41 protein-coding genes and 2 tRNA genes are annotated in these 47,332 nt (G+C 54.8%); 14 read left to right on the forward strand and 29 right to left on the reverse strand.

Features of this window, described 5'->3' with window-relative positions:
* Positions 1–237: 237 nt before the first annotated feature.
* The 6 genes from D1841_RS09380 to D1841_RS09405 all read right to left on the reverse strand — a co-directional run bounded on the left by D1841_RS09380 (position 238) and on the right by D1841_RS09405 (position 8,268).
* Positions 238–1,704, reverse strand: a complete 1,467-nt coding sequence (locus D1841_RS09380) for a site-specific integrase (RefSeq protein WP_161879959.1) — start codon at positions 1,702–1,704, stop codon at positions 238–240.
* A gap of 281 nt (positions 1,705–1,985) precedes the next feature.
* Positions 1,986–2,975 (reverse strand): ABC transporter substrate-binding protein, encoded by a 990-nt coding sequence (locus D1841_RS09385; protein ID WP_166554252.1) that lies wholly within the window; start codon positions 2,973–2,975, stop codon positions 1,986–1,988.
* Positions 2,976–3,190: 215 nt separating this feature from the next.
* Positions 3,191–4,666 carry a DUF4340 domain-containing protein gene (locus D1841_RS09390; RefSeq protein WP_160642853.1) on the reverse strand — a complete coding sequence of 492 codons (1,476 nt, stop codon included), beginning with the start codon at positions 4,664–4,666 and terminating at the stop codon, positions 3,191–3,193.
* A gap of 4 nt (positions 4,667–4,670) precedes the next feature.
* Positions 4,671–6,296: a GldG family protein gene (locus tag D1841_RS09395; protein ID WP_160642854.1), complete on the reverse strand. Its 1,626-nt coding sequence runs from the start codon at positions 6,294–6,296 to the stop codon at positions 4,671–4,673.
* Between the two features lie 43 nt (positions 6,297–6,339).
* On the reverse strand, positions 6,340–7,047 hold the full coding sequence (locus D1841_RS09400; protein ID WP_160642855.1) for an ABC transporter permease: 708 nt from the start codon (positions 7,045–7,047) through the stop codon (positions 6,340–6,342).
* A 174-nt stretch (positions 7,048–7,221) separates the two neighbouring features.
* Complete coding sequence (locus D1841_RS09405; protein ID WP_160642856.1) at positions 7,222–8,268, reverse strand: ABC transporter ATP-binding protein; 1,047 nt, start codon at positions 8,266–8,268, stop codon at positions 7,222–7,224.
* Positions 8,269–8,671: 403 nt separating this feature from the next.
* On the opposite strand from D1841_RS09405, the gene D1841_RS09410 reads away from it, so the two are divergent.
* From D1841_RS09410 to D1841_RS09420, 3 genes are all read left to right on the forward strand, one after another.
* On the forward strand, positions 8,672–9,964 hold the full coding sequence (locus D1841_RS09410) for a DUF1015 domain-containing protein (RefSeq protein WP_160642857.1): 1,293 nt from the start codon (positions 8,672–8,674) through the stop codon (positions 9,962–9,964).
* 87 nt (positions 9,965–10,051) lie between these two features.
* The gene (locus tag D1841_RS09415; RefSeq protein WP_160642858.1) at positions 10,052–10,600 is read left to right on the forward strand and encodes an NUDIX domain-containing protein; all 549 of its coding nucleotides are present in this window, start codon (positions 10,052–10,054) and stop codon (positions 10,598–10,600) included.
* 9 nt (positions 10,601–10,609) lie between these two features.
* Positions 10,610–11,230 (forward strand): hypothetical protein, encoded by a 621-nt coding sequence (locus D1841_RS09420; protein ID WP_160642859.1) that lies wholly within the window; start codon positions 10,610–10,612, stop codon positions 11,228–11,230.
* A 239-nt stretch (positions 11,231–11,469) separates the two neighbouring features.
* Here D1841_RS09420 and D1841_RS09425 read toward each other — a convergent pair whose 3' ends face one another.
* From D1841_RS09425 to guaB, 11 genes are all read right to left on the reverse strand, one after another.
* On the reverse strand, positions 11,470–13,116 hold the full coding sequence (locus D1841_RS09425; protein WP_160642860.1) for a methyl-accepting chemotaxis protein: 1,647 nt from the start codon (positions 13,114–13,116) through the stop codon (positions 11,470–11,472).
* A 530-nt stretch (positions 13,117–13,646) separates the two neighbouring features.
* Positions 13,647–16,160, reverse strand: a complete 2,514-nt coding sequence (gene gyrA, locus D1841_RS09430; RefSeq protein ID WP_160642886.1) for a DNA gyrase subunit A — start codon at positions 16,158–16,160, stop codon at positions 13,647–13,649.
* 232 nt (positions 16,161–16,392) lie between these two features.
* The gene (gyrB, locus tag D1841_RS09435; protein WP_371721707.1) at positions 16,393–18,363 is read right to left on the reverse strand and encodes a DNA topoisomerase (ATP-hydrolyzing) subunit B; all 1,971 of its coding nucleotides are present in this window, start codon (positions 18,361–18,363) and stop codon (positions 16,393–16,395) included.
* Between the two features lie 400 nt (positions 18,364–18,763).
* On the reverse strand, positions 18,764–19,567 hold the full coding sequence (locus tag D1841_RS09440; protein ID WP_160642861.1) for a hypothetical protein: 804 nt from the start codon (positions 19,565–19,567) through the stop codon (positions 18,764–18,766).
* Between the two features lie 228 nt (positions 19,568–19,795).
* Entirely contained in the window at positions 19,796–21,187 is a 1,392-nt protein-coding gene (locus D1841_RS09445) for an MATE family efflux transporter (protein WP_237076271.1), read from the reverse strand.
* 2 nt (positions 21,188–21,189) lie between these two features.
* The gene (locus D1841_RS09450) at positions 21,190–22,056 is read right to left on the reverse strand and encodes a sugar phosphate isomerase/epimerase (protein WP_160642862.1); all 867 of its coding nucleotides are present in this window, start codon (positions 22,054–22,056) and stop codon (positions 21,190–21,192) included.
* 60 nt (positions 22,057–22,116) lie between these two features.
* Positions 22,117–22,764, reverse strand: coding sequence for a lactate utilization protein (locus D1841_RS09455; protein ID WP_160642863.1), 648 nt, complete (start codon positions 22,762–22,764; stop codon positions 22,117–22,119).
* A 207-nt stretch (positions 22,765–22,971) separates the two neighbouring features.
* A complete protein-coding gene (locus tag D1841_RS09460; RefSeq protein ID WP_160642864.1) occupies positions 22,972–23,481 on the reverse strand; it encodes a hypothetical protein in 510 nt (169 codons plus the stop codon).
* A 91-nt stretch (positions 23,482–23,572) separates the two neighbouring features.
* Positions 23,573–23,647 (reverse strand) — tRNA-Glu (locus D1841_RS09465).
* A 3-nt stretch (positions 23,648–23,650) separates the two neighbouring features.
* Positions 23,651–23,727, reverse strand: a tRNA-Met gene (locus D1841_RS09470).
* Between the two features lie 217 nt (positions 23,728–23,944).
* On the reverse strand, positions 23,945–25,423 hold the full coding sequence (guaB, locus tag D1841_RS09475) for an IMP dehydrogenase (RefSeq protein ID WP_160642865.1): 1,479 nt from the start codon (positions 25,421–25,423) through the stop codon (positions 23,945–23,947).
* A 303-nt stretch (positions 25,424–25,726) separates the two neighbouring features.
* Between guaB and D1841_RS09480 the strand changes: the two genes are divergently transcribed.
* Together D1841_RS09480 and D1841_RS09485 are read left to right on the forward strand one after the other, a co-directional pair.
* A complete protein-coding gene (locus tag D1841_RS09480; RefSeq protein WP_160642866.1) occupies positions 25,727–26,950 on the forward strand; it encodes an MFS transporter in 1,224 nt (407 codons plus the stop codon).
* A gap of 86 nt (positions 26,951–27,036) precedes the next feature.
* On the forward strand, positions 27,037–27,927 hold the full coding sequence (locus D1841_RS09485; protein WP_160642867.1) for an AraC family transcriptional regulator: 891 nt from the start codon (positions 27,037–27,039) through the stop codon (positions 27,925–27,927).
* A gap of 219 nt (positions 27,928–28,146) precedes the next feature.
* Here the strand turns inward: D1841_RS09485 and serS are convergent, their stop codons facing one another.
* From serS to D1841_RS09540, 11 genes are all read right to left on the reverse strand, one after another.
* Positions 28,147–29,424: a serine--tRNA ligase gene (gene serS / locus D1841_RS09490; RefSeq protein WP_160642868.1), complete on the reverse strand. Its 1,278-nt coding sequence runs from the start codon at positions 29,422–29,424 to the stop codon at positions 28,147–28,149.
* 113 nt (positions 29,425–29,537) lie between these two features.
* Positions 29,538–30,395 (reverse strand): ParB/RepB/Spo0J family partition protein, encoded by an 858-nt coding sequence (locus tag D1841_RS09495; RefSeq protein ID WP_160642869.1) that lies wholly within the window; start codon positions 30,393–30,395, stop codon positions 29,538–29,540.
* A gap of 44 nt (positions 30,396–30,439) precedes the next feature.
* Positions 30,440–31,204 carry a ParA family protein gene (locus tag D1841_RS09500; RefSeq protein ID WP_160642870.1) on the reverse strand — a complete coding sequence of 255 codons (765 nt, stop codon included), beginning with the start codon at positions 31,202–31,204 and terminating at the stop codon, positions 30,440–30,442.
* 351 nt (positions 31,205–31,555) lie between these two features.
* Positions 31,556–32,356 (reverse strand): ParB/RepB/Spo0J family partition protein, encoded by an 801-nt coding sequence (locus D1841_RS09505; RefSeq protein ID WP_160642871.1) that lies wholly within the window; start codon positions 32,354–32,356, stop codon positions 31,556–31,558.
* A 78-nt stretch (positions 32,357–32,434) separates the two neighbouring features.
* Entirely contained in the window at positions 32,435–32,872 is a 438-nt protein-coding gene (locus tag D1841_RS09510) for a GNAT family N-acetyltransferase (RefSeq protein ID WP_160642872.1), read from the reverse strand.
* Positions 32,873–33,003: 131 nt separating this feature from the next.
* Positions 33,004–33,720: a 16S rRNA (guanine(527)-N(7))-methyltransferase RsmG gene (gene rsmG, locus D1841_RS09515; protein WP_160642873.1), complete on the reverse strand. Its 717-nt coding sequence runs from the start codon at positions 33,718–33,720 to the stop codon at positions 33,004–33,006.
* Between the two features lie 3 nt (positions 33,721–33,723).
* Entirely contained in the window at positions 33,724–35,607 is a 1,884-nt protein-coding gene (mnmG, locus tag D1841_RS09520; RefSeq protein WP_160642874.1) for a tRNA uridine-5-carboxymethylaminomethyl(34) synthesis enzyme MnmG, read from the reverse strand.
* A gap of 35 nt (positions 35,608–35,642) precedes the next feature.
* On the reverse strand, positions 35,643–35,855 hold the full coding sequence (locus tag D1841_RS09525; RefSeq protein ID WP_160642875.1) for an RNA-binding S4 domain-containing protein: 213 nt from the start codon (positions 35,853–35,855) through the stop codon (positions 35,643–35,645).
* Between the two features lie 158 nt (positions 35,856–36,013).
* Complete coding sequence (gene dnaN, locus D1841_RS09530) at positions 36,014–37,117, reverse strand: DNA polymerase III subunit beta (RefSeq protein ID WP_160642876.1); 1,104 nt, start codon at positions 37,115–37,117, stop codon at positions 36,014–36,016.
* Positions 37,118–37,595: 478 nt separating this feature from the next.
* On the reverse strand, positions 37,596–38,906 hold the full coding sequence (gene dnaA, locus D1841_RS09535) for a chromosomal replication initiator protein DnaA (protein ID WP_160642877.1): 1,311 nt from the start codon (positions 38,904–38,906) through the stop codon (positions 37,596–37,598).
* Complete coding sequence (locus D1841_RS09540) at positions 38,893–39,075, reverse strand: hypothetical protein (protein ID WP_161879956.1); 183 nt, start codon at positions 39,073–39,075, stop codon at positions 38,893–38,895. Before D1841_RS09540 ends, dnaA begins: the two co-directional genes overlap by 14 nt.
* Positions 39,076–39,275: 200 nt before the next feature.
* On the opposite strand from D1841_RS09540, the gene rpmH reads away from it, so the two are divergent.
* From rpmH to D1841_RS09585, 9 genes are all read left to right on the forward strand, one after another.
* Positions 39,276–39,410, forward strand: a complete 135-nt coding sequence (gene rpmH / locus D1841_RS09545; RefSeq protein WP_009064849.1) for a 50S ribosomal protein L34 — start codon at positions 39,276–39,278, stop codon at positions 39,408–39,410.
* A 216-nt stretch (positions 39,411–39,626) separates the two neighbouring features.
* A complete protein-coding gene (rnpA, locus tag D1841_RS09550) occupies positions 39,627–39,980 on the forward strand; it encodes a ribonuclease P protein component (protein WP_160642878.1) in 354 nt (117 codons plus the stop codon).
* Entirely contained in the window at positions 39,974–40,219 is a 246-nt protein-coding gene (yidD, locus tag D1841_RS09555) for a membrane protein insertion efficiency factor YidD (protein WP_347563970.1), read from the forward strand. The genes rnpA and yidD overlap by 7 nt, the downstream gene beginning before the upstream one ends.
* A gap of 100 nt (positions 40,220–40,319) precedes the next feature.
* Entirely contained in the window at positions 40,320–41,384 is a 1,065-nt protein-coding gene (yidC, locus tag D1841_RS09560; protein WP_160642879.1) for a YidC/Oxa1 family membrane protein insertase, read from the forward strand.
* Between the two features lie 40 nt (positions 41,385–41,424).
* A complete protein-coding gene (jag, locus tag D1841_RS09565) occupies positions 41,425–42,246 on the forward strand; it encodes an RNA-binding cell elongation regulator Jag/EloR (protein ID WP_160642880.1) in 822 nt (273 codons plus the stop codon).
* Between the two features lie 73 nt (positions 42,247–42,319).
* Positions 42,320–43,693: a tRNA uridine-5-carboxymethylaminomethyl(34) synthesis GTPase MnmE gene (gene mnmE / locus D1841_RS09570; protein WP_160642881.1), complete on the forward strand. Its 1,374-nt coding sequence runs from the start codon at positions 42,320–42,322 to the stop codon at positions 43,691–43,693.
* Positions 43,694–43,820: 127 nt separating this feature from the next.
* Entirely contained in the window at positions 43,821–44,948 is a 1,128-nt protein-coding gene (gene recF / locus D1841_RS09575; RefSeq protein WP_160642882.1) for a DNA replication/repair protein RecF, read from the forward strand.
* Positions 44,949–44,951: 3 nt separating this feature from the next.
* On the forward strand, positions 44,952–45,209 hold the full coding sequence (gene remB / locus D1841_RS09580; protein WP_160642883.1) for an extracellular matrix regulator RemB: 258 nt from the start codon (positions 44,952–44,954) through the stop codon (positions 45,207–45,209).
* A 92-nt stretch (positions 45,210–45,301) separates the two neighbouring features.
* Positions 45,302–46,207, forward strand: a complete 906-nt coding sequence (locus D1841_RS09585; RefSeq protein ID WP_160642884.1) for an NAD-dependent epimerase/dehydratase family protein — start codon at positions 45,302–45,304, stop codon at positions 46,205–46,207.
* An 81-nt stretch (positions 46,208–46,288) separates the two neighbouring features.
* Here the strand turns inward: D1841_RS09585 and sleB are convergent, their stop codons facing one another.
* On the reverse strand, positions 46,289–46,987 hold the full coding sequence (gene sleB, locus D1841_RS09590) for a spore cortex-lytic enzyme (protein WP_160642885.1): 699 nt from the start codon (positions 46,985–46,987) through the stop codon (positions 46,289–46,291).
* Positions 46,988–47,332 lie beyond the last annotated feature (345 nt).

Consider the following 47,332-nt stretch of genomic DNA (forward strand, 5'->3'; position numbering starts at 1 on the left):
CCCCTCCTCCCCGCTCCGCCGGCGAGTGGAAGTTATCTATAAACTCACACTTGCAGAAGGGCAAATGCCCGAAAAGCCGCTGAAAATCTGGGCTTTCCAGAGGAGCCGCACCTCCTGTTTCCCCGGGAAATTCAATTTTCATTCAACCAGCTTTTCGTGATTTTAGGCTAAAAACCGGCTTTTTACCTTCCATATTTTTCCTTTTTTAGGAACTATGCCTCCTGCCGCGTTCAACTTTTATTCAACCGGGTCTTTTTTTCCATTTTCTGTTGAATTTTCCTCCAGAGGCACTTGGTTGGTGCTTTGGGCGCTGCGGCGGGCGGAATCCAGCAATTCCTCCATTTTCCCGCTAATCTTGTCCTCGGCCTGCTTCATAAGATGGCCGTAAATGCTGGTGGTGGTGGCAACGCTGGAATGGCCCAGCCGATGGCTGACGCTGATGCTGTCCACGCCGCTGAAAAGCAGGAGGCTCGTCATGGTGTGGCGGAAGGCGTGGGGGTTTAAGTGGGGCAGGTTGTGGCGCTTTTCAAAGCGGGTAAGCCAGTTGCCAAGCTGGGAAGGGTTCATAGGGCCGCCATGCTCCCCGGTAAACACATAGGGCGCCTCTTTCCACCTCTCCCCCAGCTCTTTCCTATATGCCTCCTGCCACTGGCGGTACTCCTCCAGCAGGGCGAAGGCCTCCTCCGGCAGGCGCAGGGTTCGCACAGAGTCCTTTGTCTTGGGGGTGCTTTCGTATACGCCCCTGTCAACGGCGTACTGCATGGCGCAGTCTATGCGGATGGTGCCCCGCTCCCAGTCGATCTTCTCCCATTTCAGCCCCAGAAGCTCCCCCCGCCTGCATCCAGACACCAGCAGCAGGTATACAGCAGCCCGCCACTTTAAAGGCTCGCTTTCCAGGGCCTGCAAAATCTGCCCCACCTCGTCCTCCTGGAAATAGTTGGGATCCCCTGCCTCCCGGCGGGGCGGGGTGGCCCGCCGGGCCGGGTTAAAGGGAATCAGCATTTCTTTCTCCGCCTGTCCCAGCACAGTGGACACCAGCAAGTGGCAGTTCATCACGGTGCGGCTGCTCAAGGTGCGCTCCTCCCGCAGGATATCGAAAAGGTTCTGTATCGGCAGTCCCAGGGCTTCGGCAATGCGCTGGGCTGTGCTGGGCTTTACGGTTTCCCCCCTGCGCAGCCGCGTCAGGCTGATGCGCTTCCCTGCCCCGTCCGGCACATCCCCGTAAAGGCCCCGTTCCTCCAAAGCCTTCCAAAGCTGGGGCTTTGCCTGGGCGCGTTCGTTGTCCGCCCTGGCCTGGGGGCCGGACAGGGCCTGATATAATTTATTCAGGTGCTGGGGCCGGATGTCCCGCAGGCGCATGGGGCCTAAGGTGGGCAGCACCCGCTCCAGGTTCTGCCTGTAATGCACTTCCGTCAGGTGTTTCATGCCCATGCTGGCCTTCCAGTTCAGCACATACTCGGCATAGTCCCCGAAGGTTTCCCTGCCGTCAGCCACAGCCCCCTGCCTGCACCGCTGCTCAAATAAAACTGCCTGCCGCTGGGCCTCCCGGCGGGCGCGCTTTTCCCCCCAGCCCTCCGGCACCTTCCAGGTGCTGGCATAGGGTGTAAGCTGCTTCCCGGTGCCTGGATCCCGTCCCCGGTAAACCCTGATGCTGTAAGATATAACCCGGCCCTCTTTGTTCCTTCTTGCCTGCACGTTTGCCATGCGCTTTGCTCCCCTTTCCACATGAAATTTCCCTCATCCCTTTAGGAAGCCCCCTCCCGCAAGCAGGCGGCTTGCCTCCAGGTACGTTTGCTATATACTATAGGATAGCAGGATTTGTGGAAATATGGTAGCCCTTGCTTTTCAGTACACAATATGCAGTTTCCGCATACGAAAAATGAATGGTCTGTCCGGTCAAGGGCATGTCTCCAAAAAGAAAAAACCACCGCCTGGGTATCCCCCAGACAGTGGTTTCCATATTGTGTTTTGCGCTGTTTTCCGCTTTAGGCCGCTTCGCCCTTCCGCACCACATAGTTTGCGGTGCTTAAAAGGTCTTCCGGCAGTTCCCCTTCAAAGCTTTCCAGGGCAGCCTGGTTTATCCAGGCCTGCCAAGAGTCAAAGAAGTGTACGGGCATTTGGGAAACCTGGGTGCCCACCATGATTTGCACCGCCATGTCCGCGGCCTTGTTGCCCACTTCCTCATAGTCCGCTCCCAAAGAGGCCAATGCCCCGTTTTGCACCAGGGTATCGCTGCCTGCAAGCCAGGGCTTTTTCGCCTGTGCGGCGGCTTCCTGTATCTTTCCGGCGGCGGCGGTTGTCACCCCGTCCCCAGGGGTGAAAAGCACATCTGCCTGTCCGCACAGTTCCTGGGCGGCAGACGCCGCCCCCTCCGCGCTGACAGCAGTGGCCACATGGGTGTCAATCCCCACCTGCCGGCAGTAATCCTGAATGGCCTTGGCTGCGGCCTCCGCGTTTTTATCCTCCGAGCTGTACAGAAGGCCAATGCTTTTAAGGCCCGGCTTTATCTTCTGCATAAACTCTACAGACTGCTGCCCGGACACCCGGTCGGATACGCCGGTCACGCCCCGTTCCGGCTTGCTGAGGTTTTTAATGCCCAGGGTGGGGGACGGATCGTTCACCCCGGCAAACAGCACCTTCACGCCGCTGCTGCCTACCGCCTCGGTGGCCGCCTTGGCAGCAGGAGCGCCCACCGCCACAATCATGTCCACCTTATCCCGGGCAAACTGCTTGCAGATATCCGCCGCTTTTCCCTCGTCCTCTCCGGCGTTCTGATAATCCAGTTCCACCTTTACCTCGTCATAACCCCACTCGTCCAGGCGGCTCATAAAGGATTCCCGCATGGTGTCCAAAGGGGCATAGCTGCCGCACTGCACCAGCCCGATTTTATAAGGCCCCGCCTCTTCCCCTGTTTCTACAGCGGAAGCTTCCTCCTTGGGCGGCGCCTCCTCCTTTTTGCTGCATCCAAAGAGCATCCCCGCCAGCAGCAGGGCGCCCAGCAGCAGGCATACCGCTTTTTTTCATCTGCGCTCTCCTTTCTCAACCCGCAGAAGCCGCACCAACAGGCTATAGCACAATCCTATTGGCGCAGCTTCCTGCTTCTCCCTTTTTCAGTGCGGCGCGGTTTCAAAAAAGCAGCCTGCTTCTTTCAAACCCGCCCTTTCCTATAGCTTCCCTCAAACCGGGCCGTTTAGTCAACTATTGCCCCGTAAAACCGCAGGCTTTCCAGCAGGGCCGGAAACTCGCTGCCTCGCACAAGGCCGTTAAATTCCCCGTTCAGAGTGCAGGCGTACCTGTCCTGCCCTTCCACAGCGTAAAAACACACGGTGTCCCCGCTTCCGTTTTTATACTGGTACTCCACCTGGAAAGCAGGCGTTCCTTCGCAGGGAGCCTCCTCCAGGGAGAACACTGCCAAAGCCGTAAGCTTCTGGAAAAAGGCAGCATAGTCCTCATAGCTGGTTTCCCGCCCGCCGGGAATTTTCACAGTGCTTTCCCCGTCCTGGGAGTCTATGGTAAAATGATACACCATATCCCCGTCTACGGTCAAGGACATTTCTTCCACATCTGCAATATTTGCCAGGCAAATGGTGCCTTTGCGCAGATCCATGGGGTCTGCTTCCGCCCAGGCGCTCACCTTGGCGTTCCCAACCTTGTACACAATGCTCTGGCCCTCCAGCATAACAAAGCGGTTTCCGTCCCCATCCTTCCCGCTTGCCGCCAGGGCCATTTCCTGGTTATTCATATTAAAAGACACCCGGGCGGCAGGCTTATCCAGGCCAAAGCCGACCAAGTCCCCCTCCTGCACGTCCACAGCCTCCACTGTGTCCGCGCTGAGGCTTTTCAGGGCGCTCACCAAATTATCGCAGGCCGCTGTGCCCGATTCCGCCACCACAGGGGAAGTGAGCAGATAGCCGTTTAGGCGGCTTTTCTCCACATATTCCAGGGAAATGGGCTGGGGGAAATCCTCCCCTGTGATTTCCAGGCTGAAGATGGTGTCGGGCATGGTGTCCACTGTGGCTTCCCCGTTTTCATCTATGCCGTCCATAGTCCAGTCCGCTATGCTGTAAACCTCCCGGCTTACGCAGTCCAGGGCAGTGCCCGCAAACACGTCTGACAGGGCGGACACCATATATACCTTGCCTTCCCGCAGGATGTACTGCCCGGTGGTGCCGCTTTGGGAGGTGATGCCCAGGGAAAGCACCAGCGGCTCCCCATTTTTCCGGTTCACTGTCACCTTCCCGGCCTGACCGTCCTCCAGGCCATACTGGGCCAAGTCTTCCTGCTCTCCCAGAGAGCGGCTGGCTGTCAGGGAAAGCACCTCCCCGGCGGCGTTCTGCAGCCGGGCCTTGTCCAGGCTGTAGCTTTCCAGGCCTTTTATGGTGTAGGTATAGGCAGCTTCCGCCATGCTGCTCTCCGCCTCCCCTGTTTCTTCCGGGGGGACGGGCACAATTTCAAAGCTGCCCTGGCTGTTCTCCACCAGAATGGAGGCAAGATCTTCCTCCTCTATCTGAACCAGGGTTTCCTTTGGCTCCTCCGAGGCTGCCGGGGAAGAACCTTCTCCTTCCCCGCCGCTTTCTGCCGGGAACAGCAGCAGGCAGGCCGCCGCCCCTCCCAGCACCACCAGCACAGCCAGCATAATCAGAAGGCTTTTCACCGATTTTTTCATGGGCTTACAGATGCCTCCTCTTTAAGAAGATCGCCAGCCCCGCGATGAGGATAAGCAGGGGCAGGCCCACTGTAAACACGCCCAGCCCCAACAGGGTGGCGGTGCTGCGGGAGCATGTCACGTCCATCACATTGGTCTGGACAGCGCTTGCCTGCACGGTAACAGCGCTGTCATCCGAGCCTGCCGCATACTGCAAAAGGTCGGTGATATAGTCCCGGTTGCCAAAGGCTGTGGCCTCCAGGAAGCTGTCGGTAAACACATAGGAGGAGCCGAACACAATCACATGGCGCAGGCTCTCTTTTCCGTTTACCTCCAGGGTTTTCGTGGCCATAGCCGCCACTGCCCACTGGGCGGTTTCCGGGTTCTCCGCCTCTGCCTGGGTGGTGCTTTCCGTAATGATATAGGCGCTGTTGCCTGTCTCCCACAAGGCCCGGGTGGTAATGTCCCCGTTGGAATCAAAGGCAAAGGACAGGGGCGCGCTGCTGGGAGCCAGCAAACGGTTGTAAGAATTGCCGTCCAGGGCAGTGCCTCCGGCAGGATCCACCAGCACATAGCTGGCGTTTGCCGCTGCCATGCGGCCCGCGTCGCTTTCCGCCACAACCCCCTGATGCACCTCAATGCCCCACTCTTCTAAAAACCCGGTAAGCCGGGGCAGCTCCCTCTGGGTGGGATGGCAGGTGGCAAGCACAGCCACAGGCTCTTCCCGTTCCGGGTTGTTCAGGAAATCCTGCACCTTCTGGATCTCCTCCTGGGTATAGTCGTTGCTGGGGGTGGGGATCATCAGCACCTGGGTGTCTGCCGGGATGTCCTCCGTCAGGATGTCCACCTCCTGCACAGAGAAGTTCTGGCTTTCCATCAGATCGGTAAACACCCCCAGGTTCTCGCTGTAAAGCAGTTCCCCATGGCCTGTGCAGACTGTAAGCACCGGCACCTTCTCCAGGTTCACCAGTTCTAAAGCCCCTGCCAGGGCGCTGTCGGCCTTGGTATAGGTCTGGGCGCCGCCGGTCATCTGGTCTTGCTGCATGTCAAAGAGATCGTACACCGAAAGAATCTTGTGGCGCTTCTCTGTCCGCACCAGCACCATGCCGTTTGTCAGGCTTTCGTCGGCATATTCCGCCATCAGCGCGGGGCTGGTGTCCGGATCTACAAACTCCACCTTGATATGGGAGTTTGCCTCCTGAAGCCTTTCGGCAAGGTTTGCCACCTGGCTGTATTGAAAGCCGTAGTTGGCGTAAAGCAGATCCTTGCGGTAGGCATCCTCCTTGCCCACCAGATAAATCTCTGTGTCCGCTGTGATGCCCTTGGCGATTTCCTGGGCCTGATCTGACAGGGAGTGCAGCTTCTGGGCAGTCAGATCAATATCCATGGAAGGGAAGCGCTGGGTCAGGGCCGTCACGATAATATTTAGCGCCACAATGATGGCGATAAACACCACGCTTAAAAGGGTGGCCATGCCCCCCCGCTTCCAGCCATTGCCGCGAAGCTTCCTGTCCGGCTTCTTTTCCGCCGGGGCAATATTCTCTGTCACAGCGGCTTCCACTGGGGCGGTATTCTCTGGCTGGGCGGCTTCCGGCTGTACTTCTGCCTCTGGGGCGCCCAGCAAATCCTTATTCTGATCTGTATTGTTCACGATGTTCCCATCTTCCTTTCTGTAGCTTAATGCCTGTCTGGCCTTATGACGCCCAGCGGCGGCTCTCCAAACGGCGGGCGGTTAAAAAGACAAACACTGCCATAACGCTGAGGAAAAACACCGCGGCGGAAATGCTGAACATGCCCTGGGTGAAGGTTTCATACCGGGTGTTAAAGGATATCCACTGGATAATGGCGCTCACTGCCGCATTCGATACGGAGGAGGCCAGCATGTCGATATACATCAGGAACACAGACACCGCGAAGGTGCCGATGGCCGCGATAATCTGGCTTACCGTCAGGCTGGAGATGAACACGCCAATGGCTATCATGGCCCCGCCATACAGCAGGGTGCCCAGATAATTGCCCAGGATTTCCCCCCAGGCAGGGCTTGCGAAGAAGTTCATCACAGCGGCGGGCAGCAGGCCCAGGGTGGAGGCTGTGAAGAACACAAAGAAGCAGGCTAAAAACTTTCCCAGGGCAATGGCTGTCACCCCTACAGGGGCGGTGAGCAGGGCCTGGTCGGTTTTGTTTTTTTGGTCGTCAGACATGCTGCGCATGGTGATGATGGGAATGACCATCATGGAAAAAGAGAACATCACCCCGTATACGGAGGAAATGTAGCTGGAGGATCCCATCATCATCACCAGATAATAATAGTATCCGTACAGCGCCAGCAGCGCCGCCACGCACACATATCCTATAGGGGAACTGAAGTAGGAGCGTATCTCTCGTTTGCATATGGCTTTCACTTTCTCGCTTCCTTTCAGGAATTTCCGGGGAAAACCTGCGCCCGCCGGAAAATCAATTGTGAATAAACTGTTAATAATGGTAATTCTGGGGAAAAAACAGGGAAAAACCTGCTGTTTTGTAACCTATTTGTAATTTGATTGCATGTATGTCATTTTTGGAAAGGATCCGTTCCCTTACTCGGCTGAGGCGTCCTCCCCTGGGGCTTCTTCCCCTTCCTCCGGCTCCTCTCCAGCCTCCTCCAAGGCAGGCTCTTCCGGAACCGCTTCCCCGTCCTCCGCGGCATGTGCCTCGTCAGAGCTGGTAAGCTGCAGGAACAGATCCTCCAGCGTCAAGTCGGAATTTTTCAGGGCCAGCAGGGGCCAGTTTTTCCCAGCCAAAAGGCTGAAGAGATCCCGGCGCAGGTCATAATCCTGCCGGGCCTCCACGCTAATCTCAAACACCCCAGGCTCCTTTTCTCCCAGGGAGACGGCCTCCTGCACATGCTCCAGCCTGCCGATTTCTGCCAGCAGCTCCTGCTCCGGGCCTTCTGCCCGCAGGATCAGGCGGTGATCCTGGGAGAGATCGTGGGCCAGGGTGTCTGTGGCGCCGTCGGCCACCAGGCGGCCGTTGTTGACAACGATAATACGCTGGCACACGGCCTGCACCTCCGGCAGGATATGGGAGCTTAAAATGACGGTGTGGTTCTCCCCCAGGCGCTTTATCAGGGTGCGGATTTCGATAATCTGCTTAGGGTCAAGGCCCACAGTAGGCTCATCCAGTATCAGCACAGGGGGATTGCCGATGAGGGCCTGGGCAATGCCAACCCGCTGCTTATAGCCTTTGGAAAGGTTGCCGATAAGCCGCCCGTACACCTCCTCAATGCGCACCAGGCCGCATATTTCCCGCAGGTGCTGCTCCTTTGGCAGCTTCACCTTTTTCAGCTCATACATAAACTCCAGGTATTCCTTTACCGTCATATCCTGGTAAAGGGGGGGCTGCTCCGGCAGATAGCCAATAAGCTTCTTCACCTCGCCCGGCTCGTCCAAAATGCTTTTGCCGAACACCGTCACTTCTCCCGCTGTGGCGGAAAGATACCCTGTGATGATATTCATGGTGGTGGACTTCCCCGCGCCGTTTGGCCCCAGGAAGCCCACGATGGAGCCTTCCTCAATGGTAAAGCTTACATTGTCCAGGGCCAGGTTCCCCCCGTACCGCTTTGTGAGGTTTTTTACCTCTACCATATGTCCTGATTCCTCCTGTCTTGATATTGTCCTGCCGGCTCTAAGGCCGTGGGACTCTTCTCGCCTGCCGACTCGGTCGGCTCGGAGCGGTTGCCACTGGCAACCCTCGCCCCAAACCCTGCAACCCTTTTTTGAAAAAAAGGGTTGATCGAAAAAACTAATTTCTGTATTTTGAGATACAGCGTTTACATAATAACGCAAACAGGGCGGGTTTGCAAGCCTCAGGCCGCGCCAGTTGTTATTTTACCCGGATAATGTGAATATTACGTGAAATCCTGGTGATTCTTTCCTGCCAGAAGCAGCCGCGTGCCCGGGCAGGGAAAGATTTGCGGCTTTCCCTTGACGGGGCGGCCCCCAGCGCTTACAATATGGATAGAATAAACACGGAAAGGGGATTGCCTGTATGGCAGACATTCAGGCCTTTAAGGCTTTGCGGTACGACTTGGAAAAGGCGGGGAAAATTGAGGAGCTGACCTGCCCTCCCTATGATATTATCAGCGAGGAACAGCGGCAGGCATTTTTAGGCCGCAACCCGCAAAACGTTATCCGGCTGGAGCTGCCCCGGGACGGCGAAAGCCCTGACGGGCCATATGCTTCTGCCGGACGCACCCTGGCCCAGTGGCTGGAGGAGGGCGTTCTCCGGCAGGACATGGAGGAGGGCGTGTATATCTATGAAGAGGAGTTCCTTTCCCAGGTGGATAAGGGAGAAAGGAAGGCTTTGCGGGGGCTTATCTGCCTGGTGCGGCTGGAGGAGTTTTCCGCCGGGGTGGTGCTGCCCCACGAGGAAACCCTCAGCAAGGCAAAGCAGGACCGCTTCCAACTGATGCAGGCAACAGGCTGTAATTTCAGCCAGATTTACTCCCTCTATCAGGACGAGGGCCATACCACCCGTCAGCGCCTGGACAATCTGGCGGCAGGCACAGCCCCCCGGTACAGCTTTTCCGACGGCCTGGTGACCCACCGCCTGTGGGTGGTAAATGATCCAGTGGCTATACAGGCCTTGCAGGAGGACTTTGCCTCCCGAAAGCTCTACATTGCCGACGGGCACCACCGCTATGAGACTGCCCTCAACTACCGGAACTGGCTGCGGGAGCAGGACGCCTATTGCCCGGGAGCAGACTATGTGATGACGATGCTGGTGGATATGGGGGATCCGGGGCTGGTGGTGTTCCCCACCCACAGGCTTGTGCGGGGGCTGGAGGGACTTTCCGGCCACGACCTGATGGTTTCCTGCGAAGAGCACTTCCTGGTGGAGATGCAGGAGGGGCAGCAGGCCGCGGAAGAAAAGCTTTCCCAAGCATATGAGGAGGGGAAGCATGCCTTTGCTTTCTATGACGGGCAGAAGTGGCTGACCATCACGTTAAAGGACGAGGCCCTGCTGGACGAAATCCTGCCCCATTTGAGCACCGCCTCCCGCCGGCTGGATGTGACTATCCTCCACACCCTGGTGCTGGAGCGGCTTTTGGGCATTGACAAGGAGAACATGGCAAGCCAGAAAAACCTTACCTACACCCGGTCTGCCGGGGAAGCGGTGGCTTCTGTGGACGCTGGGGAGAGCAACTGCTGCTTCCTTTTGAATCCTACCCGGGTGGAGGAAATCGGCCAGGTGGCGGCAAAGGGGGAGAAGATGCCCCAGAAGTCTACCTATTTCTATCCCAAGCTGATCACCGGGCTGGTGATGAACAAGTTCGCGTAAATGCCTCCGGAGGCCTAAGAAACTTTTTACAAAAAGTTTCTTAGGAATCTTCAAAAAATTTTATGTTACAGATACGGGAGAAAGCCTATGAAGCTGTATGAAAAGACACTATCGGAAAAGGAAATGTTCCGGGGGCGGATTATCCGCGTCCATGTGGACGATGTGGAGCTGGAAAACGGCCAGCCTGCCCTGCGGGAGGTGGTGGATCACCCCGGCGGGGTGAGCGTGTGCATTCTGACCGAGCAAAACGAGGTGATTTTTGTCCGGCAGTTCCGCTATCCCTATAAGCAAGTGCTGCTGGAACTGCCTGCCGGGAAGCTGGAGCCGGGAGAGGATCCCTTTGAGGCTGTGAAACGGGAGCAGCGGGAGGAAACCGGCACTGCCAGCGAAAACTACATCTCTTTGGGGCAGGTGTATCCCACCCCGGGCTACTGCGGGGAGATTATCCGCCTGTGGGCCTGCCGCACCCAAGGAGACGCGGAGGAGCTTTCTTTGGACGAGGACGAATTCCTCTGCACAGAGCGGGTACCCCTGGAAAAGGCGGTGGAGATGGTGTGCAGGAATGAGATCCCTGACGCGAAAACCCAAATTGGCATTTTGAAAACAGCCCGGCTGGTAGAGCAGGGGCTTTTGTAGGAGGCGTTTATGAAGAATAGACTGATGCGTACCTTTTTCGCGGCCTGGGGTCTTTGCCTGCTTTTAGCTGCCTGCCAGGGGACAGAGCAGCCGCCCGCATCTTCTGCCCCCTCTGTTGTGCCGTCTTCGTCGGAGGCCTCCCTGCCGCAAACGCCTGCAGAGCCTGCGCCTGATGTTACCTCCGCGCCCTCTTCCTGGCCTGGTTCCGTTTCCTCCCTGCCGTCAAACTTTGACGAGGTGTGGGCGGAGAATCCCATTGAAGCGGCGCTCCAGGAGGAGTTGGATTCAGCGAACAACTTTGATGACATTACCTGGGCCTATATCCATGCTACGGAAAAATGGGCGCGGCTGATTCCCATTGCTTTTGAGGACTGCCTCAGCCTGCTTTCCCCGGAGGATCAGGAGGCGTTCCAGGCGGATCAGGAAAAATGGAAAGCAGATTTGGACGAGAAGCTGCAATATCTGGAAGACAACCTGGATAAAATGGTTGAGGGAAATGAGGCTGCAGCGCGGGAGGCCTGCGAGCTGTATGAAGAGCGGGCCTACAGCCTGTGCAAGCGGAAATTCTGCGCCGACGGGGTGATGCCCTCCTTTGAGGAGGCAATGGAAGAGCCAGAGGCGGCGGGGTGAAAAGAGGAACATGTGTGCGGTTACTATAAGCACCATGGAGGCATGGGTGTATATGGCCCTAGAGACTGTTTTAAAAACAGACTCTAGGGATCTTCAAAAACTCTCATGTAAATAAAACGGCAGGGAACCGGGCGATGTGCGCCATAGTTCCCTGCCGCTTTATTCATATAGAAGGTTTTGGGGATTCTTAAGGGGTGTTTTCCTTAAAAACACCCCTTAAGCCGCCGGAGACGAAAGGCCTACTTCAAATTGAAGCGTTTGGTCTGCTCCCGGAGGATATTTACCTGCTGGAACAGCTCGGCGCTGACGGCAGCAGACTCCTCGCTGGAGGCGGAGTTGTTCTGCACAACCTGGGAAATCTGGCTGATACCCTCTGTGACCTGGGCAATGGACTCGGCCTCGCCCTGCACCGCTTCGGCTATCACGCTGATGGAACTGTTGGAATCCCGTACCAGTTCCAGGGTGGTCTGCAGGGTTTCGGACACTTCTTCCACAATCTGGCTGCCCCGCTGGGCGGCCTTAATGGAATTCTCAATAAGCTCCCGGGTGGCCTTTGCGGCTTGATCCGACTGGCCTGCCAGGGTACGCACCTCGCTGGACACCACCGCAAAGCCCTTGCCCGCAGATCCGGCCCGGGCAGCCTCCACAGCGGCGTTCAGGGCCAGGATATTGGTCTGGAAGGCGATATTCTCAATGGTGGAGATAATCTTGCCGATTTCCTGGGAAGCGGTGGTGATATCCTGCATAGCCGCCACCATCTGGCGGATCTGCTCGCTGCTCACGTTTACCTGCTCGCCAGTCTTGCGGGCATTTTCCATAGCAGTGGAGGCTGCTTCCACGTTCTGGGCCGCGCCCTTGGAGAGTTCGTCCAGGGTGGCGTAAAGCTCCTGCACAGCGCTTGCCTGCTCTGTGGCGCCCTGAGCCAGGGCCTGCGCCCCGCTGGAGAGATGCTCTGCGTTCTGGGAAACCTTGCCTTCAGCGTTGTTAATATTGGACATGGCGCTGGAAAGCTTGGTGGTGAAGCTGTCGATAGAATTTTCAATGGTGCTGAAATCACCCATATAGGGCATAGCTGTACCCACATTGAAGTTGCCGTCGGACAGTTCCCCCATAATGCGGTTAATATCCTCTACATACTCCTGTATGCGAGTCATGGATTTTTCCAAGGTGTCCGCCATAGCGCCCAGCTCGTTTTGGGATTTATATTCCAGGTTGATATCCAAACGGCCTTCCTGCAGGGGCTTGGTCTTTTCGCTGATTTTCAGGATGGGCTTTACTACATGCTTGAACACATACAGCACCAGGCTGATAAGGCAGGCCAAGGCCAGCACTACGCAGACGCAGGAAAGCACAAACAGCATCAGGATGGCATGCTTTACATCTTCCAGGGTTTCCTCGTCTATTTCAGTGGTGCGCTCCACTATCTGATCCAAATACCCCACCAGGCTGGTAAGGTTGCTCTGGATGGTTTCCTGATAATAGGCCTGGGCTTCTTCCGGGTTTTTAGCCAGCATATCCAGCACCACGCTGGCGGAGGCATGCAGTTCCTTATGCAAAGGCTCTATCTTTTTATGTAATTCCAGGATGGTGGGATCGTCCGTTCCCAGATCCCCATACAGCCACTGGCCCAGCACACAGGTGGTGGGATCCATGCTGCCCGTAAACTCTGTGCCCGCATACAGGGCGTTGCTCAGGTTTGCAGACCATTTGTAATGGGCCACCTCGGCTTTCTGCACCTGGTTCATTAGATCATTTGCCTGTATGCTTCCCTGCTGGGCATCCTGTATGCCCGCCAGGTTGACTACAATGACCACGCTAAACAGCAGCACTGCCAGCAACGTGGCAGACGCCTGCAAAATAACAGTCCTCTTAATGCTCTTTCCCATGTGCTTCCTTCCTCTCTTGGATAATGCCTGCGCCTCCCTAAAGGCAAGAGACGCTTGTAGAAACCATGCCAGCTGGGCGCGGTACAAATTTCCCGCGGCTCCTATGGGTACGGCTTCTTAAAACAGCTTTCTGGCTGTCCAAAAAACTGTTTGCACATTACACAATATATGTTCGGGCAATACTGACTCATTCTTCCGCAGCATGCCGGGCCGGAAATTTGCAGGCGGGGCTTACCGCTGCTTGAGACAGCAGTCCATAAATTGTGCGCTGTTGTTTTTAGTATAGCATAAATCTGCCGGGTTTTTCAACACCTTTCTCCACGTTCGTGGAAAAAAGGCTTATCTTGCATATGGAAGGGAAAAATCCTATTTCTTCCCCTATATCTGGTGATTTGAGGGAAAGCATTGCCAGACAAAACATCTTTTCTTCTTTCAATAGAACAGCGCCCGCTGAAAAGCAACGGCTTTCTCAGCGGGCGCCAGGCTCGTTTATGGCGTATTTTCAAAAAGGAAGGCTTTCCGGGAATTCCTCATTCTTCCTGCTGTCCGGCCTCTTCGGCTCCTTCCTCGGCGCTGCCGTCATCCTCGACTTCATCTGTGGCTTCGCCTTCCTCGTGAGGCGCCCGGGCCAGGGTTGCCACCCGGCTGCCCTCCTGGAGCTTCATCACCCGCACGCCCTTGCTGGGCCGGGCGCATACCCGGATGGAGGAGGCCATAATGCGGATAATGACCCCGTCCTCGGAGATGAGGATGACATCGTCCTCCAGGTCTACCACCCGGATAGAGGCCACGTCCCCGAAGCGGTCTACGTGGTAATTCAGCAGGCCCTTGCCGCCCCGCTTCTGGATGCGGTAGTTATCAGGGCTGGAGAGCCTGCCAAAGCCTGTTTCCGTCACGGTGAGCACATAGGCCCCTTCCCGCAGCACGGCCATGCCCACAATGCAGTCGCCATCTTTAAGCTGCATGACGCGCACGCCCCGTGCCAGACGGCTTAATTCCCGCACGTCCGTTTCCGCGAAGCGCAGGGCCATGCCCTTCTTTGTGGCCACCAGCAACTGGTCGCTGCCGCTGGTTACCCGCACCCAGCTTAGGGAATCCCCTTCGTCCAGATCGATGGCGATAAGCCCGGCTTTCCGGGCTGTGTCGTAAGCGGAAAGCTTTGTGCGCTTGACAACGCCGCATTTGGTGACCATCACCAGATACTTGTCCTCGTCAAAGCTTTCCACCCGTATCATGGAGGTGATTTTTTCATCCCCCTGCAGGGGCAGCAGGTTTTTTATATTCATGCCCCGGCTTACGCGGGAGCCTTCGGGGATCTCATAGCATTTCAGCCTGTATACCCGGCCCAGGCTGGAGAAGAAGAGCACATAGTCATGGCTGCCGGTGACGAACAGCTCTGTGGCCACATCCTCATCCCGGCGGTTCATGCCGGCAACACCCCGGCCCCCCCGCTTCTGGGTGCGGTAGGTATCCATTTTCTGGCGCTTCACATAGCCGTAATTGGTCATGGTGAGGACGCATTCCTCTACGGGGATTAAATCCTCAATGTCCACTTCCCCGCTGATAGCGGCGATTTCTGTACGGCGCTCGTCAGCGAAGCGCTTTTTCATGCTTTGGGCCTCGTCCTTGACAATGGCAAGACGGCGGGCCTCGCTTTGAAGGATCTCTAAGAAGTCCGCGATTTTCTCCTTCAAAGCCTTCAGCTCTTCCTCAATTTTCTCCCGTTCCAGGCCTGTGAGTCTGCCTAAGGGCATCTGCACAATGGCCTGTGTTTGGGGATCGTCTAAATCGAACCGCTCCATCAGGGCGGCCTTGCCCTCGGGGATGGACTTGGAATGGCGCAGGATGCTGACTACCTCGTCGATAAAGTCCAGGGCTACCATCAGGCCCTCCAGGATGTGTGCCCTGTCCTGGGCTTTTTTCAGGTCATACCGGGTGCGCCGGGTGATAACCTCCATCTGGAAGGAGATATATTCCTCCAGGATTTTCCGCAGGTTCAAAACCTCCGGCCTGCCGTTTACAATGGCGAGCATAATCACGCCAAAGGTGATCTGGAGCTGGGTGAGGGTGTACAGATGGTTTAAGACAATCTGGGGGGCGGCATCCCGCTTTACGTCAATGACAATGTGCATGCCGTTGCGGTCGGAATGATCGTCCACATTGGAAATGCCGTCGATGCGCTTTTCCTTTACCAAGTCCGCAATGCTTTCAATGAGCCGGGCCTTGTTCACCTGATAGGGCAGCTCTGTGACAATGATTTTCGAGCGCCCGGTCTTTTCGTTTTCCTCAATTTCCGCCCTGGCCCGCACAGCGATTTTGCCCCGGCCTGTGGCATAGGCCGCCCGGATGCCGGAGCGCCCCATGACAATGCCTCCTGTGGGGAAATCCGGCCCTTTGATGTGCTCCATCAAATCCTCCAAGGTGGCCTCCGGGTTGTCGATGAGGCAGCATACCCCGTCTATCACCTCGCCCATGTTGTGAGGCGGGATGTTGGTGGCCATGCCCACCGCAATGCCGGTGGAACCGTTTACCAGGATATTGGGGAAATGGCTGGGCAGCACAGCCGGCTCTTTCAGGCGGTCGTCATAGTTGGGATTAAAGTCTACGGTATCTTTGTCGATATCGTCCAGCATGGCAACGGAAAGCTTGTTCATCTTGGCTTCCGTATAACGGTAGGCCGCGGGGGGGTCGCCGTCTACGGAACCGAAGTTGCCATGGCCGTCCACCAGCATATACCGCATGGAGAAATCCTGGGCCAGGCGCACCATGGCATCGTATACGGAAGCGTCGCCATGGGGGTGATACCGCCCCAGCACAGCGCCTACGGTGTCGGCGCACTTGCGGTAGGGCTTTTCGGGCCACAGGGTATTTTCAAACATGGTGTAGAGGATGCGCCTGTGTACGGGCTTTAAGCCGTCCCGCACGTCGGGCAGGGCGCGCTGTACAATGACGGACATGGAATAATCCAAAAAGGACTGCTCCATCTCTTTTGTCAGGTTGACAGGTATAATCCGCCCGCTTTCCTGCTCCTGTTCCGGGGACATGGGGTTGTTTTCCTGATCCATTTATTCCTTCCTCTCCTGGTTGAGGCTCCGCCTCAAACTCCGCCAGGGAAACTTTTTGAAAAAAGCTTTCCCTGGACTCTTCAAAAACTTTATCTGTATATTCCACTCTGACTGAAATCGTGTCAACGGGAGCAGCCCGGAGAACGCGATGGCGCACGTGAGCTGCGGGAACTCTTCCCGCAGCGGGGGATACAGCCCACCAGTCCGCGTCTTAAACATCCCAATTAGCTTTTTGGGCGTTTTCGATGATGAAATCCCGGCGCGGCTCTACCTTGTCGCCCATGAGGATGGTGAAGATTTCATCTGCCTGGGCGGCGTCCTCCACCTCTACCCGGCGCATGGTGCGGTTTGCGGGATCCATGGTGGTTTCCCAAAGCTGGTCGGAGTCCATTTCGCCCAGGCCCTTGTAACGCTGGATTTCGTAATTGCCCCCCAGCTCCTCCATAATCTGATCCCGCTGGGGATCGGAGAAGGCATAATAATGCCGCTTGCCCTTGGTAATGCGGAACAGGGGGGGCTGTGCCAGGTACACATGGCCCTGCTCCACTAAGGGGCGCATGAAGCGGAAGAAGAAGGTGAGCAGCAGGGTGCGGATATGGGAGCCGTCCACGTCGGCATCGGCCATGATGATGATTTTCCCATACCGCAGCTTTGCAAGGTCAAAGTCCTCCCCAATGCCTGTGCCCAGGGCTGTGACCACAGGCATCAGCTTCTCGTTGCCGTACACCTTGTCCAGGCGGGCCTTTTCCACGTTGAGCATTTTTCCCCACAGGGGCAGGATGGCCTGGAACTTCCTGTCCCGCCCGCCTTTGGCGGAGCCTCCTGCGGAGTCGCCCTCCACGATATAGATTTCTGTTTCCTCCGGGTTGCGGGACTGGCAGTCCGCAAGCTTGCCGGGAAGGGAATTGTTTTCCAGTGCTGTTTTGCGCCGGGCTAAGTCCCGGGCCTTGCGGGCCGCTTCCCTGGCCCGGGAGGCTGTGAGGGCTTTATCAAAAATGGCCCGGGCTGTGGCGGGGTTTTCCTCCATATAGGTCATCATTTTTTCATAGACCATGGAGCTGACCAGCCCGCTGATTTCCGTGTTGCCCAGCTTGCCCTTTGTCTGGCCCTCAAACTGGGCCTCCTTCAGCTTCACGCTGATAACGCAGGTGAGGCCCTCCCGCACGTCCTCGCCGGAAAGGTTCTTGTCCGCCTCTTTGAGGATGTTGTACTTCCGGGCGTAATCGTTCATCACCCGGGTGAAAGCCCGCTTGAAGCCATCCTCGTGGGTGCCGCCGTCGGTGGTGCGGATATTATTGGCAAAGGAAAGGATGAACTCGTTGAAGCTGTCTGTATACTGCATGGCGATTTCCGCTGTGGAATTATTGTCCTGGGCCACAGCGCTGAAACGGATGACATCCGGATGGATGGTTTCCACAGCCTTTTTCTTATTGAGGTATTCCACAAAGGAACTGATGCCCCCCTCATAGAAATAGCTGTGCACCAGGGGATATTCCAGAGACTGCTCTTCCGGCATGCGCTCCTCCGGATTGCGCTCGTCCCGCAGTTCAATATTGATGCCGGCGTTCAGGAAAGCCTGCTCCCGTAGGCGGGTCTGGAGGGTGTCGTAGCTGTAGGTGGTGGTTTCCTTGAAAATTTCCGGGTCAGCCTGGAAGCAGATAATGGAGCCGCTTTTGCGCCCCTCCGGCGCGGGGCCTTTATTGATAAGCTCCGTAACAGCCGCGCCCCGTTCGAACCGCTGGTAATACACATTGCCCTCATGGACAACCTCTACCTCCAGCCACTGGGACAAGGCGTTTACCACAGAAGCGCCCACCCCATGGAGGCCGCCGGAAACCTTATAGCTGCCTCCGCCGAACTTGCCGCCTGCGTGAAGGATGGTGAACACCACAGTGACGGCGGGCAGGCCCGTTTTATGCTGCACGCCTACTGGGATGCCCCGGCCGTTGTCGGAAACATAGATGACGTTTCCCGGCAGGATGCGCACCTCAATTTTGTCGCAAAAGCCTGCCAGGGCCTCGTCTATGGCGTTGTCTACAATTTCATACACCAGATGGTGCAGGCCCCTGGGACCGGTGGAGCCGATATACATGCCCGGCCGCTTGCGCACAGCCTCCAGGCCTTCCAGCACCTGTATCTGGTCGCCGTCATAGGCTTTATCGGTTTTCGTCATGTCCGTCATTTCATTGATATCCAAAAGAGGCCCTCCCAATCTCAAACACTTGCGCCAGTTCCTTTTCCCCCAGGGCTTGTTATAGATTCCTGTGAAAAATGCGGGGAAAGGAACAATACCGGGCACAAAAGGCTGCTGTTTCATTTCTTTTTGTGCGAACCCTGTATCGCATGGTGATTTACATATATATTAGTATAGCAGGTTTTCACCTGTTTGTAAACAAATGTTGGCAAAAAAATGCCTCTGCAGGCCGCAAATTTCCCCTATAGGGGGCTTTTTCCGGTATGGCAGAGGTAAATCACATAAAAAAGCCTGACCCCGGCAAGAAGCCAGAGCAGGCCTTCTTTTTGATGCATTGTAAATGCATCCCCCAAGCAGGCGGCAAATCCACTTCTGCAGGGGAGAAGAATCAGCCGTCCTTGCGCTTTATCTCCTGAAGGCGGCGCTGGACATAGGCCGGATCGTCATACTTGGCGAAAAAGTCATCGGCAGCCCTGGGCGGCTCCTGGCCTAAGGCAGGCTGCGCGCTTTGCCTGGAGGGCTGCAGGGGCTGGGCTATAGGGGCTGCCTGCCGGGCCGGGCGGCTGACCGGCACAGGAGGCCGGATGGCGGCGGTGGCCTGGGGGCGGGGCGGCGCTGTCTGGGGACGCGCAGGGCGCTGGGGAGCAGTACCCTCTAACCGGCGGGAAAGGGGCTGCTGGGCTTCCGGCACAGGGGCGGGCCTTTGCCTGCTTTCAGGGCGGGGGGCAGGCCGCACAGGAGGCGGGGCAGGCTGCACCTGCTGGGGAGGATAATCCGCCCCGTCATAATATGCCCGGCCTGTTTGGGGCAGCGCGCCCGTACTGGAGGCTGGCTCTTTGGATCTGCCCCGCTTTTTCTTCTCCAGCTCTTCCCGGGAAACCTTTTTAATCACCGGCTTTGCCAGGTATACGAAGAAAACGCTGAACAGGAAGAAAAGGGCAAAGGGGATGAACACTTGCAGGGCTGTATCCAAGGTGATATCATTCAGCACGAATTTGTGGAAAAAATATACCGCGCCTCCGGCAAAAAGGGCCAGCAGGGCCACCACGTAAATCAGGGGGGACAGATAGATATTGGAGATGCCGCCGCAGCGGGGGCACTGGTATTCTCCCTGGCGCTTCAAGGACCATGTCCTGATAAGGTTCACCCGCTTCTTGCAATAAGGGCAGGTGGGTACACCGAAATACTGCATAGACCCGACTTCCTTTCTCCCGGCAGGACTTCCTCCCGCCATTTTTGCGCAAAAGCCGCCAAAATCAGCTTATACTGTCTATATTATAGCAAATGTCCCCTGTGCCGTCAAATGTTCCGTGGCCTTTGGGTTCCTTACAATTTTGAAATATGCAAGATATAGTATAGTCAGTATTCTTGCCCACAGGAATGGCGGCTATGCGGGAAAGCATTTGCAAAAAGGCAAGGGTTATGTGCTCTGGGCGGCGCTTCGTTTTTTCTCAATATTCCGCTTGACAAAGAAGAAGCAGATGAAGTCGAAGAGGGCGGCAAGGCCCCAGGTGACGGGGTAGGAGACATAGAGGTTCTGGAGGGTGGGGGCAGCGGCAAAGACGGTGAAAATCCACACTACCCGGAATCCGCACACAAAGGAGATGGTGATAACCATGGGAATGAGGGAGGCACCCATGCCCCGGAGCACGCCTACCATAGTCCCCATCAGGCCGCCGATAAACTGGAACATGCAGGTGATGCGCAGGCGGATAAGGCCGTACTCAATTACGGCGGGATCGGAGGAATAGATACCCAGAAGCTGGGGGCCGAACAGGTTCGCCGTAAGCCCTAAGACAAGGCCTGTGGCGGAGGCCATCAGCAGGCACAAAACCAGCACTCGGTTTACGCGCTTAGGCTTATTCGCCCCCAGGTTCTGGCCTGTGAAAGACAGGGCTGCCTGGGAGAAGGAATCCATGCCCATGCTGACAAAGCCCTCGATATTGGCCCCGGCGGTGTTTCCCGCCATGGCAACGGCCCCGAAGGAGTTGATGGAGGACTGGATGAGCACGTTGGAGATGGAGAAGGAGGCCCCTTGTATGCCGGCGGGCAGGCCAATTTTCATCATCTTCCAGAGCTTGTCTTTATAAATGCGCATTTCTTTTGGGAAGAGCTTGTAGTCTCCGTCTACCTTTACAAGGCACCAGAACACCAGCCCGGCAGACACAGCCTGGGAAATGGAGGTGGCTGCCGCCACGCCTGCCACCCCCATGTGCAGGACGATGACAAAAAACAGGTTCAGCAACACGTTGACTACCCCAGCCAGCATCAGGAAGTACAGGGGGCGCTGGGTATCCCCTACAGCCCGGAGGATGGCCGCGCCGAAGTTATAGAGCATTAAGACAGGCATACCTACGAAATAGATCCGCATGTAAAGCACAGCTTGATCCAGCACGTCTGCCGGAGTCTCCATCATTTCCAGCATGGGGCGGGCCAGGGCAATGCCTACGGCAATCAGCCCCACGCCGAACAGCAGGCTGGAAAAGACGGCTGTATGTACCGTTTCGTGGAGGCCCTTTTTGTCCCCCGCTCCGTAATACTGAGAGACAAGCACGTTTGCCCCTACGGAAATGCCCATAAACAGGGTGACAATCAGGTTGATTAAAGCGCCGGTGGATCCCACTGCCGCCAGGGCCTGGCTGCCCGCAAAGCGCCCCACCACCACAATGTCCGCGGCGTTGAACAGAAGCTGCAAAATGCCGGAGGCGGCAAGGGGCAGGGAAAAGCGGATGAGCTTTCCCAGGATGGGGCCGTTTGTCATGTCGATTTCATAGGAACGCCGGCGATGCCCAGGCATCAGGTTCAGTCGCATGGTTACAGTTCCACTCCCTTGAATTTTTGAAATGCCTTCATGGAGACAGAAATAGATTCCAACTCGTCAAGCTGGGTGGCGTCCTGCTCTAAAATAATATAGTCCAGGTTTGGGCAGGAGCGGGCCGCGCTGATATAATCCTGAATGGGCAGGACGCCTGTGCCGATTTCCGTAAAGCTCAAGGGGTTTTTGGTGCGCTGGAAAACCTCCCCGTCTATCTCTTTATCCCGGCTCACCAGGCCGTCATACATGCATAGAGGCTCCCCGGCATTTTTGGGGAAATCCTTCTGGTGCAGGAGGATGAGGCGGTCGTTATATTTACGCATGAAGGAGACGGGATCCTGCCCGCCTCTGGCAATCCAGTAGGTATCCATTTCCGCGTAGACCAGGCCGGGATCTGTGTTCTCCATGATAATATCGTACACCAGCTTATCCCCAAAGCGCTGGAACTCCTGATAATGGTTATGGTAATAATACCGCATGCCCCGCTCCTGGCACAGCTCGCCAATGCGGTTAAAGGTTTCACAGCGGCGCTTCAGGTAGTCCATATCCCCATAGGGGAAAAACTCTATATCACAGCCGATTTGGGTGCTGCCAAGCTCCGCGTGATAATCCAGCACTTCCTGAAGGTACTCCTCCCGCAGGGGATTTACATGGCAGCCCACAATCTGCAGGCCCAGCTCGTCCAGGGAACGTTTCAGCTCCCGGGCCGTTACCCCAAAGCCCACCCCGGGATCCCGCATGGCGTTATGGTTGGCGGCCTCGATGTAGCGGTAGCCTGTTTCCGCCACCTGGCGCAGCACCTCATAGGGCTTTTGGGCGATAGCATTTTTCACGGAATAAAGCTGAATACCAACTTTTAAAGACACTTTTTGACTCCTCCTTTATATTTTTTATCCTTTTCATCCTTTATCCTCAAAAAAACCGGCCTAGTATCCCAGATCCTCCCCCACCAGCACGACATGGATCCGCTCTGTTTTCTGCCAGCCCGTCACCACATAATGGCAGCACATGCGGGTTTCGGCGGCGCAGCCCTCTGCCATATCCCCCTTGCAGCCCACGCAGGTTCCCAACTGCTGGCAGGGGGTGCCCATGTTCTGGCGCAGGGCGTTGGGAGGGGCGGCGGTGGTTTTCACCCGCATAATGGCTTCGTCCACATTGCGGACAATCTTGTTGACACCTGCCACCACAACCACCTTTTTGGGGCCGTATATCATGGCGGCAACCCGGTTGCCCCGGCCGTCCACATTGTAAAGCTGGCCCTCCTCGGTGATAGCGTTGGCGCTGGTAAGGAACACATCGGCGCTGAAGGTTTTCTGGTAAACTTCCTCTGGGTTCATGGCTTCCCGGTCTAAAAACGTATATTTGCCGCTGAGCATTAAATCCCGGACGCCTGTTTCCCGCAGGGTTACGGTGCCGCCGCAGGAGATTATGTTTCCAGGCTCCATCATGCTTTCCACCAGCTTTACCGCATCCTCCTTTGTGGGGGCGTAAAAGGCGGGGATCCTGTTTTTTGCCAAAGCCTGCATTGTGCGCTGGATTTTCATCTGCACCATGGCCTGCTTGTTTTTATCCATTCCAGTTCTTCCTTTCATTCCTGAATGGCTGCATATACAGCTATGTTCTATTTTATTCCTATTTTCCCGGGAAATCAAGGCTTTACAAGGTTTATGCCGGGAATTGCTTATATCAATTTTGTTACCTTTCCCCTTTTTGGCGCAAAAAAGCGGGCCTGCTTTTCCGCAGGCCCGCTCAGGCAGCGCTTTTGGCTGTGCATACAAATTTTAATTGGCTTTAAACCCGGCAAAATCCAGGAACAATTGCTCTACCCGCTCCTTCTGGGCTGTGTTTTCTTCCTTTTTGCTGGTGTCTGTATAAATCATCAGGTATTTTCCATTGAGCACGGCAGGCACCTCGTTGTCCAGCACTGTGATTACACCCTTTTCCTGAACGCTGTCCAGGCAGGCCTTGCCCTTTTCATCCAGGTTGTCGGGATCGAATTCATAGAACTCCACCTGCACAGTGCTGCCGTTATAGGTGAACCTGTACCGCACGCCGGCGATGGCCCCGATCTCCTTATAGGACATCTCCACCGGATCCCCGGCAAAGGCCAGTCCCTCTGCCATATACTCGCATAGGCCTTCCAGGGTGTCCGGCCTGCCGATTTTGCTCATCTGGATCTGCCCGTCCTCAGGAAGCTCCAGCTTGGGCAGGCTCTGGCCTGTCCCGCCGCAGGCTGTAAGTCCCAGCAAAACCGCCACGGAAAGCAGAAGCCCGAAAATCTTTTTACACATTGCACACGTCCCCTTCCAAATTTTCCTGTATGATAACGGAAAAAGAAAACCCGGTACCCGCTTGTACAGGCCCGGTGTTTGTCTTTTTGTTTGGTGACCCGGACGAGAATCGAACTCGTGTTACCGCCGTGAAAGGGCGGTGTCTTAACCGCTTGACCACCGGGCCATATGGTAGCGGCAAATGGACTTGAACCATCGACACTTCGGGTATGAACCGAATGCTCTAGCCAGCTGAGCTATGCCGCCACATATGCGCCTTAACTTTTATAAGTCTAAGGCGCTATTTATTATAATACAAGATTCGATGCTTGTCAAGAGGTTTTTGCGTTTATTTGGCAAAATTTCTGAGGCAGGGGAGGTTTCGCAGCCTACGGGCTGCGCCCAAAGGGCTTTGCCCTTTGGAATCCCACAAACCCTTTTGAAAAAGCCGTTTGACCGGAAAACCAATTTTAAGGGCTTGCTTTTACGGGTTAAAGGAATAGTTGGGGGCTTCCTTTGTAATCTGGATATCGTGGGGATGGCTTTCTTTCAGGCCTGCCCCGGTGATGCGCACAAACTGGGCCTTATCGTGGAGCTCCTGGATATTGGCGCAGCCTGTGTAGCCCATGCCGGAGCGCAGGCCCCCCAGAAGCTGGAACACGGTATCCGCCAGCGGCCCCTTGTAGGGCACCCGGCCTTCCACGCCTTCAGGCACAAACTTCTTCTGTTCGCCCTGGAAGTACCGATCGCTGCTGCCCTTGCCCATAGCCCCCAGGCTGCCCATACCGCGGTACACCTTGAACTGCCTGCCCTGATACAGCTCATACTCGCCAGGGGCTTCTTTGCAGCCAGCCACCATGGATCCCAGCATAACCGCCGCGGCTCCTGCTGCCAGGGCCTTCACCAGATCGCCGCTGTACTTGATGCCGCCGTCCGCAATGACCGGAATGCCCTGCCTGCTGGCTTCCATCGCCGCGTCATATACGGCGGTAACCTGGGGCACGCCAATGCCTGCCACTACCCGGGTGGTACAGATGGATCCGGGGCCAATGCCTACCTTCACGCAGTCCGCGCCGGCGTCGATAAGGGCTTTGGCACCCTCTGCCGTTGCGATGTTTCCTGCCACCACCTGCAAATTGGGATACGCCTTTTTCACCTTGCTTACAGCCTGGATAACCCCGCTGTTGTGCCCATGGGCGGAATCCAACACCACCAGATCCACCTGGGCTTCTATCAGGGCTGCCACCCTGTCCAGCACGTCGGCTGTGGCTCCAATGGCCGCGCCGCACAGCAGCCTGCCGCTTGCGTCCCTGGCGGAATTGGGATACCGCACAGCCTTCTCAATATCTTTAATGGTGATAAGGCCCTTCAGGCGCATGTTCTCATCCACCAGGGGCAGCTTTTCAATGCGGTGCTCCCGGAGGATTTCCTGGGCCTGCTTTAAGGTGGTGCCTACCGGGGCGGTGACCAGCTTGCCCTTTGTCATCACATTCTTTACGGGCTGGTCGAAGTCGCTGTCCTCCATAAAGCGCATGTCCCGGTTGGTGATAATGCCCACAAGCTTGCCGTCCTCGCAGATGGGCACGCCGGAAATGCGGAAGTTCCCCATAATCTCGTCGGCTTCCCGCACCAGGTTGTCGGGAGAGAGGAAGAAGGGGTTTGCGATTACGCCGTTTTCCGAGCGCTTCACCCTGTCCACCTGGTCAGCCTGCCGGTCAATGGGCATGTTCTTGTGGATGACGCCCACGCCGCCCTCCCGGGCGATGGCAATAGCCATATCCGACTCCGTCACTGTGTCCATCGCCGCCGTCAGGATGGGGGCGTTGAGCTTGATTGTGCGGGTCAGTTGTGTAGAAAAATCCACCTCGCTGGGCAATACATGGGATTCTGCCGGGATAAGCAGAACATCGTCAAAGGTCAGGCCCTCTTTTGTGAACTTTTCCTGATACTCCATGTTCAGCATTTGCACACCTCTCTCTTTCTCATGAATTTCCTGGTTTTTTTCTTCCTCTCGGGCTTGTATTTAATTTATGATTATAGCATTTGCCCCTCTGCTTTGCAAGCTGTATTTTCCTTTTCCCCTGCCAAAAAATTCTGCCCTTTTTTCCGCTTTATTGGGGTTTTTCACCCGCCTGAAAAATACTTTCCCTTTTCCCCTATTATTTTTCAAAAACCCATTGACAGAACACGCGCTTTGCTATAATCTGTGCAAAGACTGAGGTGTATTATTTTATTTTTTACAGGACTAAAAGGAGGTCTATTCCTCATGAACCGTATCTTTTCCCGTCTTGGCCCCGCCGCCCGCCACTCTATCATCCTGCTGGGAGTAACCGGGCTTTTCTGGTTTGCCTGGGCCTTTGGCTGTTATCAGAGCGTTTACCTGCAGAGCGTGGGTTTCTCCGCGTCAAATTTAGGCGTGCTCAATGCCATCTCCTCTGCGGTCACCATTGCTTCCGTATCCTTCTGGGGCATGGTAAGCGATAAGTTTGGTTCTATCCGCAAGGTTCTTATCCTTGTCCTGGGGGTAGGCTCCACCCTGTATGCCCTGGTGCCCCTTATTCCTACAGGCCTGCCCTATTCCCCTCTGCTTTTTACCTGCTTCATTCCTGCCCTGAACTTTTTCCGCGGCTCTGTTGCCACCTTTGATGAAAACCTGCTGGTGCGAAACTGCAATGAGCTGCGCCTGAATTTCGGCGTGCTGCGGGGGCTTGGCTCTTTGCTGTTCACAGTGGGAAGCATATGGATTGCCGCTGTCCTGCCTAAGGTTGGGGTGCCTAACACCTTTTGGATAAGCGGACTTTTGATGATACCGGCTATTATTTGCGTGATTCTTGCCCGGGAGCCAAATTCCAGGCCCCGCCGGGGCAAAGCCGGGAAATCGGAAAAGGGCGGCATGAACCTGGGGGAACTCTTTAAGAACAAGGCTTATGTCTCTTTTCTTTTCTTTGCGCTTATCTTTTACATAGCTGCAAGCTGTGAAGGAAATTTCATCCCCTATTTTATGGGCGAAATTCATGTTTCCACTGAGCAGTATGGCATTATCCTGGCGCTCCGGGCTTTTATGGAGATCCCCTTCCTCTTATTTATGGTGCGCCTGCGCCAGCGGTTCCCACTGCGGGTGCTGGTGCTGGGGGCGCCGGTGCTGATGGCTTTGGAATGTTTGGGCTTTGGCACCTTTGCAGGTTCCCTGCCAGGGATGCTGCTGTGCTGCACTTTCTTCGGGCTGGGCAACGGCCTGTTTATCGGCTCCTCTTTAAACTATGTGTATGAGCTGGCCCCGGATCACCTGAAAGCCAGCGCCCAGGCTTTTTTCGCCTCTGTCTCCTCTGTGGCCGGTATCTTGGGGAATCTTCTGGGCGGCGTGGTGTTTGACGCTATTGGCGCGAAACCCTTCTATATAGCTGTGGGCTGTGCATACCTTGTAAGCTCCCTTATTTTCCTGTTGTCCTTCCGGCACAAAAAAGAAAAAAACGCGGCTGTGGCAAATTGACAAAACCGGGCACAAAAAGACAGGCGGCAGGGCCTGTCTTTTTGCTATACTAAAAGCGAAGCAGGAGGACAAAGGAGGGCAAGCTTATGGAATGGACAGAATGCCTGCGGGGCGCTATCGCCTACATGGAAAAGAACCTGCTGGAGGACATCGGCCCGGCGGACGTGGCGGAAGCGGTACACATTTCCCCTTTTTATCTCCAGCATGGCTTCCGCATGGTGACAGGCTATACCCTGGGGGAGTACTTGCGCTGCCGCAGGCTGTATCTGGCGGCGCTGGACATGCTTTCCGGCAGCGGTACGGTTTTGGAGGCCGCCTATAAATACGGCTATGATACCCCTGAAAGCTTCACCAAGGCTTTCACGCGCTTCCATGGCCTGCCGCCCTCCCAGGTGCGGAAAAATTCCAGGGCAATCAAGCCTTTCCTGCCTCTTACAGTAAAAATTGAAATACAAGGAGGAAACGAAATGGATTACAAGATTGAAAAGATGGACGGATTTGAGTTGATTGGCTTTATCCGGGAGTTCCAGCACGAAACGTCTTATGGGGAAATCCCTAAGTTCTGGGACGAGGTGATGGCGCTGGCATCCAGCTCTTCCCAGCATGAAACACAGAATGAGGTAGAGAAAGCTATATTTGACCACAAAATAGGGGAATTTGGCGCCTGCTTCCAGGGTTTTGCCGAGGGAAGGTTCTTCTACATGATTGGAGGGATATATAAGGGCGGGCCTGTGCCCCTGGGGATGGCTACCATCCATGTGCCTGCCGCGGACTGGGCAAAATTCCGCTGTGTTGGGCCGCTGCCCGGGGCTTTGCAATCTGTGAACACCAAGGTATTTTCCGAGTGGCTTCCCGGAAACCCGGACTATGAACCCTCTATGCCCATCAACCTGGAGTGGTATTCTATGGATTGCTGCCCTGATTCTTCTCCCAACGACTACGAAAGCGGCGTTTGGCTGCCTGTCCGGGCTAAGTGATCAGCCCTGCTGGGGGTGCTTAAGGCCGCGAGACTCTGTCTCGCACTCTGCAACTTTCTTGAAAGAAAGTTGATTAAGAACTTCCATAAAAATCCCCCTCAGGGCCTAAAGGCCCCAAGGGGGATTTTTATAAAGGTTTTTAGGTCAAGCCTTTTTCTCAAAAAGGCTTGTAGGGTGTGGGACGAAGTCCCACGATCTTAGACATCCCAGCAAAGCTGGTCACTTAATCTGGGACTGGCCACCCATATACATCTGGAGGGGCTGGGGGATTTTGACGGAGCCGTCGGCCTGGAGATTATTTTCCAGGAAAGCAATGAGCATACGGGGAGGCGTAACTACGGTGTTATTCAGGGTGTGGGCAAAATAATTGCCATCTTTTCCCTTAATGCGGATGCCCAGCCGTCGGGCCTGGGCATCTCCCAGGTTGGAACAGCTTCCCACCTCAAAATATTTTTTCTGCCGGGGGGACCAGGCTTCAATGTCCACGCTCTTTACCTTTAAATCTGCCAGATCGCCGGAGCAGCACTCCAGGGTGCGGACGGGGATATCCATGGAGCGGAACAGCTCTACTGTGTAGTTCCACATTTTTTCATACCATGCCATGCTGTCTTCGGGCTTGCACACCACGATCATTTCCTGCTTTTCAAACTGGTGTACCCGGTATACACCCCGTTCCTCAATACCATGAGCGCCTACCTCCTTGCGGAAGCAGGGGGAATAGCTGGTGAGGGTTTGGGGCAGGGCATCCTCTGGCAGGATGGTGTCGATGAATTTGCCTATCATGGAGTGCTCGCTGGTGCCGATGAGGTAGAGATCCTCCCCTTCTATCTTATACATCATATTTTCCATTTCCGCAAAGCTCATGACCCCTGTTACTACGTCGCTGCGGATCATAAAGGGAGGGATGCAGTAGGTGAAGCCCTTGCTGATCATGAAATCCCGGGCATAGGACAGCACAGCGGAATGGAGCCGGGCAATGTCTCCCATCAGGTAATAAAAACCGTTGCCGCTGGTTTTCCGGGCGCTGTCCAGGTCGATGCCGCTGAACTTTTCCATGATATCGGTATGGTAGGGGATTTCATAGTCCGGCACCACTGGATCGCCAAATTTTTCCAGCTCTACGTTTTCGCTGTCATCCCGGCCGATGGGAACGGAGCTGTCAATGATGTTGGGGATTACCAGCATGCGCTTGTGGATTTCTTCGCTCATCTGGGCTTCCTTTTCTTCCATTTCCTGCAGTTCCCCGGCAATGGCCTGCACCTTTTTCTTGGTTTCTTCGGCCTCCTCTTTTTTGCCCTGGCCCATCAGCTTGCCGATTTCCTTGCTGATAAGGTTGCGCTGCTGGCGAAGTTCATCGCCCCGGGCCTTGGAAGCCCGGAAGGCTGCGTCCAGTTCCAGCACCTCGTCTACTAAGGGCAGCTTGTCCTCCTGGAATTTCTTTCGCATGTTTTCTTTCACCAAATCCGGATCGGTGCGTACCAGTTTTATATCCAGCATTTTCTTTTCTCCTTTCCTCTTTTAAGACCTTGGGACTCCGTCCCAAACCCTGCAAGCTTTTTTGAAAAAAAGCTTGACCAAAAAACTGAGATTTGAGCTTTATTTATATTTGGTTATTCCTGGGATTCTTGCAGCTTTAAATCTGACAGGAGGTTCTTTAAATCCTCTTCCCCGTAAAATTCAATGGTCAGCATTCCTTTTTTCTTATTGCCCGCCACCTTTACCTTTCGGTTCAAGCACTGGCCTACTGCTAACTGGGCTTCTTCATAATACTGATTTTTCTTTACAGCAGGCGTTTTTTTGCTGGCAGGCTGTTCCTGCAGGCGCTTGGAAAGGTTTTCCAGCTCCCGTACAGAAGCGCCCTCCTTTGCTTTTTCCGCCCCCAGCCGCATGGCCTCCGGGGTTTTAAAGCTTAACAGCGTGCGGGCATGGCCTGCTGTGATTTCCCCTCTTTCCAGCATCTCCTGCACATCCTCCGGAAGGTTTAAAAGCCGCAGGGAATTTGTTACGGCAGGGCGGGATTTGCCTACGGTCTGGGAGACTTCCTCCTGGGTGAAACCCTGCACATCTATCAGGGTTTGATACCCTCTGGCTTCTTCCAGGGGGCTTAAGTCCTCCCGCTGCAGATTTTCAATCAGGGCAAAGAGCATTTCCTCCGCGTCTGTCATCTCCCGGATAACTGCCGGCACCTCGCTGATACCTGCCATCCGCGCTGCCCGCCAGCGGCGCTCGCCTGCCACGATGCGGTATCCCCCTGTGACCATGGGCCGCAGCAGCAGGGGCTGCAGCACCCCATGCTGGGCAATGGAATCTGCCAGCTCGGAAAGGGCTTCACTGTCAAACTCTTTTCTGGGCTGGTCCCGGTTTGGCTCTATCTCGCTGAGTTTTACGGCGACAGTGCCCTCGGCGCTCTCCGCTGTATTTTCCGCAAAGATTGTCTCAAAGCCCTTTCCCAGTCCCCTTTTTTTCATATGGCGAACCATCTCCTTTTCTCTTGGCATCCGGGCCAGCATTCTTACACCTTGCTCTTTATGATTTCCTGGGCCAACTCCCCGTAAGCTTTGGCGCCCCGGGAATTTTTATCATAGTACAGCACTGGCTGCCCAAAGCCCGGGGCCTCGGACAGACGGACGGCCCTGGGTATGACAGTTTTGAAAACCTTGCGGGGGAAGAATTTCTTCACTTCCTCCACCACCTGCTGGGTGAGGTTTAAGCGCCCGTCATACATGGTGAGCAGCACGCCTTCCAGCTCCAGGCGCTCGTTATACTGCCGCTTTACCCGGCGCACTGTGTTTATAAGCTGGGAAAGCCCTTCCAGAGCGTAAAACTCACACTGGATAGGAATGAGCACAGTGTCTGCACAGCTTAAGTCGTTGATAGTGATAAGGCCTAAAGAAGGAGGGCAGTCGATAATCACATAATCATATTCCCCCCGCACGCTGTCCAGGGCTTCCTTTAATTTGACCGCCCGGCTTTCCATGTTTGCAAGCTCCAGTTCCGCCGCAGCCAGATCCATGGTGGAGGGCAGAAGCCACAGGCCCTCGAATTCCGTCTGCACAATGGCGTCTTTAGCCTTTGCGCCGTTTATCATCACGTCATATATGCTTGCAGTGCAGTTCCGCTTATCCACGCCTACGCCGCTGGTGGAATTGCCCTGGGGGTCTGTATCTGCCAGCAGAACCTTTTTCTTCATACTTCCCAGCGCCGCCGCCAGATTTACGGCTGTGGTGGTTTTCCCCACGCCGCCCTTCTGGTTTGCCGCGCAAATAATCTTCCCCATGAAATGCCCCTTTCTTTTTGTGGCGGAAATTTCCCGTTCTCTTATGATACCACAATTTCCGCCATTTTGAAAGCCTGAAACTGGCTTTCTCCCTTATTTTTTTCAAAAATGTTTCATGTGAAACATGCAGGCGGCAAAAGAAATTTCCTGTTGTTTGCGGAGGGGCGCATAAGGAGTTTATAGTTAACGCAATTCAGAAGAGGTATTCTACCTCTTCTGAACCAGGCATCTGAGCCGCCTGGCTTAAAAATTGGGATGTACCAATTTTTAAGTGCGTTTACGATAAAAAAGCAAGAAAGCCGCGGCATTGCTGCCCCGGCCTTCTCTGTGGGAAATGAATAAGGGAATGGGTTAAACTTGTACTCTGGTTAATTTAGGAATGCGCACTGTACACTCGATGTACTCCTCGGTTTCCTTCTTTTCTGTGTGCGCCTGGATGCCCGCGGTTTTCATAGCGTCCACCGCGTGGTCGATGGTGTTGATAAAGAGCCGGATATCTTTTGCCACAAAGGTTCGCCTTGCTTTACCCTTTTGCTCTTTTGGCTTCATGGATTCCGCCACAAGGGCTTCTGTTTGGGAAACGTTCAGTCCCCTGGCAATAACCGTATGCAGGATTTTCCGCCTTATCTCTATATCGTCTATACGCAGCAGCGCCCTTGCGTGGCGCTCTGTCAGGTTGTTTGCAAGTATGTCATGCTGCTCCTCAGCGCTCAGCTTTAAAAGCCGCACCTTATTTGCCAGATATGACTGGCTCATACCCAGGCGCCTTGCGGCCTCCTCCTGGGTTATGTTCCACTCCCGCAAGAGGCTTGCAATGGCAGCGGCCTGCTCGAACATTTGCAAGTCCCGGCGCTGGACATTTTCCAGCAGGGCCAAAACCGCGCTGTCCTCTGGCTCGCAGTCCGCCAGGATAGCAGGGATTTCTTTTATCCCAGCCAGCTTGCAGGCGCGCAGCCGCCTTTCCCCCGCCACCAGATAATACGTGCCGTTTTCCCGGCGCACTGTCACCGGCTGCAAAAGGCCGTTTTCTATAATGCTCTGGGCCAGGCTTTTCAGTTCTTCTTCCTGGAACACCTTTCTGGGCTGGGAGGGGTTTGGCTGGATTTTGGCTGTAGGCAGTTTCATAAGCTTAAGCTTGTCCTTAAAAAACATCTGCCGCCCCCCTTTCGTGTCTTTATTCTATCACGAAAGACATGCATGGTTTGCTGAAAAATGTCGGCTGGAAAAAAATTACAGGTATTTTTTAAAGCCTTTTGCCTCTATAAAGCCCAGGGCATGATAAAACTTGTGGGCGCCTGCCCGTTCCAGGCCGGAGACAAGGATTTCATAGTGGCAGTCCATTTCCCTGCCCCAGCGTTCAATTTCTGCAAACATCTGCCTGCCCACGCCTTTTCCCTGATAGGCTTCCAGCACCGCCACATTCTCTATCAGCAGGATGGGCCTGCCGTCATCGCAGATATCTTCAAAAACCACTCCTAGCAGACTGCCGCAGAGAATGCCTGTTTCGGGGTCAAAGGCTGCCAGCAAGTATTTCTGGGGATCCTGCCGCAGCTTTTCTATTAATCTTGCCATCTTTTCCAGATTCGTGCTTTTCTCGCTGATAACCTGCATAACTTTATCCATTGCCTCTACGTCAGAAGCAACGGCTTCCCGCATACTACACTTCATGTTATTTGCCATTCTGATACAGGATTACGCATAAAGAAAACGAAAGGGCCTTTCTGCGTCCGGTATCAATCCTTTCCTTGTATTTTTAACACTGTCAAAAAATATGAATCTAGCTTACCTGATATTCCCCTTTACAAGGGATGTTTGGCAATGGTGCCGCCATGGCGGGGGTACCCTTTGGGAGTAAAGCTTTTTTTCTGCACTACAATTAAATTCCGCTCCCCGGCACCAAATTCTGTTACTGGCGCCAGCTTTACTTCATCACCACCTAGAATATCCAGGGCATTTTTGGCCGCCTCCAGCTCCTCCCCTGCTCCAGGGCCTTTCATGGCTATAAAAAAGCCTTTCATCTTCACCAGCGGCAGACAGTATTCGCAAAGCACTGGCAGATTGGCAACAGCCCGGGCCGTTGCAATATCAAATCCTTCCCGCAGCTTTTTATCCAGGCCCGCTTCCTCCGCACGTTTATGAATACGGGTGCTTGAAAGGCCCAGGGCTTTGCAAACTTCTTCCAGGAAAATTAAACGCTTATTTAAGCCGTCCAACAAGGTAAGCTGAATATCAGGCCGCATAATTTTCAAGGGGATGCCGGGAAATCCTGCCCCGGTACCTACGTCTATCACCTTTGCCCCTTGTTTGATGGAACATGCAGGCAACAGGCTTAAGCTGTCCAGAAAATGCTTTTCCACAATTTCTTTTGGTTCTGTAATAGCGGTCAGGTTTACTTTTTCGTTCCATTCCAGCAAAAGCTCCATATAACGCTGGAAGGCTTCAGCCTGCCTTTCTCCCAGCTTTATGCCCATGTCCTTTGCCCGTTGCCGCAGCAGACCCCGGATGTCTTCCGCCATGCTTTATTCCTCCCTTGCCTTTCTATTTTCAGATGCCAGCCAGATGAGCAGCACAGAAATATCTGCCGGGCTTACGCCAGAAATCCGACCTGCCTGCCCAATGTTCTCAGGCTGCACCTGATTCAGCTTTTCTACCGCTTCCAGGCGCAGGCCCTTTAAGCCGGCGTAATCCATATTCCTGGGCAGAGCTTTTTTCTCCAGCCGCCGCATTTCTTCAATGGAAGCCTTTTGCCTGCGGATATACCCTTCGTATTTCAACTCAATCTCCACATTTTCCAGCACAGCATAAGGCAGGCTGGGACGGGTTGGATCTACCGGCTCTAAATCCGCATAGGTGATTTGAGGCCTGCGCAGCAAATCCGCCAGGCGAACCCCCGTGGCGACAGGGGATGTTTCACGTGAAACAAGTATGCTGTTCAGGGCTTCGCTAGGCGGCAGGGTGGTGGAAAGGGCGCGCTTCAGCTCAGCCTTTTTCTGTTCCTGCTTTCTGGTAAAGCGTTTCCAGCGGTTGTCGGATATCAGGCCGATTTCCCGGCCTATAGGGGTTAGCCGCTCGTCAGCATTGTCCTGGCGCAGCACCAGACGGTATTCCGAACGGGAGGTCATCATCCGGTAGGGATCGCTTGCCCCTTTGGTGATTAAATCGTCAATCAGCGTGCCAATATAGGATCCGGCCCTGTCCAGTACTAGCCGATCCTTCCCCTGGAGTTTCCGAGCCGCGTTAATTCCTGCTACTAAGCCTTGGGCGGCAGCTTCCTCATAGCCGGAACTGCCGTTAAACTGCCCTGCCCCATAAAGGCCGGGAAATGCCCGGAACTCCAAAGACGCATCTAACTCTAAGGGATCGCAGCAGTCATACTCAATGGCATAAGCTGTGCGCATAATCTGCACCCGCTCCAAACCAGGGATAGTCTGATAAAAGGCCTGCTGGACTTCCTCAGGCAGGGAAGAACTCATGCCCTGCAAATACATTTCTTCTGTGTGCAGGCCGCAAGGCTCAATAAATAGCTGGTGGCGGGGCTTATCTGGGAAGCGCATGATTTTATCCTCAATGCTGGGGCAATACCGGGGGCCAATGCCTTCTATCATGCCCCCATAGAGAGGGGAACGCTGGATGTTTTCCAGGATAACCTGCTTTGTCCTGTCATTTGTCCAACTAATGTGGCAGACTGCCTTGTTTTGAAGCGGCTCTTCCGTATCATAGGAGAAGGGCGCCACTGGCTCGTCTCCAAACTGCACCTCCAGGCCGCTGAAATCAATGGAGGATCGCAGCACCCGGGCAGGAGTGCCCGTTTTAAACCTGCGCAGGGAAATCCCCAGCCTGCGCAGGGAATCGGGCAGAAAGGCAGCGGGAAACATGCCGTCGGGGCCGCTTTCATAGGACACCTCTCCCACAAAGATTTTACCGCCTAAAAAGGTGCCTGTGCAGAGGATGACAGCTCCCGCACGGTATACAGCCCCCAGCCGGGTGGTCAGCAGCCAGGCCTCCCCTTCCCGGCGCAGATCCACCACTTCTCCCTGCTTCAATCCCAGGTTTGGGCACTGCTCCAGTTTATGCTTCATAATTTGGGCATACTGGTTCCGGTCTATCTGGGCACGGAGCGAATGGACAGCCGGACCTTTACCCAGGTTCAGCATTCGGCTCTGTAAAGTGCAGGCGTCTGCCGTCCGGCCCATCTCCCCACCCAGAGCGTCTATTTCCCGCACCAAGTGCCCCTTTGCCGTACCGCCAATGCTAGGGTTGCAGGGGCAGTTTCCCACAGCGTCCAGGTTGATGGTGAATACTACTGTATGTGCCCCCAGCCGGGCGGCGGCAAGGCCCGCTTCGATTCCCGCGTGTCCTGCGCCCACAACTGCCACATCTATAGTCCCTGCCTCATAAGTCATAGCTGCGCCTCCTTTCCAAGGCAGTTTCAGCACCGTTATACTGCTGCCACTGCAAAACTTTTTCCCCCATAAGAAACCGCGTCACCAGGACGCAGCTTTTTGCCCCGCATAGTGCAGGTATCTCCATTTACCTCCACTTCGCCGCCCTGTATTACAAATTTAGCCTGGCCGCCTGTGTCTACCATGCCTGTCAGCTTTAAAAAGGAATCCAGGCGGATAAATTCTGTTGTTATCTGAATAGTTTCCAAATGTATCTTTCCTTTCTTTGAAAGCCGCGAGACGCTTCTCATCTGCCGGCCCGATAATTCATGGCAACAGCCCCGCACTCTGCAAATGCTTTTTCAAAAAAGTTGACTCTAAAACCCACTGCAAAAAAAGCGGCCCCAAAGGAGCCGCCTTTTTACAATCAATCGTTCTTCAAGCGCACTGGCAGCACCAGAAACAAGAAGCTTTCCCCTTCTTTTGGCATAACTTTCATAGGGCTTAAAGGCCCGCTTAACTGCACCCGCACCTCGTCGCACTCTGTATTGCGCAGTGCGTCCAGCAGATAACGGTTATTAAAGCCGATTTCCACATCGTCTCCGGTTAGGTTTACCTCCAACTGGTCGCTTGCCCGGCCCATGGAGGTTGTACACAACAGCTTGATTTCATTTTGGGAGAACATACAACGGATTGGGCTTTTCAGCCTGTCTGTAATTAAAAGGGAAACACGCTCCACGCTCTCAATGGCCTCCCGGGTGCGCATGACCACCTCGGTTTTGCCATCTGCGGGAATAGCCGCTTTGTAATTTAGAAATTCCCCTTCCAGCAGGCTGGATATAACAGTGTAGTGATCAGCGTTGAATAAAATATGCCTGCTGCCCACAGAGATGGAGACAGATTCCTCCGCGTCCTTTAAAAGCCGCAAAAGCTCGGAAAGGGTTTTCCCTGGCACCACAAAGGAAAGATCTGCGTCAAAATCCACCTGCTCTGTGCGCTTGGCTAAGCGGTAGCCGTCTACAGACACTACGTCCAGCCTGCCGCCCTCCAGGCTGAACAGGCTTCCCTGGTGGATAGGTTTAGCATCGCTTTCTGCTACGGCAAACACAGTTTGCCGGATCATGCTTTTCAGCACATGAGCGGGAAGCTGAATGGCAGTGGCGTCTGTCAGCTTGGGGAGTTCTGGAAATTCCACAGCAGGAATGCCGATAATGGAAAACAAGCTGTAACCGCTTTCAATGGAAGCCATGTTTTTCTCGTCTACGGCTACTGTAATAGAATCATCTGGGGTGCGGCGCACAATATCGGAAAATATCTTGGCACTGAGCACAGACTTTCCTGGTTCTTCTACCTGGGCGGGAATGGTAGTGGTGATGCCCAGCTCTAAATCATAAGCGCAAAGCTCCAGCTCCCCTTCTCCGGCAGAGAGCAGAATGCCCTCTAAGGCTGGAATGGAGGTTTTCGTGGAGACTGCCCGCTGAATGTTGGATACAGCTTCTGTGATGTGGCTTTTCTGTACGGTAAATTTCATAAACGCATAGCCCTTCTCTCTATAATAAAATTTCATTGCCTGTTTTTATCCAGAAACAGCATTCCGCCCTTTCATATAAGCCTACCCGGCAGTTTTCCACTTGAAGTCCTTTTCCCGCTGCAGGAAGGAAATCCCTTCTCTTATTCTTTCTTTATATGTGTAGATTTAGAAGTAATAGTAGGGGCTGTGGAAAAGTGGAAAAAGGGAAAATTTGGCATGACAGCGCGGTTTGCCCTCTCAAGATTTTCCAAAAGCCTATGTGGAATGATTTTGCGGCTTGTGGAAAGGGAGAGTTCTTTTCCACGGCCTGTTTATACGCTGTTAGTGGAATGTGGTGGAAAATGTGGAAAAGCTTGTCCCGGCTTTTTGGGATTGTGGAAAGTTTTCCAGGGGGCAGGAAGCCTTATCCGGATGGGATTCTTAAGAAAATGATTCTCTATAAGCGGGTTCCAAGGGGGCCTTGGCCACCGGAGGCCTCCTAGCGGCTGCGGATATTCTTAATGATATCGTCTACTGTGTCCCGGGTGCGGGGATCCCGCTCCAGCTTTGACTCCATCTGGCGCAGGGCATATACAATAGTAGAGTGATCCCGCCCGCCAAAGGTCTGGCCGATTTCCACCATGGACATCTGGGTAATTTCCCGCACAATATAAATGGAAACCTGCCGGGCAGTGGAAATCACAGAATTGCGCTTTTGGGAGCGGATGTCCTCCGGGGCTACCAGATAGGTGCGGGCTACCTCTTCAATAATCTTGTCCACTGTGACAGGGGTGGGCTGGCTGTTGTTCATAATGTCGCTGATGGCCGACTGGGCTGTAGCCACATTGATTGGCTTGTTTTCCAGCAGGTGGAAGGCCCGCAGCTTCTTAACCGCCCCTTCTAACTGGCGCACATTGCTTTTCAGGCGGTTGGCAATATATTCGCTGACATTTTCCGGAATGGTGAAATCCATGGAGGCGGCTTTCCTGTTGATAATGCTGATCCTTGTCTCGTAGTCCGGCGGCTGGATATCTGCCGTCAAGCCCCACTCAAAGCGGGTTTTCAGCCTGTCCTCCAGGGTAGCAATGTCCTTAGGGGGCCTGTCCGAGGTGAGGATAATCTGCTTTTTCGCCTCGTGCAGGGTGTTGAAGGTGTGGAAGAATTCCTCCTGGGTGGAGTTTTTCCCAGCAATAAACTGCACGTCGTCTATCAGCAGCAGATCCGCACTGCGGTATTTGGCCCGCAGGGCAGCAGTGGTGCCCCGGGCAATGGCGTCTATAATTTCATTTGTGAAATCCTCGCTTTTGACATACACCACGCTGCGATCCGGGAAGTTCCGCATAAACTCCTTGGAGACAGCGGAAAGCAGGTGGGTTTTCCCCAGGCCGGAGTTCCCGTAAATAAAGAGGGGATTGTACAGGAGGGCAGGCTTTGCCGCCACAGCCTGACAGGCCGCGTGGGCAAAACGATTGGACGGGCCTACCACAAAGGTGTCGAAGGTCAGCTCATAGCTGTCATCATCCGGCGCCGGGGTTTCCTGTTTTGCAGGAGCGTCTGCCTGGGGCACCACCAGGGAAAGCTGGATAGGCGCGCCGAAAACGGACTCAAAGGCCCTGTTCAGCACATCCGCGTAGCCCCGCAGCAGGGTCTGCATATGAAATTCGTTGGGAGCCTCAATGGTGGCCACGTTGTTTTCAAAATCAAGGGATACGGGCTTTAAACTGCTGAACCAGGTTTTATAGGCCACGCCCGTTATCTGGGACTTGCAGTATTCGCAAATCAGCTCCCAAGCTTGCTCAAAAGAATCCAAAAGTCATACCCTCCAAAGCTATCCCCCGAAAAAGCGCCTTCACCCAGGGAAAAGCCTTTGCAGGGCTTCTCCCGGCGCTGGGGATGTAATTTCCCGAAATATATACCAGTATACCATACGGCAGTTTCTTTTTCAAATTTTTTTGCGCGCTTCCCTGCTTTTTCCACATACACAATATCCTGTGTGGAAAAGGAGAAAAGCCGCGAATGGCGGGCAGATTTTGAAGAGGAACAGGGGAAAAGCGGGAAACCCCCGCAAAAAAACCTTTTTTCTCCTGGGTAAGGGAAAAAATTGTGTTGACATAAAGGGCGGATGTAAGGTATAATGCTAAATTGCAAGGGAAAGCAGCCCGAAAGGAGGGGTTTACCTATGCTGAGAACCTATCAGCCCAAGAAGCTTCACAGGAAGAAGGAGCATGGCTTCCGGAAAAGAATGTCCGACAGGAACGGGCGCAAGGTGCTTGCACGCCGCAGGGCAAAAGGCAGAGCACGTCTTTCTTATTAACCCAGCAGGGCGGCCTGAGCAGGGGCTTTCTGCCCCTTTCTGGCAAGGTCCAGAGACAGAGTATTTTGGCGGATGTGGGGTTTAAGTTCCTGCCGCCTGAGCCTTATGCCCTTAAAGGTCACCCTGGTGTGGCCTTTCTTTGTTTATGCCTTTTTCCTGCCGGCAGGGAAGCCGGCGCACTACTTTACCTATTCTTGTTATGTCATGGCGGTTTTTATGGAAAAGATACTTCCCATCACGCGCAACAATGATTTCCGCAGGGCTTATAAAAGGGGAAAAAGCCATGTGTCCCCCCTTTTGGTGGCTTATGTGCTGAAAAACCGCCTGGGCTGTACCCGGGTGGGCATTACCACCAGCAAAAAAATCGGGAACGCTGTGGTGCGTAGCCGCGCCCGCCGGGTACTGCGGGAGGCATACCGGGGGCTTATTGGCCGGGTAAAGCCGGGGTATGATCTGGTGTTTGTGGCCCGGGGCCGCACGCCTGCCGCCAAAAGCACCCAGGTGCAGAGGCATATGGAAAGGCAACTTATGGCTGCCGGCATCCTGGAGGAAGGGGAAAAGCCATGCTGAAAGCAGCCCTCTTAGGGCTTATCCGCTTTTACAGGGCCTATATCTCCTCCCATAAGGCCGGGCCTACCTGCAAGTTTATCCCCACCTGCTCCCAGTATGGGCTGGAGGCGGTGGAACGCTTCGGCGCTTTAAAAGGCGGCGCGCTTACGCTGTGGCGGGTTCTGCGGTGCAACCCCTGGGGCCGGGGCGGGTATGATCCGGTGCCGGAAAAGAAGGAAAAGCAAAAGAGGAAGAAATAATCTCAATTTTAATGTTTACAGTACGCGCGGTTTCCTTTATAATGGACAAGGAAAGAAAGCCCGCCAAAAAGGAAGATAAAGAAGGGATCTTTAAAAGCACATGGGAATATTTAATTTTTTTGGAAGCATCCTTGGCTACCTGCTCTGGTTTCTATACACCATCTTTAAAAACTATGGCATAGCTATTATCCTGTTTACCGTTATCTTAAAGATCGTCATGTTCCCCATGAGCCTGAAGCAGCAGAGAAGCATGGCTTCCCAGGCAAAGCTTGCGGAAAAGCAGCGGGAACTGCAGAAAAAGTATGCCAACAATAAGCAGAAATATAATGATGAGCTGATGAAGATCTATGAGAAGGAGGGAGTAAACCCCAGCAGCGGGTGCCTTACTACCCTGCTCCCCTTCCCCATCATGCTGGGTATATTCTACTCTGTAGCGTATCCCCTCTCCAATACCCTGCACATTGCCAGTGAGACGGTGGCCCTCGCAACGGATTATATCTCGAAAATCCCTGGGGTTGTCTCTCTCGGAGGCTATACGGAGTTGGAAATCATCCGGAATTTTGACGTGCTCCGGGATAACCTGACCATGTTTACCCAGGCGGATGTGGCGAAAATTGAGTTTTTCTCCCAGGGCTTCCGCTTCTGCGGCCTGGATTTGCTCTCCACCCCCCAGGGCAGCGGCTTTGCTTCCCTTTTGTGGATAATCCCGGTACTCTCCCTGGTGACAAGCTTTGCCTTCCAGTTTTATACCATGCGCGCAACTGGCGCGCCCCAGGGCCAGCAGCAGGGCTGCATGAAGGTGATGATGTATGCGCTGCCTTTGATGAGCGTATACTGGTCGTACATTTTCCCGGCGGCTGTAGGCCTTTACTGGGTTATTTCCTCTCTGGCAGGCTTTTTGCAGACCCTTATTACAAACAAGTTCTTCAGCGTCAACCATATGACCGCTATGGCGGAGGCCCGCCGCGCGGCATCCCTTTATGAGGCGGAGGCTGCGGTGCGTCCCCTTTCCGCCTCTGCCCAGAAGCAGATAGCGGATAAGCTGGCGCAGGCCCCCCAGCAGGCAGAGGCCAAAGAAGGGGCAAGGCAGCAGAATAAAGGGAAAAAGAAGAAAAAAAGCTCTTCCTCAGGAGATACCACCTCCTATATGGGAAGTAAAAAGTAAGCGGGATTTGAGCCGTTATCCAGTAAAAGGAGTGCTTGACATGACAAGAGAAGCAATCGCAAAGGGCGAGACTGTAGAAATAGCTTTTGCTAACGCCTGCCGGGAGCTGGGTGTGGACACCACCGAAGCGGAATGCGATATCCTGGAAATGCCCACCAAGAAAACCCTGGGCCTTTTTGGCGGCAGCCCTGCCAAGGTGCGGGCCTATATTGAGGAGCCGGATGTGCATGATCCTGTAACAGAAGCCACCCAGTACCTGCAAAGCGTGCTGGCAGCCATGGGCCTGCCGGATGTGGGCATTGAGGTGCGCGAGGAGGAAAGCGGCGCGGCCCTTACCTTGAGCGGCGAGGATTTAGGCTTTATCATCGGGCACCGGGGGGAAACCCTGGACGCTTTGCAGTATCTTTCCTCCCTGGTGGCAAACCATGTGGAAGGGGCTTATTTCCGCCTGACCCTGGACGTAGGGAATTACCGGGAAAAGCGCAAAGAAACCCTGGAGGCTCTGGGCCGCAAAATGGCATACCGCGCTGTGAAATCCGGGCGCAATTCCTCTTTGGAGCCTATGAACCCCTACGAGCGGCGCATTATCCATACGGCTGTCCAGGCTGTGGAGGGCGCTAAGTCCTGGAGCGAAGGGGAGGATTTGGGCCGGCATGTGGTGATAGGGCCTGAGGGCGGCGAGCGCCCCCAGCGCAGGGACAGCCGCAGGGGCCAGAACGGCGGTCGCAGGAACTTTGACCGGGATCGCAAGGGGCCTCGTCCCGGCAGATCTCCCCAGCAAAGCCCTGCCCCCCGGGCGGAGGGGCCTAAGTCTGACGATCCCGGCGCGCCTATCTACGGGAAAATTGAGGTTAAAAAATAGAGTTTACAAGGGGCGGCCTATGGGCAGCCCCTTTTCCATGAATTTATGAGGGCATGAAAGGAAGGAAAACCTGATGCACCTGGAAAAAACCATTGCCGCCATTTCTACGGCGGAAGCTCCCGGGGGAATCGGCATTGTGCGCGTCTCTGGCCCGGAAGCGCTTTTAATAGCGGACAGAGTTTTTAAGGCCAAAAACGGCGGATCCCTTTCTGAGGCCAGGGGATATACCGCCAGGTTTGGCGGGGCTTTTACGCGGGACGGGGAAAAATTGGATGACGTGGTGGCTTTGGTGTTCCGCGCTCCCAAAAGCTATACAGGGGAGGATGTGGCGGAGCTTTCCTGCCATGGCGGGCTGTATGTTACCCGCCGGCTGCTGCGGGAGGTGCTTGCTGCCGGGGCTGTGCCGGCGGGGCCGGGGGAATTTACCCGGCGGGCCTATCTCAACGGGAAGATGGATTTGGCCCAGGCGGAAGCTGTTATGCAGCTTATCGGCGCCAGCGGCGAGCAGGCTGCCCGGGCGGCCCAGGCCGCCAGCGGCGGGGCGCTGTCCCGGAAAATGAGGGGGATGCGGGAAAGCCTGAAGGGGACGGCGGCACAGCTTGCCGCCTGGGCGGATTTCCCCGATGAGGATGTGCCGGAGGTGGAAAACAAGCCTTTGCTGGAGGCCCTGGAGGGATATATCCAGGCGCTTTCCGCTTTGCTGCGGGGCTTTGAGCAGGGAAAGGCTTTCCGGGAAGGGGTGGACACAGTGATCTGCGGCAGGCCCAACGCAGGGAAGTCTACCCTGATGAACCTGCTTGCCGGGTGCAGCCGCTCGATTGTCACAGAATATCCCGGCACTACCCGGGACATTATTGAGGAAACAGTGCTGGTAGGCGGCGTGCCCCTGCGCCTTGCAGACACAGCCGGGCTGCGGGAAACAGAGGATCCAGTGGAGCAAATAGGCGTGCAGGCTGCCCGGGATCGCATGGGTACAGCCCAGCTTGTGCTGGCAGTGTTCGATTCCTCCCAGCCTCTTGCAGAGGAGGACGCTGCCCTTATTGAAACCTTGGAAAAAACGCGCTGCATTGCGGTTATCAATAAAACAGACCTGCCTTCTTCCGGCATACAGCAGAAAATTGAAGAAAGCTTTGTACACACAGCCTGCATTTCGGCATCAACGGGCCAGGGCCTTTCCGAACTGGAAAAGGCAATTGGGCAGGTGCTGGGCACAGCGGATTTTAATCCTGCGGCAGGCATCCTTTCCACAGAGCGCCAGCGGGCAGACGCGGCCCGGGCCAAGGCAGCTTTGGAGGAAGGAGCCAGCGCTTTGAAAATGGGCATGACTTTAGACGCGGTTACAGTGTGCGTGGAAGAGGCCCTTTCCGCCCTCTATGCCCTTACCGGGGAGAACGCGGCAGAAGAGATTGTAGACGAGGTTTTCTCCACGTTCTGCGTGGGAAAATGAAAAGGATAAAATTTGTTTTCGGGTCAACCATTCCCACAGGGGATGGATCCCCTTCTTTTAAAAAGGGGTTGTGGGAGTTTGAGGGCAAAGCCCTCAGGGCCGCCCTCCGGCAGGAAAGGGATGCGTTATGTATATTACACGCCTTACAACAGAAAATTTCCGGAACCTGTCTGACACAGAACTGCTTCCCTGCCAGGGAGTCAACGTGATTTACGGCGGCAACGCCCAGGGCAAGACAAACCTTTTAGAGGCCTTATGGCTGTTCACAGGGGGACATTCCTTCCGGGGTTCCAAAGACGGGGAGCTGCCCAGGCTCATGGAAACAGGAGAGGGGAACAGCCCCCGGGCTTCCCTCTCCTTGGAATTTTACAGCGAGGGCCGTATGCAGGAGGCTTCTTTGCACATTGAGAACGGGCGGCGCAGTTCTGTGATAAACGGGGTGAAGAAAAAGACGGGATCCGCCCTGGTGGGGAAGGTGCGGGGGGTTATCTTTTCCCCGGAGCACCTGCTGCTGGTTAAAGAAGGGCCTTCCCGCCGCCGGAATTTCATAGACGGGGCATTGTGCCAGTTAAAGCCCGGCTATGCAGGGCTTTTAAGCGTTTTCCAGCGGGCGCTGCTCCAGCGCAATGCCCTTTTGAAAGATTTGGTGCGCTTTCCAGAGCTTGCGGATACTCTGGATGTGTGGGATGCCCGCTTTGCAAAGCTGGGGGGCGAGGTGACGGCAGAGCGCTGGGCCTATGTGCAGCGGCTTTCCCCGAAGCTTGCGGAAATTTACAGCGGCATTTCCAAGGGCCGGGAGGAACTGGAGGTTTTTTATGCCCCTTCTGTGAAAATGGAAGGGGATATCACCCGCCAGCAGGCAGAGCAGGCCCTTCTCACAGAACTCTCCCGCACCCGGCGGGCAGACATCCGGTCAGGCTTCACCACCGCTGGGCCGCATCGGGACGATTTGGAGGTGCGCTTAAATGGGGTTTCAGCCCGATCCTTTGGATCCCAGGGGCAGCAGCGCAGCGCGGTTTTAGCCCTAAAGCTGGCAGAGGCAGAGGCCCTTTCCCAACTGACCGGGGAAACGCCAGTGGTGCTTTTGGATGACGTGATGAGCGAGCTGGACGGGAGCCGCCAGGATTATCTTTTAAACCATCTGCATGGCAGGCAGGTTTTCATCACCTGCTGCAGCCCGGAAACTGTCAGCCTGATGGAAACAGGCAGGCGCTTCCGGGTGGAAGGGGGCTGTGTGGAAACAGAGGAGGTATAAGCTGTGTATCTGCATCTGGGACAGGATACAGTGGTGCGCACCGGCAGCATTATCGGGGTGTTTGATCTGGACAACACTACAGTGTCCAAGCACACCCGGTCTTTTCTGGCCAAGGCCCAGCAGGAGGGACGGGTGGTAAACGTGTCGGCAGAGCTGCCAAAATCTTTTATCCTGTGCGCGGAAGAAGGGGTGCAGCGGGTTTACCTTTCCCAGCTTGCCCCGGTGACGCTTTTGAAACGAAGCAGGCATTTTTTGCTGTAATAGTATTCCTGGAGACACTGGAAAGCATATAGCCCAAGTAGCCCAAATTTTTTATGTTTGGAACATAATGCTGTTAGGGAAAGGAGCAGGATATGAAAATTCTGGTAACAGGGGGCACTGTGTTCGTAAGCAAATATACGGCCCAATATTTTTCCCAAAAGGGCCATGAGGTGTTTGTCCTCAACCGGGGCACCCGGCCCCAGGTTCCGGGAGTTACCCTGCTGAAGGCTGACCGGCACAGCCTGGGGGATATCCTTAAGCCCCACCGCTTCGACGCGGTGCTGGACATCACTGCCTACAACGGGGCGGACGTGGAGAACCTCCTTGCAGGCCTGGGGAAATTTGATCAGTATATCCTCATCAGCTCCAGCGCTGTATATACACAAACCCTGCCCCAGCCCTTCCGGGAGGATATGCCCTTAGGGGAGAATATCCACTGGGGCGGCTATGGCATGGGGAAGATAGAGGCGGAGAAGGTTTTGGAAGGAAAGGTTCCAGGGGCCTATATCCTGCGGCCGCCTTATCTCTACGGCCCTATGAACAATGTGTACCGGGAAGCCTTTGTCTTTGACTGCGCGGAGCAGGGCAGGCCTTTTTACCTGCCTGGAGAGGGGAAGCTGCCCCTGCAGTTTTTCCATATAGAAGATTTGTGCCGTTTTATGGAAATTTTGCTGGAAAAGCGGCCTCGGAAGCGGGTTTACAATGTGGGAAATCCGGAGTCCAAAACGGTTGCGGAATGGGTTAAGCTTTGCTATGGAGCGCTGGGAAAGGAGCCTGCATTCATATCTGTGCCGGAAGATGTGCCCCAGCGCAGCTATTTTCCCTTCTTAAACTATGCGTACAGCCTGGAGGTGAGCGCCCAGCAAATGCTGATGCCTGCCCTCAGAGATCTGAGGACGGGCCTGGAGGAAGCGTATAGTTGGTATAAAGAACACAAAGAGGAAGTGCGCGCAAAGCCCTTGCTGGCTTTCATAGAGGAAAACCTGAACGCAAAATAAAACAAGCACCCGCCTGCAAGTGTATCGCAGGCGGGTGCTGAAGGTTTTAGGGTTAAGCCCTCTAAAGGGACTGCAGGTGCGTTAAATGGCAAAATGGTGCGCGCCGATAACCGCAATTACTTCCCGGGACCAGATCCACTTGTTGGTGGTTTTGGCGGGATTGTAATAGTAGATGGCACCGCCAGTGGGATCGGAACCGTTAATGGCTTCCCGGGCGGCCTGATAGGCGGAATCCGCTGTAGGAGCGTTTACCCCGCCATCGTACAGGCAGGAGAAGGCACCGGGCTGGTAAATTACCCCGGAAAGAGTGTTGGGGAAAGAGGGATGGGCTATGCGGTTGAGTATCACTGCCCCTACTGCCACTTGCCCCTGGTAAGGCTCGCCCCGGGATTCTGCCGAGATGATTTTCGCCAGAAGCTGCACGTCGCTTTCGCTGAAACCTCCATGGCCTCCGCCGGATCCGCCTCCGCCAGCAAGCCCCATGGCCTGGAGGGTGGCAGGGCCTACAATGCCATCCGCAGTAAGGCCATAGTCCCGCTGAAAAGCAAGAACAGCGTTTTTCGTGTTTTTTCCGAAAATGCCGTCCGCTTTGCCTGCGTTATAGCCCAGCTCGTTAAGCTTTTGCTGTATTTGAGTAACTTCCCCGCCAGTGGATCCGTATTTTGACAGCGCCCTGGCCCCGTTGTTCCACAGCATGGCAAGTACCAGGACATTGAGCAGCAGGATAATCAGGATCCGCCAGAGATAAAGAAAAATGCCTTGCGCCTTTTTTAATTTCATAGAAAAGCCCGTCCTTTCTTTTGGGAGGCGGGTTCCATGCTGCCCCCTCCCCTTCCCTAATTTATAGCTTTCGGGAGAAATTTCTATGAAATATTTTTTGCGGAAAACCAGAAAGTTTTCCCGCCAATTTTTCTCTCAACTGTCAGGAAGCCTTCAAACCTGGGAAAAACCTTGTGTTTTATTGTCTAAAAACCTCCATATGTAGTGCTTTTTTAGGTTTCAAGAAAAAAGTCGAAAAAACTTTGAAAAAAGGCTTGATTTTTCCAGAAATAGGTGTTATTATATCAAAGCTGTCCCGCGAGCCGGAAGGCGAAGGGAAGCAAAGACATTATACCACAGCCTCTC

Origin of the sequence: Neglectibacter sp. X4 (assembly GCF_009917365.1) — a bacterium.
In the GTDB taxonomy this organism is placed as follows: domain Bacteria; phylum Bacillota; class Clostridia; order Oscillospirales; family Acutalibacteraceae; genus Acutalibacter.

Excerpts from the sequence above, each read along its gene's own strand:
- D1841_RS09415 (WP_160642858.1), top strand. The coding sequence starts at position 10,052 with ATGAAGCTGTATGAAAAGACACTATCGGAAAAGGAAATGTTCCGGGGG.
- D1841_RS09440 (WP_160642861.1), bottom strand. The coding sequence starts at position 19,567 with ATGCAGTATTTCGGTGTACCCACCTGCCCTTATTGCAAGAAGCGGGTG.
- rpmH (WP_009064849.1), top strand. The coding sequence starts at position 39,276 with ATGCTGAGAACCTATCAGCCCAAGAAGCTTCACAGGAAGAAGGAGCAT.
- D1841_RS09405 (WP_160642856.1), bottom strand. The coding sequence starts at position 8,268 with ATGGTAGAGGTAAAAAACCTCACAAAGCGGTACGGGGGGAACCTGGCC.
- gyrA (WP_160642886.1), bottom strand. The coding sequence starts at position 16,160 with ATGTCCCCGGAACAGGAGCAGGAAAGCGGGCGGATTATACCTGTCAAC.
- dnaN (WP_160642876.1), bottom strand. The coding sequence starts at position 37,117 with ATGAAATTTACCGTACAGAAAAGCCACATCACAGAAGCTGTATCCAAC.
- rsmG (WP_160642873.1), bottom strand. The coding sequence starts at position 33,720 with ATGGCGGAAGACATCCGGGGTCTGCTGCGGCAACGGGCAAAGGACATG.
- D1841_RS09495 (WP_160642869.1), bottom strand. The coding sequence starts at position 30,395 with ATGAAAAAAAGGGGACTGGGAAAGGGCTTTGAGACAATCTTTGCGGAA.
- D1841_RS09445 (WP_237076271.1), bottom strand. The coding sequence starts at position 21,187 with ATGCGACTGAACCTGATGCCTGGGCATCGCCGGCGTTCCTATGAAATC.
- jag (WP_160642880.1), top strand. The coding sequence starts at position 41,425 with ATGACAAGAGAAGCAATCGCAAAGGGCGAGACTGTAGAAATAGCTTTT.
- mnmE (WP_160642881.1), top strand. The coding sequence starts at position 42,320 with ATGCACCTGGAAAAAACCATTGCCGCCATTTCTACGGCGGAAGCTCCC.
- yidD (WP_347563970.1), top strand. The coding sequence starts at position 39,974 with ATGCTGAAAGCAGCCCTCTTAGGGCTTATCCGCTTTTACAGGGCCTAT.
- guaB (WP_160642865.1), bottom strand. The coding sequence starts at position 25,423 with ATGCTGAACATGGAGTATCAGGAAAAGTTCACAAAAGAGGGCCTGACC.
- D1841_RS09460 (WP_160642864.1), bottom strand. The coding sequence starts at position 23,481 with ATGTGTAAAAAGATTTTCGGGCTTCTGCTTTCCGTGGCGGTTTTGCTG.
- D1841_RS09390 (WP_160642853.1), bottom strand. The coding sequence starts at position 4,666 with ATGAAAAAATCGGTGAAAAGCCTTCTGATTATGCTGGCTGTGCTGGTG.
- D1841_RS09420 (WP_160642859.1), top strand. The coding sequence starts at position 10,610 with ATGAAGAATAGACTGATGCGTACCTTTTTCGCGGCCTGGGGTCTTTGC.
- D1841_RS09425 (WP_160642860.1), bottom strand. The coding sequence starts at position 13,116 with ATGGGAAAGAGCATTAAGAGGACTGTTATTTTGCAGGCGTCTGCCACG.
- D1841_RS09485 (WP_160642867.1), top strand. The coding sequence starts at position 27,037 with ATGGAATGGACAGAATGCCTGCGGGGCGCTATCGCCTACATGGAAAAG.
- rnpA (WP_160642878.1), top strand. The coding sequence starts at position 39,627 with ATGGAAAAGATACTTCCCATCACGCGCAACAATGATTTCCGCAGGGCT.
- recF (WP_160642882.1), top strand. The coding sequence starts at position 43,821 with ATGTATATTACACGCCTTACAACAGAAAATTTCCGGAACCTGTCTGAC.
- serS (WP_160642868.1), bottom strand. The coding sequence starts at position 29,424 with ATGCTGGATATAAAACTGGTACGCACCGATCCGGATTTGGTGAAAGAA.
- D1841_RS09510 (WP_160642872.1), bottom strand. The coding sequence starts at position 32,872 with ATGAAGTGTAGTATGCGGGAAGCCGTTGCTTCTGACGTAGAGGCAATG.
- mnmG (WP_160642874.1), bottom strand. The coding sequence starts at position 35,607 with ATGACTTATGAGGCAGGGACTATAGATGTGGCAGTTGTGGGCGCAGGA.
- yidC (WP_160642879.1), top strand. The coding sequence starts at position 40,320 with ATGGGAATATTTAATTTTTTTGGAAGCATCCTTGGCTACCTGCTCTGG.
- D1841_RS09385 (WP_166554252.1), bottom strand. The coding sequence starts at position 2,975 with ATGCTCTTTGGATGCAGCAAAAAGGAGGAGGCGCCGCCCAAGGAGGAA.
- gyrB (WP_371721707.1), bottom strand. The coding sequence starts at position 18,363 with ATGACGGACATGACGAAAACCGATAAAGCCTATGACGGCGACCAGATA.
- D1841_RS09480 (WP_160642866.1), top strand. The coding sequence starts at position 25,727 with ATGAACCGTATCTTTTCCCGTCTTGGCCCCGCCGCCCGCCACTCTATC.
- D1841_RS09500 (WP_160642870.1), bottom strand. The coding sequence starts at position 31,204 with ATGGGGAAGATTATTTGCGCGGCAAACCAGAAGGGCGGCGTGGGGAAA.
- D1841_RS09410 (WP_160642857.1), top strand. The coding sequence starts at position 8,672 with ATGGCAGACATTCAGGCCTTTAAGGCTTTGCGGTACGACTTGGAAAAG.
- sleB (WP_160642885.1), bottom strand. The coding sequence starts at position 46,987 with ATGAAATTAAAAAAGGCGCAAGGCATTTTTCTTTATCTCTGGCGGATC.
- D1841_RS09380 (WP_161879959.1), bottom strand. The coding sequence starts at position 1,704 with ATGGCAAACGTGCAGGCAAGAAGGAACAAAGAGGGCCGGGTTATATCT.
- D1841_RS09540 (WP_161879956.1), bottom strand. The coding sequence starts at position 39,075 with ATGTGGAAAAAGCAGGGAAGCGCGCAAAAAAATTTGAAAAAGAAACTG.
- D1841_RS09455 (WP_160642863.1), bottom strand. The coding sequence starts at position 22,764 with ATGGATAAAAACAAGCAGGCCATGGTGCAGATGAAAATCCAGCGCACA.
- D1841_RS09505 (WP_160642871.1), bottom strand. The coding sequence starts at position 32,356 with ATGTTTTTTAAGGACAAGCTTAAGCTTATGAAACTGCCTACAGCCAAA.
- D1841_RS09585 (WP_160642884.1), top strand. The coding sequence starts at position 45,302 with ATGAAAATTCTGGTAACAGGGGGCACTGTGTTCGTAAGCAAATATACG.